This window comes from Cupriavidus sp. SK-4 (genome assembly GCF_000611125.1).
Lineage (GTDB): Bacteria > Pseudomonadota > Gammaproteobacteria > Burkholderiales > Burkholderiaceae > Cupriavidus > Cupriavidus necator.
This window is the reverse complement of record NZ_JFJW01000018.1, coordinates 2,355-58,596: the sequence shown is the minus strand read 5'-3', so window position 1 is coordinate 58,596 and position 56,242 is coordinate 2,355. Positions and strand designations below refer to the sequence as shown.

The window sequence follows — 56,242 nt, the reverse complement described above, 5'->3', positions numbered from 1 at the left end:
GCGACGTGATGATGAATACTGTCGCGCCGGTCTGGGACGGCAACGAGACCTGGCTGGTGCTGGGCGGCGCCGGGCTGCTGGCGGCATTCCCGCTGGCGTATTCGGTGGTGCTGAGCGCGCTCTACCTGCCGCTAATGCTGATGTTGCTGGGCCTGATCTTCCGCGGCGTGGCGTTCGAGTTCCGCTTCAAGGCCAACGACCGCGAGCGCCCGGTGTGGGATGCCGCCTTTATCCTGGGCTCGGCCACGGCCAGTTTCTTCCAGGGCGTGGCGCTGGGCGCCTATATCGATGGCATCAAGCTGGAGGGCCACCGCTTTGCCGGCGGCCCGCTGGACTGGCTCACGCCCTTCCCGCTGTTCTGCGGCGTGGGGCTGATGGTGGCCTACACGGTGCTGGGCAGCACCTGGCTGATCATGAAGACCGAGGGCGAGCTGCAGCAGCGCATGATCAAGCTGACCGGCACGCTGGCGTGGCTGCTGCTGGCGGTGATCGCCGTGATCAGCCTGTGGACGCCGCTGACGCATCCCGAGATTGCCGAGCGCTGGTTCAGCCTGCCCAACCTGTTCTGGTTCTCGCCGGTGCCGATCCTGGTGGCGCTGTGCATGTTCATGCTGATGCGCGCGCTGCGGCACGAACCGGATATCTCGCCGTTCATGTACGCGCTGGGGCTGGTGTTCCTGGGCTACAGCGGGCTGGCAATCAGCGTCTGGCCCAATATCATCCCGCCGGGAATCTCGATCTGGGACGCCGCCGCGCCGCCGCAAAGCCAGGGCTTTGCGCTGGTAGGGGCGCTGTTCATCATCCCCTTCATCCTGATGTACACGGTGTGGGCCTACTACGTGTTCCGCGGCAAGGTGCGCCACGGCGAGGGCTACCACTGATGGATATGGATACACAGCGCCCGGGGACCGGCACCTGGCTGCGCCGCATCGGCTGGCTGGTGCTGATCTGGGCCGCCAGCGTGGCGGCACTGGGCGTGGCCGCGTGGGTGCTGCGGATCATCATGCAGGGCGTCGGCTTGCGCAGCTGACGCCCCGCCCAAGGGCAACGCCGTCCTCAGAGCTGGACCGAGGCCTCGCCGATGCCATCGAACTCCGCAGTCACCAGGTCGCCTGCCGATGCGTCCAGGATGCCGACCCAGGTGCCGGTGGTGACGACCGTGCCGGCCTCTACGCGTCGCCCGTCGCGCGTGGCGTGGCGCAGCCAGGCGACCAGTCCATAGGCCGGATCGCCCAGCGCGTGGGTGCCGCGGCGCTCGGTCGCTTGCGTGCCGATCCGCACCCGGCAATGCTGTGCTGCCCAGTCCCGCGCGGCATAGTCACGCCATTCGCCAAGCACCAGGGCGCCGTGGGACTGCAGGTCGGCCAGCTTCAGCAGCGCGGGCGTGGCGAGATACTGCCGCCAGCGCGAATCGACGACTTCAATCGACACCGCCATCGCATCGATCAGCCCGGCCGCACCGGCAAAGTCGAGCGCGGCAGCCTGCGCGGCGTCAACACCCTGCCCCAGCCGCAACGCAATTTCCGCCTCGATGCCGCGCCATGTGAAATGCCAGTCGCCGGCATGCGCTGGGCTGGTCCAGACCCCGGCCGGAGGCAATTGGGCATGTGTCAGCACCGCTTCGCGCGAGGCACCGCCGGATTTCCAGTAGCCGGCGCCTGACACTTGCCAGCCAAGCGCGCGGGCCACGGCCGACTGTACGGCGTAGGCCTGTTCGGCATTCTCAAGCACGGTGGCAAATTGCTCTGCATCGGCGCAGCCCTGTTCGCTACGCGCGCTGAGCAGGGCCTGCGCGACCCGATCGATATTGGAAGATGTCATGCCTTGGGTATTTCCTTGAATGAGGGATGAATATTGCCCGGTATCCCGCTCCCGGCAAGCGCGCGCAGCACGCTGCCGGGAGCGGGCCGGTCTCAGGAACCGCTGGCGCTGGCCGCGGTGCCACTGACCGCAGGCCCGGGTTCGTCGTCGGCGGCGGTCTCGCCCATGGCGCGGCCGAAGGTTTCCGGCGCGAACTGCACGGCCAGCGCAAACACTGCGTACATCGCCGCGAGCATGCTGAACATGCCGCCAACGCCGTAGGTTTCGAACACGCGCCCGCTGATCAGCGGCGTCAGCGCCCCTGCCAGGGTGCCGAGCGCCAGGATCAGCGAGGTGCCGAACGCGCGGACGTGGGTGGGATACTGCTCCGGCGCGAAGATCCAGATCGACGTGTTCAGCAACACCACGCAGAAGGTGAAGGCCGCGCCGAACAGCAGCACCAGGCCCACGTTATACGTCAGGAAGCCGAAGCACAACCCGGCCGCGCAGGCCAGTCCCGCGCCTATCGTCAGCACCCGCTTGCGCGGAAAGTGATAGCCGCAGTACGACGCCGCGAGCGCGCCAAACAGGCTGCCGCTCTGCATCACCATGGTGAAGAGAAAGCTCTTGGAGATGGTGTAGCCCTGCGACATCAGGATGGTCGGCATCAGCGTCAGCACCGAGATCTGCGCGCCGTACGTCATGGACACCGCAATCCCCAGCGCGATCGTGCGCCGTCCCAGGCGGCCCTTGAAGATGTCGCTCAGGCTCACCTTGGTGCGCGGCGCGTCGTCCTGGATCGCGGCCTTGATATAGGGCGTCGGCTCGACGTCGAGCTTGCCCAGGCGGCCGGATGCGAGCACCGACAGCACCCGGTTGGCCTCGTCCACGCGCCCCTTGGACAGCAGGAAGCGCGGCGTCTCCGGAATAAAGCGCCGGTAGAACACGACGAAGAATGCCGGCAGCACCAGGCAGGCAAACAGCCAGCGCCAGCTGTCCGGACCCGGGAACATGGCGAATACCGCCAGGCCGAAGGCCGGTGCCAGCATATTGCCCAGGCCGCCGCTGCCCACGCTGACCAGCCCCACCGCGGTACCGCGGAAGCGCGTCGAGCACAGCTCGGCCAGCATGGTCACGGCGATCGAGATCTCCCCGCCCAGGCCGATGCCGACGATAAAGCGGCCCACCGCCAGCACCCCATAGTTCGGTGCCAGCGCGCAGATGATGGCGCCCAGCGTGAACAGCAGCAGGTTGGCGCTCAGCATCGTGCGCCTGCCGTAGCGGTCCGCGATATAGCCGGAGCCGATGCGTCCCAGCGCGGCGGCGCTGAAGGTCAGCGTATTGAGAAAGCCGATCTCCGCCACCGAGATGCCCCACTGCTCGCGCAGCATGGGGCCGATCAGGCCGACGGCGTTCTGTTCGAAGACATCGAACATCACCCCGAGCATGATCATGAAGATGATCTTCTTGTGCGATGCCGTCACCCCGATGCCATCCATGGCTCGGTCGAGCTCATGCTGCTGTGGGGAATTCGGCGATTGAACTACAGTTTCTGCGCCCATCTTTGTCTCCTCCTCGTTTCGAGGTTGTCGCGCTATGTCCGCGACCATGTCGCCGCCGTGTCCGGGGCGTTTGTAGAGCAGCGATAAAACTTCGTTCCGGCGCGCGCCTATTCCAGCGCGGGCGTCGAGTGCGGCGGCCGGCGCGCGCGCAAGGCCTGCTCGGCCGCATAGGCCAGCCGTATCAGCACGGGTTCGGTGAAAGGCAGGCCAAAGAACTCCAGCCCGACCGGCACACCCTGGGGTGCGTTGCCGTCCGGCGCTGAGAATCCGGCCGGAATCACGATGGCCGGAAAGCCGGTGGCCGACGCAAGCACGCCGTTGCGCTCTGCCTGGGTCTCGCCGACCGGCACCACCAGGCGCCGCTGGTGCGGAAATGCCAGCGCATCAAGCCGATGCCGCGCCATCAGGTGCTGCAGCCGCTGGCGCAATGCCTGCTGGCGCTGCAGGCGTTCGCGGTACTCCCCTTCCCGCTCGCTCAGCGCTGCTGCGGTGGCGAGGGTTCCCGCCACGCTTGGATGGACAGAGCCGGCAGCGATGATGTCCTTCATCGATCGCACCGGGACGCCGGGGGGCAGCCCGGCCAGGTAGGCATCGAGATCGCGCTCCATCTCGTAGTGGTGCACAAGCGTGGAGGCCAGCAACTCATCCGGGCTGATGGCGTCGTCAAGGGCGACCAGCTCGGCGCCTTGTGCAGCGATGGTGGCCAGCGCTGCCTGCATCACGGCGTTGACGGGACGGTGCACATCCTGGTCGCCGAAGAAATGGCGCAGCACGCCGATGCGCGCGCCCCTGAGTCCGTCGCGGTCAAGGCTGGCGGCATAGCTCGCCGGGATGTGGGGCGCGCCCTGGCTGGTGACCGGGTCGGCCGGGTCATAGCCGGCGATGACATCGAGCAGCAGCGCCGTATCGGCGACAGTGCGGGTGATCGGGCCGATGGTGTCCTGCGTCAGCCCGCAAGGGACCAGCCCGGCCCGGCTGATCAGGCCCATGGTCGGGCGCAGGCCGACCAGGTTGTTTGCCGAGGCCGGCGAGCGGATGGAATTGACCCCGTCGGTGCCGATGCCAAGCAGGCCGAAGCTGGCTGCGATGCCGGCGCCGGTCCCGCCGCTGGAACCGCCGGGCGTGCGGGTCAGGTCATAGGGATTGAGGGTCTGGCCAGACAGGGTGCTGACCGTCTCGCCGCCGGAGGCAAGCTCGTGCAGGTTGGTCTTGGCCAGGACGATGGCGCCCGCCTCGCGCAGCCGGCGGATGACGAAGGCATCGTCGGTGGACAGGTTGCCGCGCAGGCAGGCGGCGCCGGCCGTGGTTTCCATGCCGCCGCATTCGATGTTGTCCTTGACCAGCACCGGGATGCCATGCAGCGGCGGCAGCGCCCGCGTTGGGTTGCGCCCCGCCATGGCGTCGATGCGTCCGGCCTCTTCCAGCGCCTGCGGGTTGCGCTGCAGGATGCTGCGCAGGGCGGGACCGCCCCGGTCATAGGCCGAGATGCGCGCGAGGCATGCGCTGGCCAGTTGGCGCGCCGTCAGCCTGCCGTCGCGCATCGCGGCATGCGCGCCTGCAACGGTGGCTTCCACCACGCTGAACGGCGCGTGCTGGCCCGGGCCGTCCGGCACCGGTTCGTACGAGATTGTCATGAGAGCCTTCCATGCGCCGGCAAGGGCGCGAAGTGTTTGGGAGGTGATGGGCAGGCGGGGCAGCGGCACGGTGCCGCACCCCGCTTTGTCTCGCTATCGGTTGACCAGGCGGGCAGGTATTGTCCAGATGCAGAACGCACCCAGCATCAGCATCCCGGCAATCATGTAGTAGGCACTGTTGCCGCTCTGGGTCACGTCGCGCAGGTAGCCGATCATGTAGCCGCTGGTAAAGCCGGCAAGGTTGCCGATCGAGTTGCTCATGGCGATGGCCGTGGCCAACGCCGCGCCGCTGAGGAAAGCCGTCGGCAGGGACCAGAACAGCGGCGTGCAGGTCAGGATGCCGGCTGCGGCGATCGACAGGAACACCAGGGACAGCGCGGTGCTGTGCATGACCCAGGGCAACGCCAGGAAGCCGATCGCGCCCATCATGCACGGGATGATCAGGTGCCAGCGCCGCTCGCGATGCTTGTCGGCACTGCGGCCGAAGAAGTACATCGCGACAATGGCCGCCATATACGGTATCGCGCTCAGCATGCCGATATGGAGCGGGTCGCTGACACCGGTGGACTTGATGAACGTGGGTAGCCAGAGCGTGATGCCGTACTGGCCCGTGACATAGCAGAAGCAGATCAGGCTGATCAGCCAGACGCGCGGATCGGTAAACACCTTGCCGACACGTGCCTGCGGGTCCACCGTCTTGACGTCTTCAGCCTTGGCCAGCTCAAGCACGCGCTTTTCGTCGCTGGTGAGCCACTTGGCCTTGGCAATGGAGTTGTCCAGGTAGTAGAAGCAGAAGCCACCCAGCAGTATCGCCGGCACCGCCTCGATGATGAACATCCATTGCCAGCCGCCCCAGCCAGACACGCCGGCCATGCTGCCCATCAGGAAGCCGGACAGCGGATTGCCGATGATGCCGGACAGCGGCGAACCCATGCAGTAGATGGCCATGATCTTGGCACGCCGGTGCGACGGGTACCAGCACGACAGGTAGTACACGATGCCTGGCGTGAAGCCGGCTTCGGCCAGCCCCAGCAGGAAGCGCAGCGTGTAGAACTGGGTTGGCGTCTGCACGAACGCAAAGCACGCGGAGAGTATCCCCCACGTGATCATGATCCGGCCGATCCACACCTTGGCGCCAAACTTGTGCAATGCCAGGTTGCTCGGCACCTCGAACAGGAAGTAGCCGATAAAGAAAATCCCGGCTCCCAGCCCGTAGACGGTTTCGCTGAAGCCCAGTTGCTGCGACATCTGGAGCTTGGCAAAACCTACGTTGACACGATCGAGATAAGCAATCAGGAAGCAGACCATCAGGAATGGCACCAGCCTCCAGCTCACCTTGCGATAGGTCGCATCCTCGAACGTCCTGATCCTTGTTCCCGCCTGCAGGGTTGTATCCACAGCGTCTCCTCTGTTTTTTGTCAGGTACCGCGGTGCTGCGCTGATCCGTTGTGATCAGTCCGGCGGGGGCGTTGCGCACACGTGGCGCCCGCCCCCGTCTCGGATGGCAGTGGCTGCGTCAGGCGGCAGCCTTGAGCGACAGCGGCGTGGCGTGCGCGGCGAGATAGTCCATGGCGGCAACGGTGCCGCTGCCCGCGAGCGCAACGCCCGAGATCTTCAGGCCCATCTCGCAGCCGGCCAGCGTGGCCATCAGCGTGAGGTCGTTGCAGTCGCCCAGATGGCCGATGCGGAACATGCGGCCCTTGACCTTGCCCAGGCCGGCGCCGAGCGACATGTTGAAGCGGTCATAGATGTTCCTGCGCACCACGTCCGCGTCGATCCCCTCGGGCATCATCACGCCGGTCAGCACCGGGCTGTAGACGGAGGGGTCCGCGCACTGGATCTCCAGGCCCCAGGCATTGACCGCGCGGCGGCAGGCTTCGGCCAGGCGCTGGTGGCGGGCGAAGACGTTGTCCAGCCCTTCCTCAAGGATCATGTCGAGGGCTTCGGACAGGCCATAGAGCAGGTTCGTGCTGGGGGTATAGGGCCAGTAGCCGGTCCGGTTCATCTCGATGATTTCATCCCAGCCCCAGAAGCTGCGCGGCAGCCGGGCCGTGCGGGAAGCTTCGATGGCCTTGGGCGACACCGCATTGAAGCTGATGCCAGGCGGCAGCATCAGGCCCTTCTGCGAGCCGGACACGGTCACGTCCACGCCCCACTCGTCATGCCGGTAATCGGCGGACGCCAGCCCGGAGATGGTGTCGACCAGCAGCAGCGCCGGGTGTCCGGCCGCATCGATGGCACGGCGCACGGCGGCGATATCCGAGGTCACGCCGGTCGAGGTCTCGTTGTGCACCACGCACACTGCCTTGATCGCATGCGCGCTGTCGGCACGCAGGCGGGCCTCGATCATGTCGGCCTGCACCCCGTGGCGCCAGCCCTCCACGCCCGGCAGGCCGAGGAACTCGGGCTTGATGCCCAGGTTCTCGGCCATCTTCTTCCACAGCGTGGCGAAGTGGCCGGTCTCGAACATCAGCACCGTGTCGCCGGGGCTCAGCGTGTTCGACAGCGCCGCTTCCCAGGCGCCCGTGCCCGAAGCCGGATAGATCACCACCGGCTGCTCGGTCTTGAAGATCTTCTTGATGCCGTCCAGCACCTTGAGGCCCAGCGCGCCGAATTCCGGGCCGCGATGGTCGATGGTCGGATAGCTGATGGCGCGCAGGATGCGATCGGGAACCGGGCTCGGTCCGGGGATCTGCAGGAAGTGGCGGCCGGCGGGATGGAAGTTGAGATTCAGCATTTGACTCCTCCTATTGAGTTTTGAATGCAAAATACTTTATCAGATGAGTGACGGAAAAACAGCGAGGATTGCGTGGAAATTCTCTAGCGTTTACCCGACAAATTAAGGGTTTACCTGCGTTTTTGAGTTCCAGTTGAGAGTCTGCTAAAATTGAACGCAATCACGCGATAGGAATTTTGAATGCAAATGGTCGCAACTTCCGGCACGGATTCGCCGGCCCCGGTACTGCCCAGGCTCGAACGGCAACGCTTGCACGACACCGTGGTGGCCCACCTGCGCACCTTCATCGTCGAGGGCACCCTGGAACCGGGCAGAAAGCTCAATGAGCGCGAACTGTGCGAGACCCTGGGCATCTCCCGCACGCCGCTGCGCGAGGCCCTGAAGGTGCTGGCGGCAGAGGGGCTGATCGATATCTCGCCCAACCGCGGGGCGACCGTATCGCGCCTGTCCGGGGCGGAGATCCAGGACACGTTTGAGCTGATGAGCGGGCTGGAAGCCTTTTCCGGCGAACTGGCCTGCGAACGCATCACGGCCGTGGAACTGGCCGAGATCAAGGCCTTGCACTATGCGATGCTGGCTTGCCGGGCAAATGACGACCTGCCCGGCTATTACCGGATCAACCACCAGATCCATGACCGCATCAACCTGGCCGCCCGCAATTCGGCGCTGCGCCAGACCTATCTGTCGGTGAACCGGCGGCTGCAGGCGCTGCGCTTCCGCTCCAACTATCAGAAGCCGAAGTGGGACAGCGCCATCCACGACCACGAAGAGATGCTGCAGGCACTTGAGGCGCGCGATGGCAAGCGGCTTGCCGCCATCCTGCGCCAGCACCTGCTGGACAAGCGCGACGCGGTGCTGCTGATCCAGGCAGGCGATGCCGTTGGCACGCCCCAGGCATAGGACGCTGGCGCCACCCTCACCCCAAGAATCCGAATAGCCCCATCAGCATTCTTTGCCCCGCTGTCACCACGGTGACAACCCCGGTTCTTACTCTGCGAGCGCATTGCGGCAAACGCAATCCGCCACGCGGCACCTGCCGCCGGCGCACAACAACGCAGATGAACAGGGGAATCAAAGATGGCAGGGAACCTTGCACCGGGCAGGCTGGCGGGGATGTCGCGCGGCCGTGTGCTGGCCGCCACCATGATCGCCGCACTGGCGGCAACACTGGCCGGCTGCGGCGGCGGCGATGACGCCGCGCCGACAACCGCACCGAACGACACCACCATCAAGACCCCGCCGCCTGCCGGTGCCGGCGGCCCGCGCGTGCTGCTGGTCGGTGTTGACGGTGCCACCTATGCCCAGGTGCAGGGCGCGCTGCTGCGCCGTGAGCTGCCCAACCTGGCCCGGCTGAACCTGGTGCCCACAGCCACCGGCGGCATGCCCGGCACCATCACCGCGCAGCCGCCGCTGGACGCGCCCAGCTGGGCCACGGTGCTGACCGGCGCCTGGGCCAACCGCCACGGCATCGAAGACGATACCGGCAGCACCGCACTGCAGGCTCCCACCGTATTCCGCTACCTGCGCGCGGCCGGCAAACCCGGCCTGCAGCAAGGCGCATCCACCAGTTCGGGGGCGCTGCCGGGCCTGCTCAAGGCCGAGCAGGAAGCGGGCATGCTCGATACGCTGGTTGACTGCGCCGGGGTCGACAGCTGCGTCACGCAGAACGCCGTGCGGCAGGTGCAGTCCGGCTATGGCGTGGTGTTTGCGCAATACAGCGCGCCGGCACAGGCGGCGGAAGCCGGCGGCTTCGGCAACGGCGCCTATGCCACGGCCCTGGCCGGCATCGACAAGGCGCTGGGCGAGCTGCTCGGCGCCGTCGCCGCGCGCAGCCAGGGGCAGCCCGGTGAAGACTGGCTGGTGATGGTCACCACCAGCCACGGCCTGGATGCCACCGGCGCCACCACCACGGTGCCGACGGTGGAGAACCGCACCGCCTTCCTCGCCACCAACAAGGCGCTCAACGGCGCACTGGCCAAACCTGGCGCAGCAGCGCCGGACACCCCGGCGGACCTGTCCGCGCTGCCGACCGAAGCCGATATCGTCCCCACCGTGCTGTCCCACGCCGGCGTGGCGCTTGACCCAGCCACCACGCGGCTGGACGGTTCCGCGCTGACCGCCGCCACCGCAGGCGTGCGAGCCATCGGCGCCAGCATCAGCCAGTACAACGACGCCATCACGCTGAGCTGGCAGAACCCGACCGAAGCCTTCGGCGTCACCCGCGTCCTGCGCGACGGCGTGCAGATCGCCTCGCTGGGACCTGAGGTGCGGCAGTTCACCGACAAGGCCTTCAACATAGCCACGGGCCTGTACCAGTTCAACTACACGCTGGTGCGCAATGACGTGCCGGTGTCGTACCTGGCGCAGATCCACTACGTCAAGCCGGTCACGCTGGCGCCGACGCTGCTCAATGGCCTGGCCACGTACTTCAGCCTCGACAGCAAGCCGTTCGCCGACGCCAGGAACGCCGCCACGCTCGGCCCCTGGGTGGCAAGCCTCGACGGCGGCACGCTGGCTGCCGACAACTTCAGCGGCCAGTCGCTGCGGCTGGACTCGCGTGTCGACAGCTACAAGCTGGCGTACAACGCTGCCGATATCACGCAAAGCCCGCAATTCACCATCGGCTTCTGGTTCCGCACCGACTGCACCCAGGGCAACGGCACCGGCGAGCCCATCCTGTCCAACAAGAACTACATCTCGGGCGGCAACCCCGGCATTGCCGTCGCGCTGTTCGGCAGCTGCGAGATCCGCTTCAACCTGGGCAGCGGCAGCGGCAAGCGCGACGACATCAACGGCATGAAGGTGTCGGCCAACCAGTGGGCCTACCTGGCGCTGTCGGTCGACGCGGCAGCCAGGCGCTTCAGCGCCTATGTCATCGATCCGGTGCTGGGCTTGCAGAAGACCGAGAACAAGGCGATCGCCAACACCGACGTGACCAAGCTGGCCGGGCTCGGCACCGGCTGGGGCGTGAACGACGATGCCACGCACAACTACGTGGGCAACAACCCCGGCGCGCTCAAGGGTGTGATGGGCTTCAACGACCTGGCGATGTGGACGCGCGTGCTGTCGCTGGACGAGCTGAAGGCCATCACCGGCGCACGCCAGCCGCTGTCCACGCTGAATCCATAAATCCGGCCGGAACCCGCTTCCTCACGGAACGGGTTCCTCACCGACCCTCCCCCCCCCGCCCGATCCCCTGCAGGAGATTGACACCATGACCTTCCGACCTTCCACCCTGGCGCGGCCGCACTGGCTCGCCGCCGTGCTGATGTGCGCAGCGCTCGCCGCCTGCGGCGGCGACTCCGGCGACAGCCCCACCGGCTCGCCCAACGCAACACCGACCACGCCGGGTGCCCCAGGCACCGGCGGCAACCCCGGCCAGGGGAATGGCAGCGACCAGCCTGGCGAGACGCCCGCCGTGAAGCCGCAGCTGCGCTGCGCGCCCTGAAGCCGCGCCTGGCCCGTCTCCCCTCCCGAAACCACCCGGCACAGAATCCATGAACCCGCAAAGCAGACGCAACTTCCTCAAGCTCGCCGGCGGCAGCGCCGCCGCCACCGCCGCGCTGGCGGCCTTCCCGCCGTCCATCCGCCGCGCGCTGGCGATCCCGGCCAACAACGCCACCGGCACCATCCGCGACGTCGAGCACGTGGTCATCCTGATGCAGGAAAACCGCTCGTTCGACAACTACTTCGGCACGCTGCGCGGCGTGCGCGGTTTTGGCGACCGCTTCCCGATCCCGCTGGCGGGCGGCCTGAACGTCTGGCAGCAGACCTATACCAACGGCAGCACCACCCGCACCGTGCTGCCCTATCACCTCGACAGCAGTGCCGGCAATGCGCAGCGCGTCAGCGGCACGCCGCACTCGTACCCGGATGCGCAGAACGCCTGGGACCTGGGCCGCATGAACAAGTGGCCCACCTACAAGCAGACCCAGTCGATGGGCTACTACACCGAGGTCGAGCTGGACTTCCAGGTGGCGCTGGCCAATGCCTTCACCCTCTGCGACGCCTACCATTGCAGCTTCCATGGCGGCACCAACTCCAACCGCCTGTTCCACTGGACCGGCACCAACGACCCCGGCGGCGCCAACGGCGGGCCGGTGATCGACAACAGCGGCGACTCGTTCACTGGGTCGGCCCCGCCTTACACCTGGAAGACCTACCCGGAGCGCCTGGAAGCCGCCGGCGTGAGCTGGAAGGTCTACCAGAACATGCCGGACAACTTCACCGACAACCCGCTTGCGGGTTTCAAGCAATATCGCGACGCCAACGCCGCGCGCGGCAACCAAGCCAACGGCAGCCCCTACCCGGCCTACACCAGCGCCGACGACGCCATCAGCCCGCTGCTCAAGGGCGTGGCCAACACCATGCCTGACGGCGGCTTCCTGCAATCGCTGCGCGACGACGTTGCCGCGGGCAAGCTGCCGCAGGTGTCATGGATCGTGGCGCCGGCGACGTACTCGGAGCACCCCGGGCCTTCCAGCCCGGTGCAGGGCGCCTGGTATACGCAAGAGGTGCTGAATGCCCTGACCGCCAACCCGGCGGTCTGGAGCAAGACCGTGCTGCTGATCAACTTCGACGAGAACGACGGCTACTTCGACCACGTGCCGCCGCCGTGCGCGCCCGCCTACGACGGCGACACGCTGGCCGGCGCCACCACGCTCGACCCGCAACAGGTCAGGCCGGAATACCACGTCGACAAGCACCCCTACGGCCCCGGCCCGCGCGTGCCGATGTACGTGGTCTCGCCATGGAGCCGCGGCGGCTGGGTCAACTCGCAGGTGTCCGACCACACCTCGGTGCTGCGCTTCCTGGAAGCCCGCTTTGGCGTGGCCGAGACCAATATCAGCAGCTTCCGCCGCGCGGTGGCCGGCGACCTGACCTCGGCCTTCAACTTCGTCAGCCCGAACACCAACCCGCTGCCCACGCTGCCCAACCGCGACAAGGCCAGCGCCGATGCCATCCGCACCGCGCAAGGCGTGCTGCCGCAAGTGCCGCTGCCCTCGGCCAGCAGCCAGCAGATGCCGCAGCAGGACACGGGCACGCGCCCGTCGCGCGCCCTGCCCTATGAGCTGCACGTGAGCGCCCGCGAAGACGCCCGCGACCAGCGCGCGGTGTGGCTGCTGTTCAGCAACACCGGCACCGCGGCGGCGGTGTTCCACGTCTACGACCGCCTGCACCTGGACCGCGTGCCGCGCCGCTACATGGTCGAGCCGGGCAAGGAACTGCATGGCAGCTGGGACGTCTTTGCCAGCGACGACGGCAAGTACGACCTGTGGGTGCTTGGCCCCAACGGCTTCCACCGCGCCTTCCGCGGCAACGTGGGGGCCGTGACCGCGGCGGGTGCCAGCGCGCCGGAGATCCGGGTCTGCTATGACATCGCCAACGCCGCGGTGTACGTGGACATGATCAACACCGGCAGCGCCCCCTGCACCTTCACCGTGCAGCCCAACGCCTACCGCACCGACGGTCCCTGGACCTACGAGGTGCCGGCCGGCATGCAGCTGCAGCAGCACTGGCCCGTGGCCCGCCAGGGCAACTGGTACGACTTCACCGTCACTACCGCGCAAGGCGGCTTCACGCGCCGCTTCGCCGGGCGCATCGAAACCGGCAAGGACAGCGTGTCCGATCCGGCGATGGGCCTCAACGGCTGACGCGCAAGTCGCCTGATGGGCAGCGCTGCGCCCGCCCCCGGCCGCTCCGGCCGCGGGCGGGCGTAGCCGTTTTGTCACATTGGCCCGCTAGACTGCGCGGTCGTCCGGGACCTGTCCGGGCTGCCCCCCAACTTTCCTGCGGATGACCATGCTCGGCGACCTGCTGATGACCTTTTTCGAAGTGGCGCGCCAGGGCAGCATCACCATGGCGGCCAGGCAGTTGCGCATCAGCCAGCCCACTGTCACCGGCCGCATCCGCCAGTTGGAAGAGACCTACGGCGTGGAACTGTTCCACCGCCGCGCCAGCCGCGTCGACCTGAGCGACGTGGGCGTGGCGCTGATGCCGGTGGTCGAGCAGCTGATGCAGCAGGAAGGCAATGCCGACTACCTGCTGCGCAACGCCGGCAACCTGCGCTTCGGCAACCTGCGCATCGGCGCCACCGGCCCCTATTACATCCTGCGCGCGGTGGCGGCGTTCCGGCAGCGCTACCCGGCGATCGACGTGAGCCTCGATATCGGCAACTCGCAGCAGATGCTGGAGGCACTGTTCGAGTACCGCATCGACGCCGCGGTGTCGTCGCACCCGGTGGACGATGACCGGCTTGCCTGCATCCGGCTGGCGTCGGACCCGATGGTGCTGGTGGTCCATCCGGACCATGCGCTGGCGCGGCTGCCGCAGGTCGAGCTGCCGCAACTGCGCGGCTGCCACCTGCTGGTGCGCGAGCACGGCTCGATGACGCGCAAGGCCACCGAGACGGCGCTGGCCGCGTGCGGGCTGGAACTGCCGCCGCACACCGTGATCGGCAGCCGCGAGGCCATCTACGAGGCCATCCGCCAGGGTCTGGGCGCCAGCGTGGTGCCGCTTGGCGAGGTGCCGCGCGACCCGCTGCTGCGCGTGGTGCCGTTCGCACAAGGCGCGCCGGTGCTGCATGAATACCTATACTGCCTGCAGAGCCGGCGCGAGACCCGGCTGGTCGGCGCCTTCCTGGATTGCGTGGCGCTGGACGAGCCGCCCGCCGCCACCCACGCCGCCTGACACCCGCATGCCTGCCGCGCCAGACAAAGCGCCAATGCCGGTATCGGAAAACTTGGGTCCTTCATCACCGCGCGGTCACCACGCCGCGCCAAGCTTGCCGGTTTCGCCAACTGAGCTATCCCGCATGCCCGCTGCCCCCCGCCTTGCCCTGTTTGACCTCGACCACACCCTGCTGCCGCTGGACAGCGAGTATGAATGGGCCCGCTACCTCGTCGCCGTGGGCGGCGCCGAGGCTGCCGAGATCGATGCGCACAATGCGCGCTGGCTGGCCGCCTACCAGGCCGGGCGCCTGGACTTTGCCGCCCATGCCCGCTTTGCCCTGGGCCTGCTGGCACGCCACCCGCGCCAACGCCTCACGCAATGGCGCGCGGAGTTCATGCGCGAGGTGATCTTGCCCGCCATCCATCCGGCCGCGCTGGACTTGCTGTCCCGCCACCTCACCGCCGGCGACCTGTGCTGCATCGTCACCGCCACCTGCCGCTTTGTCACCGAACCGATTGCGCGCCAGCTGGGCGTGCCGCACCTGCTCGCGGTAGAGGCCGAACACGACGCGCATGGCGAATTCACCGGCGCGCTGGCCGGCGTGCCGGCCTTCGGCCCCGGCAAGGTGCTGCGGGTGCTGGCGTGGCTCGAGACGCTGGGCATTGCGCACACGGCGCTGGCGCAGGCCACCTTCTATAGCGACTCCCGCAACGACCTGCCGCTGCTGGAAAGCGTTGGCCACCCGGTCGCCGTCAACCCGGATTCAACGCTGCGGGACGCGGCCGAGGCACGCGGGTGGCCGGTCTTGCACCTGTTCGGCACGGCCGGCGTGTCGACCGCCTGAGTCCATGCACCCGCACGCCGGCTTCCCCGAGTACGACCAGCTGCTGGCCTTGCTGGATATGGGCAGCCACGTGCTGGATACGCGGGTGGTCTGCGAAACCATGGTGCAGGGCCGTCGCTTCGGCGTCCATGTCGCCACGCTCGGCAGCCGCGATCCGGGCGCGCCTGCGATCGGCATCTTCGGCGGCATCCACGGGCTGGAACGCATCGGCACGCAGCTGGTGCTGGACTACCTGCGCTCGGTGCTGAGCCGGCTCGCGTGGGACGAGCTGCTGCACCACGAGCTGCAGTCGGTGCGGCTGGTGTTCATGCCGATCATCAACCCCGGCGGCATGTGGGCCGGCACCCGCGCCAACCCCAACGGCGTCGACCTGATGCGCAACGGGCCGCAGGACGCCGATGCGCGCGTGCCCTTCCTGGCCGGCGGCCAGCGCATCGGCGCCTGGCTGCCCTGGTACCGCGGCCCGGCGGGCGCGCCGATGGAAGCGGAAAGCCGCGCGCTGCTGCGCGTGGTGCAGGAAGAACTGCTGCCGCGCCCGCTCAGCTTTGCGGTGGACTGCCATTCGGGCTACGGCTGGCGCGACAGCATCTGGTTTCCGTACGCGGGCACGCGCCGGCCGATGGCGCACCTGCCGGAGATGTACCTGCTCAAGACGCTGTTCGAGCAGGCCCACCCGCACCACGGCTACACCTTCGAGCCGCAAAGCCACCAGTACCTGCTGCACGGCGACTTGTGGGACCATGCCTATGACCTGACGCCGCATGGCAACCTGTTCCTGCCGATGACGCTGGAACTGGGCTCGTGGCTGTGGATCAAGAAAAACCCGCGCCAGCTGTTCTCGCGCGAGGGCATCTTCAACCCGATCAAGGCGCACCGCACCGCGCGCGTGCTGCGCCGGCACGTGAGCCTGTTCGACTTCCTGGGCCGCGTGGCCTTTGCGCCGGATCGCTGGCTGCCGCGCGGCGCGCAGCGCGACGACCTGCTGCTGCAGGCACGCGCACACTGGCAGACGGAGCCGCCGCCATGAGCCGATGGGTATTCTTGCGGGGACTGACGCGGGAATCGCGCCACTGGGGAAGCTTGCCGGCGCGCTGGGAAGCGTCCGGGCTGGGGCGGCCGCTGCTGCCCGACCTGCCCGGCAACGGCGCGCTGTCCGCGCAGCCGGCGCCGTGGAGCGTGCCTGAGATGGTCACCGCGGTGCGGCGCCAGTTGTCGGCCGCCGGCACGCACGGACCCTACCGCGTGCTGGCGATGTCGCTGGGCGCAATGGCCGCGACCGAGTGGGCCAGCGCCTATCCTGAGGAAGTCGGCGGCCTGGTGCTGGTCAATACCAGCATGCGGCCGTTCTGCACGCCGGCGCAGCGCCTGCGGCCGCGCAACTGGGGCAAGCTGCTGCGCGTGGCGCAGCGTTGGCAGGACCGCGCGTACTGCGAGCGGACCATACATGCCATCACCTGTGCGCGCACCGATACGCTAGCGCGCGATATCGAGAACTGGCAGGCCATTGCCGCCGACGCACCGGTGAGCCGCCAATCCGCGCTGGCACAGTTGCTGGCCGCGGCCCGCTACCGTGCCCCCGCCAGTGCGCCGCGCTGCCCGGCACTGCTGCTTGCCTCGGCGGCAGACCGCCTGGTCAACCCGGTGTGCTCGGCGCGCATCGCGCAAGCCTGGGGAGCGCAGTTGCTGACGCACCACTGGGCCGGGCATGACCTGCCCCACGACGACCCGCAATGGCTGTGCAATGCCGTCGCCGGCTCGGTGGTGCTAGGCCGCGGCTAAGGCCTGTTCCGCCGGCATGGCGCTGGTCAGCAGCGCCGCCGCGGCATCCAGCCGGTCCGGCGTGCCAAACAGCCGCGCACTGATCAAGCCGTTCTGCAACGCCCCGAACGCCACCTGCGCCAGCTGCTGCGGCGGCACCGGATAGGGCGACTTGCGCTGCGCGGCGGCGCGCTCGAACAAGCTGGCCAGCCATTGCTCATTGAGCCGGATAAAGTCCTGCATCGCGGCGCGCACGGCGTCTGGCAGCATCAGCACGTCGGCCGACAGCATGCTCACCAGGCAAGCCTGGTCGGTGCCGACACCCGCGAGCAAAGGCGCAAGGTATTGCCGCGCCTGCTCGGCAGGCGGCAGGCTGGCGTCGATCGCATGCAGGCGCGCCCGCCTGCGGACGCCGTATTCGCGCACCGCTTCCAGCACCAGGTCGTCCTTGGACGGGAAGTAATAATGGATGCTCGAGGTCTTGACCCCGACCAGGTCGGCCAGGTCGCGGTAGCTGAAGCCGTTGAACCCCCTGCGGCGGATCAGCACCAGCGCATGTTCGACCAGTTGCTCGCGTACGGATCGGGTGTTCATGGCATTACTCCTCGTCTTGCTGCTGCGCCGTTCAGGCCGGCAGCGTTTGTGCGATCAGCGTGATGAGGGACCCGCTTGCAAAGCAAAGCCCTACCCATCCGCCAAGGATCAACGCAGTGTCACGCCAACGCATGATCAACTCCTGAAGACGGGCCGCACCCAGGCGGCCCGGCGGGTTTCAATGGCCGGCATCACGCCGGCCGGCTCTCAGGCGATGGCGCCGTCGGTATAGGGGTCAGCCTTGCCAACACGGGCACCGTCGGTGTACGGGTCGAAGCTGCGCGACGGTTGGGCCGACACGCCGCTGCGGTCCAGGCCGGCTACGGTGCGGGCACCGTCCGTGTAGGGATCAGCCTTGCCAACGCGCGCACCGTCGGTGTACGGGTCGAAGCTGCGGGCAGGTTGGGCCGACACGCCGCTGCGATCCAGGCCGGCTACCGTGCGGGCACCATCCGTGTAGGGATCAGGCTTGCCAACGCGGGCACCGTCGGTGTACGGGTCGAAGCTGCGGGCAGGTTCGGCCGACACGCCGCTGCGATCCAGGCCGGCTACCGTGCGGGCACCGTCCGTGTACGGATCGGCCTTGCCAACGCGGGCGCCTTCGGTGAACGGATCAAACTTGCCGGTGCGGGCACCTTCGGTGAAGGTGTCGAACTTGCCGGTGCGGAAGGTGTAGCCGTACTTGTCGCCGGCGAAGGTGCTTTCCTGCACGCTGGCCGCTTGCGCAACACCGCCCGCAAGAGCGGCGGCAAGAGTGGCGGCGGTAATCAGGGTCTTGGTGATCTTGGTCATGATGGGCTCCAGGTGCGAAGTTTCGGGATCGCGTCAGTTCGGTATCAGTGGCTGTGGCAGGTTGTTCTTTCGATGCCGCATCTACTAGTAGATAGATAATCAGTCTCGAAAAAATGACCGCCTCCGGTCATGCAATGGGACCGCCACGTTTTCGCCTTGTCTTGCTTGTTGCCGGCGGTGCAGCGCTTCCATGAGTCAAATACTATCTACTACTAGGTAGAGAGTCAAGGAAAAACATTTCTATCGGCCCGATAGCCTATGCCTTCTTGGCTCTATGTCATTGTTTTAAAAGCACTTATCCCGGATCCAAAGGCGCCTGCGGCGATCCGGCTGGCTGCAAATAAAAAGCCGCCATGCAGCTTGCGCCACATGGCGGCTTCAGGCGCGCCACTGATATTGCGCGAAAAACTTAGCCGGCGACGGCGGCCATCAACGTATCGGCGGCGGCTTCCACCCGGTCAGATGTCCCGAACAGGCGCGCCGCAATCAGCCCGCTCTGCAGCGAGCCAAATACCACCTGCGCCAGCCGCGCCGGCGGCACCGGGAACGGCGTGCTGCGCTGCGGCTGCGCGCGCTCCAGCAGGCCGGCCAGCCATTGTTCGTTCATCAGGTAGAAGCCCTGCAGCATCTTGTGCACGGGCTCCGGCAGGCACAGCGTCTCGGTCGACAACATGCCGCACAGGCAGATCTGGTCCGAGCCGCAGCTGGCGCGGAACGGCGCCAGGTAGATGGCGGCCTGCTCGGTGACCGGCAGGCTGGTGTCGATGGAGCGGATGCGCTCGGCCAGGCGGGCGCTGTATTCCTTCACCGCCTCCTGGACCAGATCCTCTTTGGTCGGGAAGTAATAGTGGATGCTGGAGGTCTTGACCCCCACCAGCTCCGCCAGGTCGCGGTAGCTGAAGCCGTTAAAGCCGCGGCGGCGGATCAGGACAAGGGTGTGCTCGAGCAGTTGCTCGCGTACCGATTGCGTTTTCATGAAGGCAGTTTATCTACGCGAAGATAGGCGCTCAAGTTGAAATGCCCCGGGGCTGGGGTAATTCCCTAGCCTCGGGGCATGTTCTCAGGATGCTTTAGCCTGGCAGGACCTGCGCGGCGAAGGTGATCATCGAGCCACTCGTCACGCAAAGCACCAACCATCCGCCAAGCAGCAGGACGCTGTTATGCAAACTCATGATGGACTCCATCGGACGGCAGTCAGCGGGACCGCCGCCGTAAAGGTGTTGGCCGCCGGCCTCACAGCCGGCAGTAATCAGGCGCGGGCGCCGTCGGTGTACGGGTCAAACTTGCCGACGCGCGCGCCGTCCGTGTACGGGTCCAAGCTGCGGGCCGGCTCGGCCGACACACCATTACGGTCCAGGCCAGCCACGGTGCGGTAGCCGTCCGTGTAGGGATCGGTCTTGCCGACGCGTGCGCCGTCGGTGTACGGATCAAACTTGCCGGCGCGGGCGCCTTCCGTGAACGGGTCGAACTTGCCGGTGCGGGCACCTTCCGTGAAGGTATCGAACTTGCCGGCGCGGTAGCTGTAACCGTACTTGTCGCCAGCCGAGGTGTTGTCTTGCACGCTGGCGGCTTGCGCCACGCCACCTGCCAGTGCGGCGGCAAGGGTGGCGGCGGTCATCAGGGTCTTGGCGAACTTGGCATTCATGATGGGCTCCTGGGTGCGATGTTTCGGGATCGCGTCAATTCGGTATCAGTGGCTGTGGCAGGTCGCTCTTTCATGCTGCATCTACCAGTAGATAGATGCCAGGTGCTGAAAAAATGACCGCGCCGGTCATGCAATGGGATCGCCACTTTTCCGCCCGTTCTTGCTTCCTTCCGGCGGTGCAGCGGTGCCATGGACTGAATGCTATCTACTACTAGGTAGATAGTCAAGGCAAAACTTTTCTATCGGGCTGATAGCCGCCTGCTGACGCTGCACGATATGGACGGAAATCCACTTGAGGCACGCGTGCGAATGAACTTTTCTTCACCCGGACGCCGATCGCCTGCTAGCCTGAAGGGAACGCCCTCCCGAAACTTTGCCATGCCTGAAGGCTCCCGCCCCGCTCAGCCGGCATCCCGCCACCGCTGGCTCGCCACCGCCGCGGCACTCGCCGTGGCCGCGGGTGTTGCGCGGCATCTACTGTTTCGTGCGGTGGAACGCAGAGCCTTTGTCACGCCGACGGATGAAACAATGGACGCGGCAGCACCCGACATTTCAGCCCTGACGGTGCGCCACGCCACGTTCGCCAGCGGCAATCGCATCCTGCACGCCGCCTTCATGCCGGCCGCGGACCCCGAAGCGCCGGCGCTGATGGTGTGCCACGGCGACAATGAGAGCCTGCCCGACTGGGCCCCGGTCCAGTCCATGCTGGCCGGCGCGGGCATCGCCTCCTACGTCTTCGACTACAGCGGCTACGGCCGCAGCAGCGGGCGGCCAAGCGTGCGCCGCCTGCGCGAGGATGCGCTGGCCGCCTACCGGCAATTCCTGGCAGCCACGCCGCAGGCAAAACGGCGCGTGGTGCTGGGGCATTCGCTCGGATCGGGCATCCTGCTGGAAGTGGCGCAGCGTTTCGACCCGCAGCCCGACGGCTATGTCATTGCAGCGGGCTTCAGTTCGGCGCGCCTGGCCGCGGTGCAGACCGGGCGCATACCCGCATGGGCCGCATGGCTGCTGCCGGATCCGTGGAACAACGCCGCGCGTGCCAGCCGGCTGGAGCGGCCGCTGCTGGTGGTGCACAGCCGAGACGACGCGGTGATCGTCCCACCCCACGCGGAACGCGTGGCCCGTGCGGCCAGGCATCTGCATGCGCTGGTGATGCTGGATGCCATGCCGCATGACGCAGCCATCCTGCCGGAACATATCGAGGCATTCTGGCCGCCGATCCTGCGCTTTGTGCGCGCGCAGGACGGCGATGCCATGCAGGCACTGTTGGCAGGAAACGACGCGAAATATGAAGGCGATCCGCCTGAAAACACGGATCAGGCAGGCACACCGGGCACTCGCACAGGCACGTTGGCGACAGCAAGCGGCAAGCACGGGCAGTAGGGTCGCGGGACGGCCGGACCCTGGCCGCACAATCTACCGCAGACGTCCGCCACGGGCAATCATCCTTGTGGGCGAGGCGCCACGGCGAGGTGCCCGAGAGACTTTTTGCCGAATTCTTGTCTATATTGGACCCCATGGCACGAGCATCGCAATTTCGCCATTGACAGCACTGGAGGTACTGCCATGCGTTGGCTTGCAAACCTGTTCAGTCCGCCGACCCCGGAGAAAATCGCCGAGAGGGAACTGCAAGACATGAGGCTGACGCTGTTCCAGGCCGAACGGCGCTTGCTGGAAGCGCAGATGCAGGTCGCCTACTACCGCGACATGGTGGCGTTCCTGGAAGATGTCTCGGCCAAGGGCGTGGAAGACGTGGTCGACAAGCGCCGCGCCGCGCCGCCTGCCATGCCGGAGCTGCCGGCACGCACGCCCGGCCTCACCACGGTCCCGATCGTTCCGTCCGCGGCCTGACGCGGCCGGGGCTGGCCCCGACCTGTGCGATACTCGCGCTGCCTGGCGCCCGTGCGGCGCGCAGGCGCACCGTCCACAGGAACCAGCCCCATGAGCGAACTGCTGCCCGCGATCGAAATCGAAACCGCGCCCAATCCCGCCTGCGCCGTTATCTGGATGCATGGGCTGGGCGCCGACGGCAGCGATTTCGCCCCGGTCGTGCCTGAGTTGCGCCTGCCCGCAGCGCCCGGCGTGCGCTTTATCTTCCCGCACGCGCCGGCTATCCCCGTGACCTGCAACGGCGGTTATGTCATGCCAGCCTGGTATGACATTTATTCCCTCGATGAATCCGGCCGACGCGCCGATGAAGCCGGCATCCGTGCCTCTTGCGAAGCCATTCGTGCACTGATTGCGCGCGAGAACGCCCGTGGCATCCCCACGCACCGCATCGTGCTGGCAGGCTTCTCGCAAGGTGGTGCGATTGCCTACACGGCCGGGCTGAGCCATGCCGAGACGCTGGCCGGCATCGTCGCGCTGTCCACGTACATCCCTGCGCCGGCAGCGGTGGCGGTGGCGGCCGAGGCCAACGCCGCCAACGCCACCACGCCCGTGTTTGCCGCCCATGGCACGCAGGACGACGTGGTGCCGCTGCAGCTGGGCGTCGCCGCCCGCGATTTCGTGCAGGCGCGGCAGCACCCGGTGACCTGGCACACCTATCCGATGGGCCATTCGGTCTGCCTGGAAGAGATTGCCGCCATCGGCGCCTGGCTGGCAGCGCGCTTTGCGCAGGCAGCCACCGCGCAGTCCTGATCCGCTCCCTGACAAGATGATTGCCGGCCGCTGCGCCGCGCATCGCACCACCCCGCTAGCATGACCCTCGCCCCACTGCCCAGGATCGATTTCAATACCCGCAAGGCGCTGCTGTTCGCGCTGGCCGCCGAACGGCTGTCGGCCTACTACGAACACCGCCAATGGATGACAGACGCCCAAGGAGCGACGCTGGCCGGCGAATGGCTGTCGCGCTCGAAGCTGCAGTTGCCGCTGTCCGAGCGGCGCCTGTTGTCGGAACTGAGCGACCAGTTCGCGCGCCAGCTGGCTGAATCGCTGTCACGCGAGGCCGGCCTGTATGCTGCGCATGAAATGATGGAAGCGCTCGATCCCAATTACCAGTCGGCCTTCGCCCACGACATGCTGGATGAATGCGAACGGCTGCTGCATGAAAACGGCGTGACGGAATAGCGGGCCCGGCGGCCGGCGGCGTTTGCAAAGATTGACAGTTGCATTGCGCGCGGGCGCGTAAACTTCGCGCACTGATGACGCCCCCCTCCCGCCTACCATGGAACGCAAGCACTGCCTGGCCTGGATCGCGCTGAGCATGATCGCAGCAGCCTTGCTGACACTGCTGTGCCTGATCCTGAATGACCACGCCGAGACCCAGGCCGCCAAAAGGGGCCAGCAAATGGCCGTCCGGGTGAAGCCCGCGGGCACAGGCCTGATCCAGACCCACGCTGCGTCCCCGGCCGCTCAACAGCCGGAGCGGCTGTCGCAGGCCCTGGGCGCGCGGCGCTGAGCCGCATCGGGCGCGCCCCGGCCCGTAACTTCAGAACGACGACCAGTGGTTAAGAAGAACAACAGCACGTGCCGGAGCGCGGGCTTGAGTGTAGGCGCGGTGCCCACCGACGACTGCAAAGAATTGATAAGAGCGCGGTAGCAGCTACGCCACTGCAGGCGCAAGACCTGCACCGCCACAAACGCCGCGCAGCAGCGCGTGCGTCGCCCCACGCTGCGTGCAAACTTCATCGAGCGCTTGAGCCAGTACACCCTTGGCCCATGCGCTCATGCGGCGGTTGTAGTGCCGCCACTGACCCCTCCCCTTGATGGGTGACGTCAGATCTTCCGAACCGACCACTGCCGCCTTGTCCACGATGGTATGGGCGGACTGGTAGGCACTCGTGCGCAACCGCTGCTTCGTGCGGTCCCTGCGCGCCTGCAGTTTCACGCGTCCGAGGTTGCACTTCCTGATGCGCTCGGCCTTGGCGACGCGACCGGCTTTGCGATGGGCTTTTTCAAGGGCATGCAGCCGGTTCCGTGCTTTGCCGGTCCTCGAAACCTGGTCGCTGAAAGCGCTCAGCACGGCGCCGAAGGTCTGCCCATGATGCTCGCCATCTGAATCGGCGAAGGCCTCGGTGTAGCCTTTGTCGACGCCAATTTCCCCCGAACCGCAGGGGCGCCCGTGGGCCTTCGCAGTAGCGTAGTGGATTTCGACCGCGTCACCCTTGACGATCACACGCAGGTTGCAACCCGTGAGGTCCACGTTCTTGCCGTTGCTGTTCGTCGTGAGCTCGATCGGAGGGCCATATTGCCTGGCGATGTGTATGGTGATGACAAGGTGCCCGTCCCTGACGCGGCTCTCATGCTTGTCCGAGCGGACGATGAACTGATTGTCGCAACTCGAAACGCCGTGCCGAAAGTACTTGCGCATCATCCGGTGCAGATACTTGTCTTCGAGCCACTTGTCACTTTTAAGCAGGGTATAGAGCCGCTTTCGCTCTGCCTCGTCGCAGGTCCGCTTCGCGATGGCCTGTCGCACCTTCGCGCATGCGGCCGCCTTGTACGTCAGGATGTCGTTGACGGCGTCCTTCGTGGTCTCGGCTCGGATCGTGCCGTCCACCGCGAGCGACGCATACCAGCCGCCAGCCGTCACTTCCTTGCGGATGTCAGCCGCACTCTTGCCGACGTTCCCCAGCGCGCCGTAGCGACGCCAGAGGTCCGCTCGGACGAACGCCGTCGCCCGGCACACCGCGCGAAGCGCAGGCACGCACGAAGACGTCGCATAGAGAGTGCGGGTGACGGGTGTCATTCCAGGATTTCCTTCGGTTCCTTGCTACCCGGATAGTCTTCCTTGATCTGCTTTTTGTACTTGCGCATGCCGTACAGGCGGCACGAGAACGTATGGACGATGGCAAGCAGGTCCTCAGCCATTTCCTGCTCTGGCGACAGCGATTCCTGATCTCGCACCCGTTCTCGCGCGCAAGATGGTCGAGCAGGTCGAATCCGAAGCGAACGAGCCTTGTGGGCGATAAGAACTCTCTCAATCTCACCGCGCTGGATGCGCTCAATCAGCGCGAGGAAACGCTTGCGCTTGAAGTTCATGCCGCCACCGACTTCCTGAATCCACTCGTCCACAGCAATCGCGCCAGCCCGGCAATATTCCTCCATCGCCGCCACCTGAGATTGCAAGTCGTCGCGCTGTCCAGCGCTACTGACGCGACAGTACACGGCTGTCGATCGCTTCTCAGGCCCGCCGCCAAGTATCGCCCGGACATCGGACTCGTCAAAGTACCGATGTCCGGAAGGCAGGCGCTTAGCCGCCAGGATGCCCTCGCGCTCCCAGCGGCGCACCGTACACGGAGCCCGTCCGATGCGCTTTGCGAATTCGTTGATCCGATAGACTTTTCTCATAGCGAGCAACTATAGATACTTCTGAGCAAGAATTGAGTATCAGTTGCTCGCTCCGGCCGCGCATCGTGCTGCCGCACCGCCTCGCGCAGTGCTCTGGCCCCGTCCTGGGCGTCGAAGGACGCATACTGGTAGCCAAAGCCGGCCAACAAGTCCGAGTTGTGGACCAGCGGATAGCGGCCATTGGCGGCATCGTAGTAGAGGTAGTTGAGCCCGTTTTCCCACTGGTGCGTGACGACGATGTCAGCCCCACCAGTACATCCGTTTAAACCTTGCCAAAATCAGAACAATTACCCGGGGCTCAGGGTAATCTTCACGCGGATATACGGCATTCGAAATCATGACCGCGGACCAGGACACGTGCAGTGAGGAATGCCTGTCCACCAGCCGATGCAGTTGAATACCGGGTCAGTTGCATTCCATCGCCAACATTGGATGGCGCGGCTGGCAACGTGGAGTGCTGCGCGCAGCCTGCGCAGCAGGCTGCGCCAGATAACCGGGAGGGACCGAGGACTCGCGCGAAGCGTGCGGGGCGGCCTAAACCCCTGACGGGGCCGGCCACGCCGCGCCGGTCAGCGCGGCGAGCGCCGAGTAGGACGTCGCCAGGTGGTACGGCGAGGTCGAAGGCATCTCGGCGCGCACCACGCTGCCCGAGCGCGCCAGGCTTTCATGCCAGCCGTTGTCGTGCAGGAAGCGGCTGCGAAACTGCTGCGTCCAGGCTTCCAGCGCCGCCAGCGACTCCGGCGCGCCATGCACGGCGAGCGCGCGCGCGTACTCGGTCTGCGCCCAGATGCGCTGGGTATCGTCCAGCATGGAGCCATCGGCGTTCAGTGCCGCGCTGACGCCCTGCGTCGACGGCACCACGCCGTGCCGCTGTGCAAAGGCAAAGGCCTGGTGCAGCGTACCGGCCAGCGGCAAGTCACCGAACAATGCCGGCCGGCCTGCCACCAGCGAGAACCACTCGAACTGATGGCCCGGCTCGATGCGGTTGCCGGGGCTGCCTTGCGGCAGTTCAGCGATGCAGCCGCTGGCCGGATCGACAAAGCGTTCATGCACGGCCATCGCGATCTCGCGCAGGCGTTCGGCATACCACTCGTCCCCGGTCGCATCCAGCGCGGCCATGTAGGCCTCGGTCAGGTGCATGATGGGGTTCTGCAGCACGCCGGCACCCTTGGGCCGGAAATGCTCGGTAAGCGCGGCGTGGTACAGGCCCTGTTCGTCGCTGAAGAGGTCCTCGACGACATCGACGGTTTCATCGAGCACGTCGAGCGCATCGGGATTGCCGCGCCGCGCATGATAGTTGGCGCAGGCGAAGATCACGAAGGCATGCGTATAGAGGTCGCGCGTGGCATCGAGCGCCGTGCCGGCCGGGTCGACGCTGTAGAGCCACGCGCCCTCGCCATTGCCGAAGTAGGCCTGCAGCGAGCCGAAGAGCGTATCTGCATGCGCATGGTTGCCGGCCAGCGAGAACACGTAGAGCTGGCGTGCGCACGCCATGGCGCGATAGCGGGCCGGCGGCAACGGCGCGGCGCTGGCGCCGTCGAGTGCCTCGTAGGGCAGCAGCAGGTCGGCATTCCAGCCGCTGGCGGTCCACAGCGGCAGCACGGTGGCATCGTAATGTGCCGTCAGGGCGGCGACCCCTTGGTTGAGCTCAGGCGAGATGGGCATGGTCTGGCGGAAAGTACAGGCGCGGCGAAGGCCGCAAAGGCCGTATCTTGCCATGCCGCGGCCGCAAGACAGTCATGGCATTTGCGGCGACCTCTTGCTAGCATCAATGGCGCCCACCCGCGAAAGGGAGACACCCATGTCGACTTTGCCCCTCACGCTGACTGACGATCACCGCACATTGGTGCTTCACGTCCTTGAAGATGCACCCGGCCAGTTCACCTGGCGCATCGTCATGGAAGAACGCTGTGGCGCCGCCGACGAGGACTGCACCGTCGCGGCGCCATCCACCTACGGCTCCCGTGCGGAGGCCGAAGCCGCCTGCTGGGCCGCCGGCAACGACATACTGAACGGTCCGCGCGCCGCAGGCGAACTGCGCGCCACCTGAAGCGTCCGCAGCATCGCGCAATACTTGCACTACGTGCCGCGTGTCCTAGTCTGGAAGCGTGGCAGTGGCAACGCGGGGTATGCATTTACCCGCGGTTTTCCGTTCCGGCCACGCCCGGGCAACGTATGCTGCCCGGGGCGCTTCCTGCCACCTGCCTGTCATATTCCTGGCCTTTACTGACCTGGTCACCATGCCGCACCTAGAAACGGGCACGGTGGGCAAGGCCGCAGGAGCATGCAATGGATAAGCCGGTCGTCACGCCCCAGCGCTTCGTTGAACTGATGAACGAGCGCCTCGCCAAGCATCCCCTCTTCCGCGAGGGCATGCGCGTCTATGCCATCCCGCAGCACACCGACCATCCGCGCAGCCTGGTGTGCGTGGGGCCGCGCGGCACCGAATGCGTATGCGCCACCATTGAGAACATCGTGCGGGGTGAATGTGAAGTGTTCCCCGATATCGATCAGGATTGGCACCGCCCGCCCAAAGCCGGCACCCCCGCCGAGATGCGGGCGCGCTGAGTTGCCCCGGCGTGCCCTACGCCTATGCCCAGCGGATGGCATGACCAGAACGTGACGTACCGCGGCCACCGCATCCATGTCGCGGCGCTGCGCTATGGCGGCCAGCATGACGGGTGGTGGACGCTGCGCGCTGAGATCTGGCATCACGGCAACAAGCTGGCGCTGCCCTGCCCGGCCGCGCAGACGCGCTTTGGCTGCGCCATCGACGCCACGCGCGCGGGCATTGCCTGGGGACGCGAGGCCATCGACACGCACATCGCCGGCCAGCGCGATGCCGAGGACGCGGCGCTGCACTAGCGCCGCTTCTGCGCGTCACACGTCGATCGCCGAATCCGACTTCACCTTGCGTCGCAGTTCGAACTTCTGGATCTTGCCGGTCGAGGTCTTGGGCAGCGGCCCGAAGTAAACCGCCTTGGGCACCTTGAAGCCCGCCAGCAGCGTGCGGCAATGCGCGATCAGTTCTTCCGCGCTGACGCTGGCGCCGTCCTTCAGTTCGACAAACGCGCATGGGGTCTCACCCCACCTGGCATCGGGCTGCGCCACCACCGCGGCAGCCAGCACCGCGGGATGGCGGTAGAGCGCGTCTTCCACCTCCACGCTGGAGATGTTCTCGCCGCCGGAAATAATGATGTCCTTGCTGCGGTCCTTGATCTTGATGTAGCCGTCGGGCATGCACACGCCCAGGTCGCCAGTATGGAACCAGCCGCCGGCAAAGGCCTCGCGCGTGGCCTTCTCGTTCTTGAGGTAGCCCTTCATGCAGATATTGCCGCGGAACATGATCTCGCCGATGGTCTCGCCATCGGTCGGCACCGGCTGCATGGAATCGGGATCGAGCACCGCCACCTGCGACTGCAGGTGATAGCGCACGCCCTGGCGCGCCTTCCTGACCGCGCGGTCCTGCTCGGACAGCGTGCTCCAGTCATCCTGCTCGGCGCAGACCGCGGCCGGGCCGTAGACCTCGGTCAGGCCATAGACATGGGTCAGCTCGAACCCCATCGCCTCCATCTGCGCCAGCACCGCGGCCGGCGGCGGTGCGCCGGCCACCATGCCGCGCACCGGGCCGCGCACGCCCTCGCGCCACGCGGCGGGCGCATTGACCAGCGCGGTATGCACGATCGGCGCGGCGCAGTAGTGGGTCACGCCCTCTTCGCGCATCAGGTCGAACACCAGCCTGGGCTCGAACTTGCGCAGGCATACGTTGACGCCCGCGCGCGCCGCAACGGTCCACGGGAAGCACCAGCCATTGCAGTGGAACATCGGCAGCGTCCACAGGTAGACCGGGTGCTTGGGCAAATCCCACTCGAGGATATTGGACACGGCATTGATGGCCGCGCCGCGGTGGTGGTAGACCACGCCCTTGGGGTCGCCGGTGGTGCCCGAGGTGTAGTTCAGCGCAATGGCTTCCCACTCGTCGGCCGGCATGTGCCACGCGTAGTCCGGGTCGCCCGAGGCGAGGAACGCTTCGTAGTCTGTGTCGCCGAACGGCACCTCTTGCGGGCCCAGCACGTCATGCACGGCGATGACCTTCAGGCCGGGGATTTCCAGCGCCATCTGGCGCGCCAGGTCGGCAAACTCGGTATCGGCCAGCAGCACGCGCGCCTCGCCATGGCGCAGCATGAAGACCAGGTTGGCGGCATCGAGGCGGATATTCAGCGCATTGAGCACGGCACCCGCCATCGGCACGCCGAAATGCGCCTCCACCATGGCCGGCGTATTGGGCAGCAGCGCGGCCACGGTATCGCCCTTGCCGATGCCGGCACGCGCCAGCGCGCTGGCCAGGCGCCGTGCGCGCGCATAGGTGTCGCGCCAGTTCTGGCGCAGCGGGCCGTGCACGATGGCCAGGCGCTCGCCGTACACCTCGGCCGCGCGGACCAGGAAGTCGATGGGCGTAAGCGGCACGAAGTTGGCCGCGTTGCGGGCCAGGCCGCTGTCGAAATCGGTGGGCATTGCTTGTGTCTCCGCGTATCTGGCGGCGTTGGCGGCGGGGCCGCGCAACAGGCCGCGTGATGCTGTCAATGCGCTGCATGGGTGCAGCGATGTCCGGGGCGAAGTGACCATTGTCCGCGCCATCCGGCGCTGTCACTTTTTCTGGCACAAGGCTATCATCGCACACGCTGGCGCACTGTCGCCCAGACGACAAACCTGCCGCAAACCCGGGCCAGGCAAGGCTTACACGATTCTTACAGGGACCCGGCCCGAGCCGCGCGTCCATGCCATGAGCGAACCTGCAGACCCGAATTCCGCCCCAGCCGCAGTCCTTGCCGGCCATGCCTGGTTCGGCGCCCTGGCGCCGGAACACCAGGCGCTGGCCGCGCGCGAAACGCTGCTGCAGTCCTTTGCCGCGGGCGCCTTCATCGCCCGGCGCGGCGAGCCGTCGCGCCACTGGATCGGCGTGGACAGCGGCCTGATCAAGCTGGCGGTGTACACCCCCGACGGGCGCGGCTGCACCTTCTCCGGCGTGCCCGCGGGCGGCTGGTGCGGCGAAGGCAGCGTGATCAAGCGCGAAGACCGCCGCTATGACGTGATCGCGATCCGCGACTCGCAGGTGCTGCTGGTGCCAGAGCCTGTGTTCAACACGCTGCTGGCGCAGAGCCTGCCGTTCGCCAGCTTTGTCGTGCGCCAGCTCAACGAGCGCATGGGCCAGTTCATCGCCACCGTGCAGAACGACCGCCTGCTGGGTGCCGATGCGCGCGTGGCGCAGGCCATCGCGCAGCTGTTCCACCCGGACCTGTATCCGCGCACCAGCCCCGTGCTGGAGCTGTCGCAGGAAGAGATCGGCCTGCTGACCGGGCTGTCGCGCCAACGGGTCAATCAGGCGCTGCGCCGGCTGGCCGATGCCGGCATGGTCCACCTGTCCTACCAGAGCATCCGCGTGACCGACCTGCCCCGGCTGCGCCACTTCGGGCTGTCCGAGCTGTAACGCTGCCGTCACCGGGCGCCGTGAACGATCAAACGGACGAGGTCCGCGGCCTTGCGCACCCCGTGGAATCCTGCGACAGTTACCGGCCGCACCCCCCGCTCAGCTTCCGGGTTGTCTTCCGCATGCCGCTTGTCAGCCGTCACCACGTCCGCTTTGCCCGCCTGCGCTTTCCCTTTGCCGTGCATGTACAAGCCCTGCACGGCACGGCCAGCCTGCGCGACGCCAATGCGCGGCGCGAGGTGCGGCCCGGCGACCCGTTCGTGGTCCACGCCTTTGCCCACTTCGACTGCGACTTGCCCGGCACGTGGCAGCACCCCTGCGCCATCGTCCTGACCGCCGTCCCGGACAGTGAATGTCCCCGCCTGGCCGGCAAGCCCGGCGACAGGCCCTGGTCGCGCCGCTTCGCCGGCCTGGTCTTTTCCCGCCCCGATACCGACTGGAATGTCGAGCGCCTGGCCGCGCAATGGCAGGTGCCCGCACGCCAGGTGCGCGCCCGGCTCTTCGCCGAAGGCGAGGCCCTGCACCCGCTGCTGCGCGAGCAACGCGCCGCCCATGCCCTGCACGCGCTGGCCGCCGCCGGCCCGGTGTCTTCGCTGGACGTGCTGGCGGCGCATGCCGGCCTGCGTTCCGGCAGCGCGCTGGCGCGCAGCTGGCAGAACTGGTTCGGCATCGATGCGGCGCGCCTGGTGGAAGACTGCCGGGCAGGCAACCGCACCACAGTGCCCGCTGCCACCTGGCCCGGCCTTGTGCCAACGGCTGCCTGACACAGCGGCCTGCGCGTCACACAGCGGGGAATTTGAGCCATCCTGCAGCATTGCCGCAGCAGCCTCTGCCCACACACTCCCGACAGTTTGTCAATCGCCTGAACTCGGGTTGGCCCCATCCCCCCTATCACGCAGACTCGCCTCGCGGGGCGGGTCAGCCACCCTGCGGGCGGGGCCTGCATGAGCCGGATATCGACCACCGCAGGACTCCACCAGAACAAAAACCATACAGGGCGAAAACGGGATGAAAACAAAACAAATGTTCTTGACGGGTCTGGCGACGGCGGTCCTGTCTGCATGCGGAGGCGGCGATGGCGGTTCGACCGCGCCGACCACCACCACGGCGGCGCCTGCCGCGACCAAGATCAGCGGCACGGCCGCAGTTGGCGCTGCGCTGGGCAATGCCGCCGTGCAGGCCAAGTGCGCATCGGGCAGCGGCACCGCCACCACCGCGGCGGACGGCAGCTTCACCATCAGCATCGAAGGCGCGACGCGCCCCTGCGTGCTCAGCGTCACGGCGCCAGACGGCACCACGCTGCATTCCGTGGTCGAAGCCGGCACCGGCACCACCGCGACGGCCAACATCACGCCGCTGACCGAGCTGGTCACCGCTTCGCTGGCACAGGGCAATACCGATGCCTTCTTCGAGCAGTTTGATGCAAACGCGCAAGCCAGGCTCTCCACCGACAACGTGAACGCGGCCATCGGCGCGGTGCGCCTGGTGCTGACGGGTGTGGTCGACCTTTCCAGCATCGACCCGGTCAAGGACCCGCTGGTGGCCGCCAACGGCGCCAACGCCGGCAATGCGCAGGACCAGTTGCTGGACCAGTTGGGTGATCGCCTGGAGGCAAGCAAGACGACGCTGGCCGAGCTCTCTTCGGCAGTCGCTTCCAATGCCGGTGCGGCGGCAGTCCAGACCGCACTGCAACCGGCAGCGGCCAGCTGCGCCGGCTTGAAGACCGGCAAGTACCACGTCGTAGAACTGGGCACGCCAATTGGCGAAACCGGCGAGATGGACGCCGCCACGCTGCAGTTCAAGCTGGGCACCGACGTCACCACCTTCACCGCCGACGCATCGGAAGCCTGCCGCTTCACCGCAGGCACCGACACCGTGCTGGTCTCCAAGTCGGGCCTGAGCGTGGTGATGCCACCGGCTGGCACGGTCAACCGCCTGCCTGCCCTGCTGATTCCTGCCCAGGCACTGACCCTGGCCGACCTGGCCGGCGACTGGAATGGTCTTGGCTATGAGCGCGATGGCCCGTCGCCATACGCGGCGTCGCGCGTGAACTTCAGCCTGGATGCCGCGGGCAAGGTGACCGCCGGCGCAGACTGCTCGGGCCTGGATTCGTGCTCGGCATGGCTGCCGGATGAATTTCCCACCATCACGCTCAACCCCGATGGCGGGCTGAACGTCACCGACCAGGACGGTGGTGCTGAGCGGGCCTATGCGTTCAAGGGCACCGACGGGCAGCTGGTCATCGTCTTCACCCACGGTGACGGATTCACGATGGCCACCAGGCGGATCGCCCGTGGGCTGCCTGCCGTGGGCGCGACCAATTCGTTCTGGGACACGAACATTCTCCCGGTGGACAGCAACTCCGCTACACCCGATGGCATCAGCGCGACGACGGCCTCCACAGTCAGGTTCACCGCGGTGGATGCCCAGGCAAACACGTACACGCGCGAGCGCGACGACGGACGGGTGGACACCTGGAAGGTGAACACCCCGCTCGACGGCCTGCGCTACCGCGCCCCGACTCCCAACAACAGCGGCGGTAGTGAAGCCATCAGCATGTCGTTCGGCAACACGGGCCTGAATGTGGCGATCGGCGTGAATACGGCTCGCCGCTTCTTCAGCATCTCGGTCAACCGCCCGTAACTCCGCTGCAAGTCGTCAATCCGGACAGCCAAGTCCGGACAACGATTCAAGCCGGCGTCGCCTTACGGCGCCGGTTTTTTTCTTTCCCGCTCCGACCGCAGGCAAAAAAATACCCACCGCCGGGTGGTAGTGGGTAAGGAAAAGTGGTGTAGACACGTCGCGGAACTGCCCACGGCTAGAATCTTCGCATCGCCACGCCGCGCGGCAAATAATCTTTCCGGACTAGTCGCACTCACGCATCTTGTGCATGGACAAGCGCCCGGGATTCTTGTCCAATGGCTTTCGCCCGCTGCCCGCCCCTCGCCCATGTCCCAGGCCCGACTGCTGCTGATCGACGACCATACCTTGTTCCGCACCGGCCTGCGCCTGGTGCTGGCCGACAGCCCCAGCGTGGCGCATATCATCGAGGCCGGCTCGGTGATGCAGGCGGTGCAGGACCATGACGGCGCGGCCGTGGACATCCTGCTGCTCGATATCCAGATGCCGGGGCTGAACGGCATCGAAGGCGTCAAGGTGCTGAGCCGGCATTTCCCCACCGCGCGCATCCTGATCGTGTCTGGCACATCGGGCCTTGAGATCATCCCGGCCGAGGTGCGGCGCGACATCGCGGGCTTCCTGCCCAAGTCCGCCGATGCCCGCGAGATCGAGGAAGCGATCGCCTGTTGCCTGGCAGGCGGCACGCATTTTTCCGGCGATGCCGATGCGGGCACCCAACCGCCCCCGGCGCCCTATGCCGCCAGCACGCTGACGCCGCGCCAGCTGGAGGTGCTGCACCAGCTCACGCTGGGCCGCTCGAACAAGGTCATTGCCTACCATATGGGCCTGTCCGAAAACACGGTGCGAGTCCATGTCGCGGCCATCCTCAGTCATCTTGGGGTCGTCAGCCGCCTGGAAGCCATCCTTGAAGCCCAGCGCCGTGGCCTCGTGCAGGCGGCACGGTGATGGCGGACCTTGCTGCATCGTCACGCATGCGGCTGCCGTGGCTGCCCCGCTACGACGAGCCGCGGCTACTGGCCGCGCAGATGAACCTGATCGACCAGAGCTTCAGCAGTGCCATGCTGGGCTGCTCGCTGGCGGCCTTTATCCTGGCGACGGGCCTGACCCTGACCGGCAACCGGCCCGGCGCCCTGCCCTGGGCGTGCGCGATGGCCCTGGCCTGCGCGATTGCGTACTTCGGCCGGCTGCGGCTGCCGGGACGGCTGTCCGAAGCCGGCGCGGGGCGCTATGCGCGCGGCATGACCGCGATGCTGACGCTGATCGGCGCGCTGTGGGGCCTGGTGGCATGGCTGTACCTGGACGTGCGCCAGCCAGCGGTGGTGATCTGCGTGTTGTCGCTGATCGCCGGCATGAGCGCGGCGGCGCTGGCCGTGTTCTCGGCCTGCCTGCCGGTGGCAATCGGTTTCTTCCTTCCTGCGATCGTGCCGGTCTGGATCGCATTCCTTGCCACCGGCGATATCGAGTACCTGCCGATGTTTCTCGGCACGCCGCTGTACCTGTGCGTGCTGCTGGTCTTTGCCCGCAATTACGCGCGCGTGGCGCGGCAGGCGATTGCGCTGCGCTTCGAGAACGTGGAGCTGATCTCGCAGTTGCGCGATCAGACCGCGCGCGCCGAGGCCGCACAGCATGCGGCCGAAGACGCCAGCCGGGCCAAGTCAGTATTCCTGGCCTCCGCCAGCCATGACCTGCGCCAGCCGCTGCATGCAATGGGACTGTTCCTGGTATCGCTCGGGCGCTCCGAGCTGGATGAACGCCAGCGCCAGCTGGTGGCGCATATTGAAGCCTCTTCCGGCGCGGCGCGCGAGATGCTGAACTCGCTGCTGGATTTCTCCAAGCTGGAGGCCGGCGTGATCACGCCGCGGGCGCGCGCCTTCCGCCTGCAGCCGCTGCTGCACAAGCTGGAAAACGAGTTCGCGCCACAGGCCGACGCACGCGGGCTGGTGTACCGCACGCGCGATACCACCGCCATGCTCTACGGCGACCCCACGCTGGTCGAACTGGTGCTGCGCAACCTGATCGCCAATGCCATCCGCTATAGCTGGCAAGGCGGCGTGCTGGTGGCCTGCCGCATGCACCGGCTGCACGCCGTGGTCGAGGTATGGGACACCGGCATCGGCATACCCGCCGCGCAGCACCGGGACATCTTTCGGGAATTCCACCAGCTGGGCAATCCGGAGCGCGACCAGCGCAAGGGGCTGGGCCTGGGCCTGGCCATTGTCGACGGCCTGGCGCGCACCATGCGCACGCGCGTGACGCTGGGCTCACGGCCCGGGCGCGGCTCGGTGTTCCGCTTCAATATGCCGCTGGCATGGGGCACGCCGGAAGAAGCGCCACGCCCGCCGGCGCCGCACGCCCTGGACGGGCTGCGCGTGCTGGTGATCGACGACGACGCCGCCATCCGCACCGCCATGTCCGAACTGCTGGCGGCGTGGCAATGCGAGTGCCGCACGGCCGAATCCGAGGAAGACGCGCTCGCGCTGCTGTCTTCCTTCACCCCGGCGCTGATCCTGGCGGACTACCGCCTGCGCGGCCACCGCACCGGCCAGGAAGCGCTGGACGCGATCCGCCAGCGGCTCGGCCGGCACGTGCCAGCAATCATCATCACGGGGGATACGGCGGCAGACCGGCTGCGCACCGCGCACGCGTCCGGCACCGCGCTGCTGCACAAGCCGGTGGTATCGCAGGAATTACAGGCAGCGATCGATGCGCTGCTGCGCAACCCGGCCACGCATGGCGAAGCCGACCCCGACCGTCAGGCGGCGGCCGTGGCAAGGTAAGCAGCACCCCCCGCTCAGCCGGGGGCCGGCGGCGTCAGCCGCCCGAATGCAGCGGGGACAGCGAATAGGCGAGCACCAGCCCCGCAACGATCGCCGGGGAACCCAGCCGGATCGCCGTGCTGCGGGACAGCACGCCCAGATACACATACAAACACACCAGCACCATCGCAGTCACATACAGCAGGCTGTCATAGACTTGCATGGATGTCTCCCTTGCCATTGTTCTTATTGCTTTACTTCGGTGGGCTGCCGACGGGGGCGTGATGCGGGGGTCTTGCGGAAATGCGTGGGGGGCGCTCCGTCGCCAGCATGCTATGGCTGTCTGTTGAAATGATAGTCACCACTTCGACGGAGCGTGGCAATCATGGAAATCCCTTTGCGGCACCGCACCAGTCATGATGCAGCGCCGCAAAGCAAGGTCTGGATAGAAGGGATCCGGGGGTGCGCAAGACGCGCACCGCGCCGCTCTCAATCCGCGGGCAGCATCTCAGGATTCCACGCGATTTCCCACAGATGCCCGTCGGGATCCTGGAAATAGCCGGCGTACCCGCCCCAGAACGTATCCTGCGCCGGCTTGACCACGCTGGCGCCCGCGGCCAGCGCCTGGGCCATCACTGCATCCACTTCCGCCTTGTCGCCGACGTTATGCGCCAGCGAGAAATCCGTCTGCGCGCGCGGCGTCACCGGCAGTCCGGTGTCATGCGCAAGACTGGTGCGCGGCCAGACTGCCAGCTTCAACCCGGCCTGCAAGTCGAAGAAGGCCACGGCGCCGTGTTCGAACTGCTCGCCGACGATGCCTGCGGTGGGCAGGCCCAGGCCGTCGCGATAAAAGCGCACCGCACGCTGCAGGTCATCGACACCCAGCGTGATCAGCGTAATCCGGGGTTTCATGGCGGGTACCTCCTGTGTCGACCGGCAGCCTAGCGCTGCCCGAAAGCCGCATCGGCGAACAGGTCCTTCAGTTCGCGCGGCTGCGACCGCCAGTATTGCTTCGGCGCCTGCACGCTTGCGCCCAGCCGCGCGGCCGCATGCCAGGGCCAGCGCGGGTCATACAGCATGGCACGGGCCAGTGACACCGCGTCGGCTTCATGGTTGGCGATGATGGCTTCTGCCTGCTCCGGCTCCGTGATCAGGCCCACCGCAATCGTCGGCAGGCCAACCTCGGCCTTCACGCGCTGCGCGTAGGGCACCTGGTAGCCGGGCCCGAGCTTGATCGCCTGCTGTGGCGACACGCCGCCGGTGGTCACGTGGATCGCCGCGCAGCCGCGTGCCTTCAGCGCCTTCGACAACGCCACCGTTCCTTCGATATCCCATCCGCCCGGCACCCAGTCGGTTGCGGAAATACGCATCCACACCGGACGCTCAGCCGGGAACACCTCACGCACCGCGTCGAATACCTCGATCGGGAACCGCATGCGGTTTTCCAGGCTGCCGCCGTATTCATCGTCACGATGGTTGGCCAGCGGCGACAGGAACTGGTGCAGCAGGTAGCCGTGCGCGGCATGGATCTCAATCCCATCCAGCCCCAGCCGCGCCGCACGCCTTGCCGCCGCGACAAAGTCATCGCGCACCTTGTCCATGCCGGCACGATCCAGCGCGACAGGCGCGACTTCTTCCGCGCCATGCGGTACCGCGGAAGGCGCCACCGCATGCCAGCCACCGGGCGCATCCGGCGCGATCTGCTGCCCGCCATCCCACGGCGCCTGGCTCGACGCCTTGCGGCCGGCGTGCCCCAGCTGGATCGCAATGGCGATCGGCGAATGCGCGCGCATCGCCTTGACCACGCGGCCAAGCGCCGCCTCGTTTTCGTCGGAATACAGGCCCAGGTCCTGCGGCGTGATGCGCCCCTCGGGCGAGACTGCCGTGGCTTCCACGATCAGCATGCCGGCGCCGGACAGCGCGAGCGACCCGAGGTGGATCATGTGCCAGTCGCCCGCATTGCCGTCCTGCGCGGAATACTGGCACATCGGGGCGATGATGATGCGGTTGGCGAGGGTGAGATCGCCGATGGCGAGCGGTTCGAACAGAAGGCTCATGCGTGCTGCTCCATGCAGGGATCGGACAGGAAGTATCGATTCTAGGCCGGCGCCGGAATTGCTGCCGGCNCCCGGCCCACGCCGCTACGCCGCCGCCAACGGATCGCGAGCTGCCAGCCGCAGCCAGCTCGCGATCGCGGCCAGCCCGGCGAAGCCCGCGCCCAGCGCCAGGGCCAACCCCGGCCCGTGGTCGCCTGCGATGCCAAAGCACAGCGCCACCAGCGCCGCACCGCTGGCCTGCCCCAGCAGCCGCGCCGTGGCCACCACGCCGCTGGCGCCGCCGCTGCGCTCGCGCGGGGCGCTCGTCATCAACGCCTTGAGGTTGGGCGACTGGAAGAAGCCGAAACCCGCGCCGCAGATGCACATGCGGATGCCGATATCGAGCGCGCTGGGGTCGGCCGGCAGCATGGCCAGCGACAACATGCCGGCGCTGAGCACCGCCAGCCCCACGCCGCCGAGCACGGCCGGCGGATAGCGGTCAGACAGCCGTCCGGCAAGCGGCCCGATCAGCGCCACCACGACGGACCATGGGGTCAGCAGGAAACCGGTCTCGACCTGCCCGCGCCCGAGCACGTGCTGGAAGTAGAACGGCAGCGAGACGAAGGCCAGACCCTGCGCGGCGAAGGAGCACACCGCGGTCAGCGTCGACAGCGCGAACATGGGCCGCCGGAACAGGTCCACCGGCAGCATCGGTGCCGGATGGCCGCGCTCGCGCCACAACAGCAGGCCGAACGTCACCGCGAAGATGCCCGCCGCCGCCAGCGACAGATGCAGCGGCGCGCGCTGCGCGCCTTCGCCCAGCGCAAGGACCAGCGCGGCAAAGGCAACCACGCTGAGCCCCGCCGCGACGCGGTCGAAGCCGTGCGTGCTGCGCGGCGTCTGCGGCAGCGAACCGCGCCCGATCGCCAGCGCCAGCAGGCCGATCGGCAGGTTAACGGCAAACAGCCACGGCCACGTGCCGAACGAGAGGATCACCGAGGCCACCGTGGGGCCCACCGCGAACGACACGCCTACCACCAGTGCATTGAACCCCAGCCCACGCCCGAGCCGGTGCGTGGGGAAGAGCGCGCTGATCAGCGCCGTGTTGACGCTCATGATGGCCGCCGCGCCAATGCCCTGCAGCACCCGCGCCGCCGCCAGTGTCGGCAGCGACCACGCCAGCGCGCACACCATGGAGGCGGCGGTGAACAGCACCACGCCGCCAAGGTAGATGCGCCGGTGGCCCAGCACGCCGCCCAGCGCGGCGAACGGCAGCAGCGTCGACACCATCGCCAGCTGGTAGGCATTGATCACCCACACCGACGCCGCCGGCGTGGCGCGCAGGTCTGCCGCGATCGACGGCAGCGCCGTGTTGGCGATCGCGGTATCCAGGGTGGCAAGGGCGACGGCGATGAGGATGGCGGCCATGCCGCGGCGTTCGCGCGAAGTCATGGCGGCGTCCGCGGTCGAGGCGGATTCGAGGGGGGCTGTGCTGGACAATGTCTTTACCGGTTGCCGCCATGCCGGGACTGGTGGTGCAAGGGCTGCACACAAGGCATGGTGATCGTCAGGTCAAGACGATACGGGAAAACCCTTCAACGTGCTGAAGACGCGTTCATATGTATGTACATTATCGCCCCCTGCCCGGCCAATGACACTGAGCACTGGCCGGTGCCACGCTCCCGGAGTTACTGCACCGACAGCCCGCCATCCACGCCGATGCTCTGCCCGTGGATAAAGCGCCCGGCCGGTGCCGCCAGCAGAACGGCAAGACCCGCGACATCGCTGGCCTCGCCGATGCGCCGCATCGGCACGCCGGCAGCCAGCCGCGCCTCGCGCTCCGGATCGCCCCACAGCGCGTCGCGGGAGAACTCGGTGCGCACCGGGCCGGGATTGATCGCGTTGACGTTGATGCCGGACGGCCCCAGCTCCAGCGCCAGGCTGCGTACCGCCTGGTCGATGGCGGCCTTGGTCACGCTGTACATCCCCAGGAAGGCAGAGCCACGCTTGGCGGCAATGCTCGACATGAAGATGATGGAGCCGTCGCGGCGATCGATCATCTGCGGCGCCAGGGCGTTCACCAGCACCAGGTTGCCGCGCACATTGCCCGCCATGGCAGCATCGAACACCTCGGGTCCCTGGCTCAGCATCGACCCGGGCTGGCCGCTCGCGGCTGCATTGAGCACCAGTGCATCGACACGCCCATACGCGGCCAGCGCCTGCTCCGCGAAGGCGCGCACGCTGTCAACGTCGGCGATATCGCAGGCGATGCCGGTGGCGCGGATGCCCTCGACCTCCAGCTGGCTGGCGGCGTCGCGCGCCGCGCCCGCATCGCGCCCGGACACCACCACGGCGGCGCCGGCCGCGCCAAGCGCGCGCGCCATTTCCAAGCCCATGCCGCGGGTGGAGCCGGTGATGACGGCAACGCGGCCGCCAAGGTCGAATAGGTTCTGCATGACTGATCACTCCTGTGAGGATTGGGAGCCGGCGCCTGGACAGCGCATCGGCACAAATGCGGCGAAAGGGAGACTGCACATAGATGACACTTGTCATCTATTGAATAAAGTATGGTCATCATCTAAACTCCGGTCAAGGTAGAAATTCCGAAGAGGTCTTCAGATGGCACGCGCATCACGCGAACAAACCGACAAGAACCGCGAGGCGATCGAACAGGCGTCGTCGCGCCTGTTCCGCGAACGCGGCCTGAATGGCGTCAGCGTGGCCGAGTTGATGGCGGACGCCGGCCTGACCCATGGCGGCTTCTATGGCCACTTCGCCTCCAAGGACGCGCTGGCCGCGCAGGCCTGCAAGCGCGCGTTTGAAGAATCGACCGCCCGCTGGGAACGCCGCCTGGCCCGCGCCGATGGCGACCGCAAGGCCATGCTGGCCAACCTGGTAGAGCCTTACCTGACCGCCGCGCATTGCGCCAACCCGGGCGTGGGCTGTGCCGCCGCGGCGCTGGCCGTGGACGTGGCCCGCGAACCCGCCGACAAGCCCGTGCGCCAGGCCTACGTGGAAGGCTTGCGCGTGATGGTGGACGACATGGCGCAGACCGTTGAATCCGATGACCCGCAGGTGCGCCACGATGAAGCGCTGGTGCGCATGGCGCTGCTGGTCGGCGCCCTCACGCTGGCGCGTGCCACCGACGGCGATCCGCTCTCCGACGAGATGCTAAGCGCCGTGCGGAGCCGCCTGCTGGGCAGCACCGCTTAAACCCCGTTTTCCCGAAGCCTGAAACACCCCCNCTGAACCCCCCCCGCCGCCGTCAGACACGGCGGGGATGGCTTCGCTTTGCCCTTTGCCAACGCCTACCAGACCCTGACAACGAGACCCCCATGTTCGCGCAAGCCCTTTCCAGCCGGCTCGACCGGCGCGGCATCCACTACGCGTGGCTGGTCGCCGCCCTGACCTTCCTGGTAATACTCACCACCTCGGCCGCGCTCGGCCTGCCCGGTGCCTTCCTGAAGCCGCTGACCAGGGAGATGGGCTGGAACACCGACCAGATCTCATCGATCCTGGCCTTCCGCTTTGCGCTGTTCGGGCTGATGGCGCCGTTCTCGGCCCTGCTGATGGATCGCTTCGGCGTGCGCAACGTGGTCTGCGCCGCGCTGGCGCTGATTGCCGGCGGCATGGCGCTGGCCACCGTGTCGACCGAGTTGTGGCAGCTCTTTGTCGCCTGGGGCCTGATGCTGGGCGTTGGCTCCGGGCTGACTGCGCTGGTGCTGGCGGCCGTGATCGCCAACCGCTGGTTCAGCGCGCGGCGCGGGCTGGTGATCGGCATCCTGACGGCCGGCGCGGCGACGGGGCAACTGGCCTTCCTGCCGGTGGCCGCCTGGCTGATCGAGCATATGGGCTGGCGCGTGGCCGTGCTGCCGGTGCTGGCTGCCTGCGCGGCGCTGGCGCTGCTGGTATTCGGCCTGATGCGCAACCGGCCCACCGACGTCGGCCTGGCTGCGTTCGGCGAAGTCCCGGCCCATCCAGCCACACGGCCCGCCGCACAACCCGTCACGCCCTTCACGCTGCGCGGGCCTTTCCGGGTGCTGCGCGATGCCGCCCGCACCCAGACCTTCTGGGTGCTGGCCGGCACCTTCTTCATCTGCGGGCTGAGCACCAACGGGCTGATCCAGACCCACTTCATTGCACTGTGCGGCGACTTCGGCATGGGCCCGGTGCCGGCCGCCTCGGCGCTGGCGATGATGGGTGCGTTCGATTTCGTCGGCACCATCCTGTCGGGTTGGCTGTCGGACCGCTACGACAGTCGCAAGCTGCTGTTCTGGTACTACGCGCTGCGCGGCCTGTCGCTGTTCTGGCTGCCGCATTCGACCTTCACGCTGTACGGCCTGTCGATCTTTGCGATGTTCTACGGCCTGGACTGGATCGCCACCGTGCCGCCCACGATCAAGCTGGCGGCCACCGCTTTCGGGCGCGAACGCGCGCCGATGGTGTTCGGCTGGATCTTCGCGGCCCACCAGATCGGCGCGGCCGTGGCGGCATTCGGCGCGGGGCTGAGCCGTACGCTGCTGCTGACCTATACGCCGGCGCTGTATGCGGCCGGTGCGGCCTGCATGGTGGCGGCGTTGCTGGCGCTGATGGTCAGCCGGACACGCGCGGCGGCGGCAATCGAGGCAGCGCGGGCGTAGCCCGCTGCCCCGGTGCCAGCCTCAGCCGCCCTTCGCGTAAGCCACGAACGAATACAGGCTCGGCGGCCGCTGGTCGCGCGACACGACATTGATGCACAGCTCCGAGGCCGCTACCGGGCCGGGCAGCGACAGGAAGCGGTTTTGCCCGATGTCGCTGCCACTGGCGACCACCTGCCACTGCCCGTTGGCATTGGCCTCCACGGTGAAGCTGCTGGTCCAAGCGGAAAAGCGCGGGTTCCGGCCCCTTCAGCCTTTGCCCTTGCTCCTGGTCGCGGCGGCTTTCCCCTGCGAGCGCCCGACGGTCCGTTTTGGCACCGCCTCCGGCTTCGCCGCCTGGGCCGACTTCATGAAGTTTCTTTCGCTGGTGGTCACGCCCACGATCCGGGCGAGCTGCCGGCTTACGCTGATGTAGGCGTGGCCCATGCGGGCATCGAAATACAACGCATCGCCGCGCGCCAGGCGCAGCTTCTCGCCGTTGTCGAACTGTATTTCGATCTCGCCGCTGAGCACATAGACAAACTCCTCGCCGGGATGGCGCGAGAAGTCACCGGGGCCCTCGATGCGGCGCGCATGCACGGTGCCGACCACCGGGCTCATCTGCTTGCCGACGGCCTCTGCGCCAAGAAATTCATAGGTCAGCGACGATCCCCGGTAGGTCACGCCCGCGCCGGCCCGGGTCACGACAGGCCCCTGGAACGGTGACGTCTTCGTGCCGGCACCCGCGAACATCGAGCCCATGTCCATCTGCAGCGCCTGGCCCAGCGCAGCAAAATTCTCGTAGCCCAGCGCCAGTTGCCCGCGCTCCGCACGCGAGATGGTGGTGATCGAGACGCCCGACAGTTCGGCGAGGTGCGCCAGCGTCCAGCCGAAGGCCTTGCGCGCCGAGCGCAGGCGCTTGCCAAAGGTTTCGCGGTCGAGCGTGCGCGACTCGTCGTCATCGGTCCCGATGCCGCTGCCGCGCCCCTGGGCGGTGTGTGGTTTCAAGCCTGCATCCTTTTTTCCATTGGACGGAATGCTAACAGAGCAGACCGCGCCAAGGCTCATCCCCTGGCGCCCACCTTAACGCAAGATTTGCGTATCCGCAATTTGCATATACGCAAATTCTTGCCTACACTCACTCCCATTCCGAATGCATGAGCGCCCCGCAGGCGCTCTCCTGCCACCTGATCCATGCACCCGACTCACGCTGCCTCACCGATTCCAGCCGACTATCTCATCATCGGAGGCGGCATTGCCGGTGCTTCCGTCGCGTACTGGCTCGCGCCCCATGGCCGCGTCATCCTGCTCGAACGCGAAGCCCAGCCTGGCTACCACTCGACCGGCCGCTCGGCGGCGTTGTTCATGGAAAGCTACGGCACCACGCAGGTCCGCGCGCTGACGATGGCAAGCCGCGCCTTCCTGCAGGATCCGCCGCCGGGTTTTGCCTCGCACCCGCTGCTCACGCCGCGCGGCGCGCTGATGGTCGCCGGCCCCGGGCAACAGCATTTGCTTGACGCGCACTGGGACGTGGTGCGCGCCGTCGATCCCGACGCCCGCCTGCTGAGTGCAGCGCAAGCGTGCGAGCGCGTACCGGCGCTGCGCGCGGAGCAACTGGTCGGCGGCGTTTATGAGCCCGGCGCCGCAGACATGGATGTGGACGCGATCCACCAGGGCTACCTGCGCGGCATGCGCCAGGCCGGCGGCAAGCTGGTGTGCGATGCCGAAGTCACGGCCATGGCACGAGTGCGGGACCACTGGCGCGTGGAGGCTGGCGGGGCGGTATATGCGGCACCGGTGGTACTCAACGCCGCCGGCGCCTGGGCCGACGTCATCGCGCGGCTGGCCGGCGTGCAGCCGCTGGGGATTGAACCCCGCCGCCGCTCTGCCTTCGTCTTCGCGCCGCCCGTGGATATGGACACCAGCGGCTGGCCCATGGTCTTCGGCGCCGACGAGGACTGGTACATCAAGCCCGATGCCGGCATGTTGCTGGGCTCGCCGGCCAATGCCGACCCGGTCGAGCCACAGGACGTCCAGCCCGAGGAAATGGATATCGCGCTCGCCATCGACCGCATCGAGACCGCGACCTCGCTCAGGATCCGCCGCCCTGCGCGCACCTGGGCCGGGCTGCGCTCCTTCGTCGCCGACGGCGACCTGGTGGGCGGGTTCGACGACGCCGTGCCGGGCTTCTTCTGGGTGGCGGGCCAGGGCGGCTACGGCATCCAGACCTCGGCGGCCATGGGCGAGACCTGTGCCGCGCTGGCGCGCGGCCTGCCGGTGCCGGCACATCCCGCGTCGTTCGGCCTGAGCGCCGAGATGCTTGGTCCGGCGCGCCTGCGCCGCCTGGCCGCTTCCGCCTGAATCGCATCTTCCCCCAACCGCTAGTCCCCGACTGACCAGGAGCCAACCATCGTGCGTGTCTTCAGTGCCTCCCTCGCTACCGAAACCAACACCTTTGCGCCGATGCCCACCGGCCTGTCGTCCTTCAGGGATCGCGGCTACTTCGCGGCCGGCCAGCATCCTGACCAGATGACGTTTTTCTCAGGCCCGCTGTGGGCAGCACGGATCCGCGGCAAGGAGCACGGCTGGCAGCTGTGTGAAGGCATGGTGGCCGGCGCGCAGCCCAGCGGCACCACCACCCGCCATGCCTACGAAACCCTGCGCGAGGAACTGTTGACCGACCTGCGCGCGGCGCTGCCGGTGGACATGGTGCTGCTCGGCCTCCACGGCGCGATGGTGGCCGATGGCTATGACGACTGCGAGGGCGACCTGCTGCAGCGTGTGCGCGCCATCGTTGGCCCCGAGGTGGTGATCGGCGCGGAGCTGGACCCGCACTGCCACCTGACGCCCGAGATGACGGCCTACGCCGACGTGCTGGTCGCCTTCAAGGAATACCCGCATACCGACGTGCTGGAACGCGCACTGGAACTGGTCGACCTGTGCGCGGCCACGGTGGAAGGCAAGGTCCGCCCGGTGGCGGCGGTGGTCGATTGCAGGATGATCGTCACGGTCCACACCTCGCGCGAGCCGGCGCGCGGTTTCATCGACCGCATCCAGTCGCTGGAAGGGCGCGACGGCGTGCTGTCGATCTCGGTGGCGCATGGGTTTTCATGGGGCGATGTGCCGGGGATGGGTACCAAGGTGCTGGTCTACGCCGATGGCGACCAGGCCAGGGCCGATGCGCTGGCACGGCAACTGGCCGACGAACTGATCGCCATGCGCGATGGGCTCACGGTGCGCTACCCGGACATCGACACTTCGCTCGACGAGGCGCTGGCCTGCGACGGCGGGCCGGTGGTGCTGGCCGACGGCGCCGACAATCCCGGCGGCGGCGCAGCGAGCGACTCCACCTTTCTCCTGCGCCGCATGATCGAGCGCGGCATCGGCAATGCGGCGGTCGGCCCGGTGTGGGACCCGATCGCGGTGCGCATCGCCTTCGATGCCGGCGTGGGCGCACGCCTGTCGATGCGCATCGGCGGCAAGATCAGTCCGCTATCCGGCGACCCGTTGGACCTGGACTGCACGGTCAAGGCTCTGCTGCCTGACATGGTAATGACCGGGCTGTCCGACGCGCCGGTGCAGATGAGCGACTGCGCGCTGGTGGAAGCCAACGGCATCGACATCGTGCTGATCACGCTGCGCAACCAGGCCATGGGGACGGACATGTTCACCCAGCTGGGCTGCGACCTGGCGCGCAAGCAGATCATCGTGGTCAAGTCCTCGCAGCACTTCTACGCCGCCTTCTCGAAAGTGGCAAGGCACGTGATCTACGCAGGCGCCCCGGGTGCCGTCACGCTTGACCTCACGACCCTGCCCTACCGCAAGATCCAACGGCCCAAGTGGCCTCTGGACAGCACCGCGGGCTGAGCCCCGGCCGCCTGGCTGCGATCACAACAACAACGACAACGACGAAAACGGAGACTGCAGATGACACCAAACCGATCCCTGTCCGCCGCGCTCGCGGCTGGCGCCCTGGTCCTGGCAGGCGCCAGCCTGCCCGTGCTGGCGCAGACCAAGACGCTCAAGGTCGTGGCGCATGCCGACCTGAAGATCCTCGATCCGACCTTCACCACGGCCTACATCACGCGCAACTTCGGCTACATGGTCTACGACACGCTGTTCGCGCAGGACGCCAAGGGCAAGCCGCAACCGCAGATGGTCGAGAAGTACAGCAGCTCGAAGGATGGCGGGCAGTGGAGCTTCACGCTGCGTCCCGGCCTGAAGTTCTCGGATGGCAGCGCGGTTACCTCGGCGGACGCGATCGCCTCGCTGCAGCGCTGGGGCGCGCGCGACAGCCTGGGCCGTGCCATGGGCGAAGCCGGCGCCGAGTGGAAGGCGGTCGACGCGCGCACGTTCACGCTGACGCTCAAGGAACCCTTTGGCATGGTGCTCGATGCGCTGGCCAAGCCCTCTGGCTTTCCCCCGGTGATCCTGCCGGAACGCCTGGCCAGGATGCCCGCCACCGCGCCGCTGCCCGAGGTGCTGGGCTCCGGCCCCTTCATCTTCAAGCGCGACGAATGGGTGCCGGGCAACAAGGCGGTCTTCGTGCGCAACCCGCACTACGTGGCACGCAGCGAGCCCGCGAGCGGTCTCGCCGGCAGCAAGCAGCCCCGCGTGGACCGCGTCGAATGGCTCTACCTGCCAGACGCCAACAGCGCCATCGCGGCGCTCAAGCGCGGCGAGGTCGACCTGATCGAACAGGTACCGCCGGACTACATCACCCCGCTGCGCGGCGACGCCAGCATCAAGATCGGCTCGGGCGGCGCCTACCAGGGCGTGCTGGTGATGAACCAGCTGCATCCGCCATTCAACAACCCGAAAGTGCGCCAGGCCTTCCTGCAGGCGGTCAGCCAGGAACGCTTCACCGCGGCCATGGGCTATCCGCTCGACATGCGCATCAACTACTGCGCCACCTTCTTCATCTGCGGCGGCCGCAACGATACCGCTGCCGGCGCCGAACCGTACCGCAAGGCCGATCCGGCCCGTGCCAAGCAGTTGCTGGGCGCGGCGGGCTACAAGGGCGAAAAGGTGGTGCTGCTGGTGCCGACTGACATTCCCCAGCTCAACGCTGAAGCCCTGATGGCGGCACAGACCATGCGCAGCATGGGCATGAACGTTGACATGCAGAACATGGACTGGGCCTCCATCGGCGCGCGCCGCGCCAAGCGAGATGCGCCCGAGGCCGGGGGCTGGAATATGTACGTGACCGTCGCGGGCGAGTTCGATGCCGATTCCCCGATCACCAATGCCTACCTCGGCGCCGCCTGCGGCACCAGCCTGCCCGGCTGGCCCTGCGACAAGCCGCTCGACGCACTGCGCACGGCCTGGATCCGCGAGACCGTGCCCGCCAAGCGCAAGGAACTGCTCGATGCCTTCCAGAAACGCGCCTATGAGGCGGTGCCCTATGTGAACGCCGGCCAGTACTCGGCGGCCTTCGCGGCGCGTGCCAGCCTCAAGGGCCTCGACCGGATGTGGGCCGGCATGCCCACGGTCTGGATGCTCGACAAATAAGCACGAAGCACGAACCACCGGGGGAAACACGACAATGGGCTACCTGCTCCGACGCCTGGCCGCGACGCTGCCCGTGATGGCAGTGGTGGCCGTGGTGGTCTTCCTGCTGATCCACTTGTCGCCGGGCGATCCGGCGGCGCTGATCGCAGGCGACCTCGCGACCGTTGACGACATCGCCAGGCTGCGCGGCGTGCTGGGGCTGGACCAGNGCGGGGGCGGGCCCAGCCGCTATGGCGGCAGTTCTTGCTGTGGCTCGGCCGGCTCGCCACCGGCGACCTCGGCACCTCCATCTTCACCCAGGTGCCGGTGGCCCGGTTGCTGGCGCAGCGGCTGGAGCCGACCGTCTCTGTCGCCGCGCTGACCATGCTGCTGACCTTGCTGGTCGCGGTGCCACTGGGAACGCTGGCCGCGTACCGCGCCGGCAGCTGGGTCGACCGGCTGGTGATGCTGTTCGCGGTGCTGGCATTCTCGCTGCCGGTGTTCCTGGTGGGCTACCTGCTGGTCTACGCCTTTGCCATCCAGTTGCCGTGGTTCCCGGTACAGGGCTATGCGCGCCTCGCCGACGGCGCTGGCGCATGGCTGCGCAGCCTGGTGCTGCCCTGCGTCAACCTGGCGCTGGTCTATATCGCGCTGGTGACGCGCATGACGCGCGCAACCGTGCTGGAAGTCCTGCACGAGGACTACATCCGCACGGCGCGCGCCAAGGGCCTGGGCGTGCTGCCGGTGCTGGGCCACGCGCTGCGCAACGCGGCGATCCCGATCGCCACCACCGTCGGCATGGGCATCGCGCTGCTGATCGGCGGCGTGGTCGTGACCGAGACCGTGTTTGCGATCCCGGGTGTCGGCCGCCTGGTGGTCGACTCGGTGCAGCGCCACGACTACCCGGTGATCCAGAGCGTGCTGCTGGTCTCCGCCGGGGTCTACGTGCTGATCAACCTGATGATCGACCTCAGCTACCGGCTGTTCGATCCGCGCATCAAGTACTGATGGCTTTCGCCGCGAGACCTGCTGACATGCCCACTTCCCTGCCCGCGACCGAACCTGCCGTACCGGCACCCGACGATGCGCCTTTCGTGCTGCCGCGCTGGCACTGGGCGCGCAAGCACCCCACGCTGATCCTGGGCGCGCTGCTGCTGGCGGTGATCGCCGTGCTCTCCCTCGGCGCGCCCTGGATTGCCACCGTCAACCCGCAGGACATCGACCCGCTGGCGCGCATGCAGCCGCCATCGGCCGAGCACTGGTTCGGCACCGACGCGCTGGGCCGCGACGTATTCAGCCGCGCGGTCTGGGGCGGCCGCGTGTCCATGATCGTGGGCCTGTCGGTCGGGCTGCTCGCAACCGTGTCCGGCGTGCTGCTGGGCCTGGTCGCAGGCTTCGTGCGCCGGGCTGACTCCCTGGTGATGCGTGTGATGGACGGCCTGATGGCAATCCCGGGCATCCTGCTGGCGATCGCGCTGATGGCCGTTACGCAGGCCAGCCTGGGCGCGGTGATCATCGCCATCGCCATACCCGAGGTCCCGCGCGTGGTGCGGCTCGTGCGCGCGCTGGCGCTGACCCTGCGCGAGCAGCTCTACGTCGAGGCGGCGCATGCGGTCGGCACCCGCCTGCCGGTGATCCTGGTGCGCCACGTGGTGCCCAATATGGTGGCGCCGCTGATCGTTCAGGCCACTTTCGTGGCCGCCACCGCCGTGCTCACGGAAGCCGCGCTGTCTTTCCTCGGCGTCGGCGTGCCCGCCCAGATGCCGAGCTGGGGCAACATGATGGCCGAGGGGCGCAATTTCGTGGCCGTGGCCTTCCACATCATCCTGTACCCGGGCATCCTGCTGGCCGCGACGGTGCTGGCCATCAACCTGCTCGGCGACGGCCTGCGCGACGCGCTCGATCCGCGCCTGGCGCGGCAACTCTGAATCCGGGAGCGCAACCATGACCATCACGACCTCCCGGGCGATGTCCCATGTTACGGCGGCCACGGGCGAGCCGCTGCTCGAAGTGGAGGACCTCCATACGCATTTCGACACGCTCACCGGGCCGGCCCGCTCGGTCAACGGGGTCTCGTACACCGTGCGCGCCGGCCAGACCCTGGGCGTGGTGGGCGAGTCAGGCTGCGGCAAAAGCGTGACGGCGTTGTCCGTCATGCGGCTGCTGCCCACGCCGCCGGCACGCATCCGCGGCGCTGTGCGGCTGCGCGGCACGGACCTGTTGCAGCTCAGCGAACGCGAGATGCGCCGCATCCGCGGAAATCGTGTCTCGATGATCTTCCAGGAGCCGATGACCTCGCTGAACCCGGTGCTGACGATTGGCCGCCAGATTGCCGAAACCGTGCGGCTGCACCAAGGCGCGAGCCGCGCCGAGGCGCTCAGGCGCGCGGTGGAAATGCTGCGGCTGGTGCAGATTCCCGAGCCCGAACGCCGCGTCAAAGAGTACCCGCACCAGCTTTCGGGCGGCATGCGCCAGCGCGTGATGATCGCGCTGGCGCTGGCCTGCAATCCCGAGGTGCTGATCGCCGACGAACCCACCACGGCGCTCGACGTGACCATCCAGGCTCAGATCCTGGACCTGATCCGCCGCCTGCAGCAGGAACTGGGCATGGGTGTGGTGATGATCACGCACGACCTGGGCGTGGTGGCCGAATGCTGCGACCGCGTGATCGTGATGTACGCCGGGCTCAAGGTCGAGGAAGCCAGCGTCACTGAGCTGTTCGACCGCCCGCTGCACCCCTACACCCGCGCGTTGATGGCATCGATGCCGTCGATGAACACCAGCAGCCGGCGCCTGGCCGAAATCCCCGGCCTGGTGCCATCGCCACAGGAAGCGCGCCGCGGCTGTGCCTTCGCGGCACGCTGCGCGCATGCCAACGCGCGCTGCGCGCGCGAGCTCCCGCAGCTCACGCGCCACGGCGGCGACCATGCGGTGGCCTGCTTCGCCGTCGAGGAAGGCCGCATCGAATGCAACCCCCAAGCCCAGGAAGCCATCGCATGAGCACGACCTCCGCCACGCCAACGCCCCTGCTCAAGGTCGACCGCCTGAGGAAACACTACCTTGCACCGCGGCGCTGGCTGGCACCGGGCAGGCCGCCGATCCAGGCTGTGGACGGCGTGTCCTTCACCGTGGAGCGCGGCGAGACGCTCTCGCTGGTCGGCGAATCCGGCTGCGGCAAGACCACCACTGCCAAGTCGGTGCTGCGCCTGATCGAGCCGACTTCAGGCTCGGTGCAGCTCGAAGGCGAGGAACTGCTGGGCCTGCCGGCAAGCGCCATGCGGCAGCGCCGGCGCGACCTGCAGATCATCTTCCAGGACCCCTATGCCTCGCTCAGCCCGCGGCTGGCGGCGGGCGAGATCGTCGGCGAGCCACTGCGCAACTTCGGCCTGCAGTCGCGTGCCGAGCGCAACGAGCGCGTGCAATGGCTGTTCAGCAAGGTCGGCCTGCGGCCCGAAGCCGTGCGCAAGTTCCCGCACGAGTTCTCCGGCGGCCAGCGCCAGCGGCTGGGCATCGCGCGCGCGTTGGCACTGAACCCAAAGCTGATCGTCTGCGACGAGCCGGTATCGGCGCTCGATGTTTCCGTCCAGGCGCAGGTGGTCAACCTGCTGATGGACCTGCAGGCCGAGTTCGGCATCGCCTACTTGTTCGTCGCGCACGACCTGGCCGTGGTACGCCATATCAGCCACCGGGTCGCCGTGATGTACCTTGGCCAGATCGTCGAACTGGCCGACCGCGACACCTTGTTCTCCGCGCCGCGCCACCCCTATACGGAGATCCTGCTGTCCGCCGTGCCGGTGTCCGACCCGCGCAAGCCCGCCCGGCGCCTGCTGCTGCAGGGCGATCCGCCCAGCCCGGCCAATCCGCCAGCGGGCTGCCGCTTCCACACGCGTTGCCCGCATGCGCAAGCCCGCTGCAAGGAGCAGGCCCCCTTGCTGACCGAACGTCCCTCCGCCACCGGCATCCACCAGGTGGCCTGCCATTTCCGCTGACCGCTACGCTCCAGCCTAGGAAAGGAATCCCATGTCCGACCCCACCTCTGCACACGCCACGCACTATGACCTGCTGATCGCCGGCGGCACCGTGATCGACGGCAGCAAGGCACCCCGCTTCAGCGCCGATATCGGCGTGCGCGACGGCTGCATCGCTGCGATCGGCGACCTCGCCGGGCACACTGCCGAGAGGGTGCTGGATGCAACGGGCCTGATCGTCGCCCCTGGCTTCATCGACGCGCACACGCATGATGACCAGGCGGTGCTGTCGCAACCCGCCATGCCGTTCAAGGTCTCGCAGGGCGTCACCACCGTGATCGCCGGCAACTGCGGCATCAGCGCTGCGCCGCTGCGTGCCGACATGGATTTGCCGATGCCGCTGAGCCTGATCGACACACCGGCGCAAGGCCGCTTCACCACCTTCGCCGCCTACCTCGACGCGCTGCGTACCATGCCGAGCTCGGTCAATGTAGCCGCCATGGTCGGGCATTCGACCTTGCGCGCGGTCACCATGGCGGCGCTGGACCGGCCAGCCGATGCCAAAGAGATCGCCGCCATGCAGGCGCTGGTCGAGGAGGCCATGCAGGCCGGCGCGATCGGCCTGTCGACCGGCACCTTCTACCCGCCCGCCGCCATGGCGACGACCGAGGAGATCATCGAAGTCTGCCGGCCGCTCAGTGCCCGCAAGGCGCTCTATGTCACCCATATGCGCGACGAGTCCGACCAAGTCATGGCCTCGCTCGACGAGACCTTCCGCATCGGCCGCGAGCTCGACGTACCTGTGGTGGTGTCGCACCACAAGGTGCAGAGGCAGGCCAACTTTGGCAAGAGCCAGGTAACCCTGCCCTTTATCCGCGAGGCCATGAAGCACCAGTGCGTGTCGCTCGACTGCTACCCGTACACGGCCGGCTCCACCATGATCCGCACCGACCGCGGCATGCTCGACGGCCGGGTGCTGATCGCCGCCAGCGAACCGCACCCCGAATGCGCGGGCCGCGATCTCGACGACATCGCCAGGGAATGGGGCGTGCCCAAGGACGAAGCCGCGCGCCGCCTGCAGCCTGGCACCGCGATCTACTTCCAGATGGACGAGGACGACGTCCAGCGCATCCTTGCCTTCGACGAAACCATGATCGGCTCCGACGGCATCCCCGTCGGCGCCAGCCCGCATCCGCGCCTGTGGGGCACCTTCCCGCGCGTACTGGGGCACTACTGCCGCGAGGTCGGCCTGTTCCCGCTGGAGACGGCGGTCTGGAAAATGACCGGGCTGACGGCGCGCAACTTCGGCCTGCACCGGCGCGGCATGCTCGCCGTGGGCCACCATGCCGACATCGTCGTTTTCGATGCGGCCAACGTGCGCGATACCGCCAGTTACGAGACCCCCACCCGGCCAGCCGAAGGCATCGACACCGTGATCGTCAACGGCGCGATTACCTGGCAGCACGGCGCGCACAGCGGGGCGCGCAACGGGCAGGTAATCACGCGGCCAGCAGGTCCTGAGGCGGGAAACGCGGCGCCTGCCCAAGGTTCCCGCCCTGCCTGAAGCCAGAAGCGAAGCCGCCGGCGGCTCAGAACTTCGGGATGCGCAGCGTCTTGCTGACCATCAGCGTGCCCGACAGCGCGAACAGCAGCACCAGCGGATGCAGCACCGCCGGGCCCAGCACCCACGCGCCGCCCGGCAGCCCGCCGCCCAGCTGGCCCTGCCAGGCGCACCATGCCAGCACCGCGGTCAGCAGCACGCTGGTCGGTATCGGCGTGCCTTCAAAGTAGGCCACCTTGCCACTGTCGCTGCCCTCGGCCAGCGATTCGGCGGTGACGTTGAAGCGCGCCAGCCGGCTGACACCGCAGCAGACGAAGTAGATCAGCACGGCGAGGTCCCAGCCGCCACGCATGCCGGCGGCAAAGGCCAGCGTGGCCGGCCCGACGCCGAACGAGATCACGTCGGCCAGCGAATCCAGTTCGCGCCCCAGCGCCGAATGCGCATGGCGCCAGCGCGCGATGCGGCCGTCCAGCACGTCGAAGATAAAGGCCAGCGGCGCCAATGCCGCCGCCGTGTAGAAATGCGACAACTGCTGGTCGGCCACGTAGAACATGGCGAAGAACACCGACCCCATGCCGCAGGCCGCGTTGCCCAGCGTAAAGACATCGGCCAGCTGCAGCTCGCGCAGCATCGAGAAATGACGGGGACGTTCCGGCCGGGTGCTCATGGCGCGCGCTTACAGTACCTTGGCCACGTGGTGCACGTTCGGCGGCGCGGCAAAGGTTTCGCCGACCAGGGCGCGCCATTGCTGGAACTCGGGCGATTCGCGGAAATGGACCATATGGTCTTCCACCGTCTCCCATTCCACCACCAGCGTGTATTGTTCCGGCTGCTCGACCGAGCGGAACAGCTGTACGCCGTGGCAGCCGCGCGAGCGCAGGAACAGCGGCGTGGCCTGGCTCACGCCCTGCTCCAGCTGCTTGTCCATGCCGGGCTTGATGGTGAGTTGTGCGATTTCCTTGATCATGGTGGTTTTACCAATGGAGTAGATGCCGGGGCACCGGCGGGTGTCTGCTACCTTAGCACGATCGCGGGGCCACATGCCTGCTGCAAGCATTCCGTTACACGCGGCGGTTAGCATCGTCCACCCTGCCACTACCTGCCGATAACGCCATGCGATTGGCCCTGCGCAAGCGCCACCTCGCCCGGGCCGTCTTGCCCGCCCTCGCCTTGACCTGCCTGGCAGGCGCGCATGCTGCATCGCAACCATGCGGCACGCCGGCGACGCCGATCGCCGAGATCCAGGGTGCCGCCGCGGCGTCGCCGCTCGGGGGCAGCTTGGTGGAGGTAGAGGCAATCGTCACCGCGGATTTCAGCGGCGATGGCGGCCTGCGCGGCTTCTTCCTGCAGACCGCGGACGCGCAACGCCTGCACCGGCCCGGCGTGTCGGAAGGTCTGTTCGTCTATGCGCCACGCACCACGGCACGCGCCGGCGACATGGTGCGCGTGTCCGGAAGGGTCGAAGAGAAATTCGGGCAGACGCAGCTGGTGCTTTCCGGCGCGCTGGCAGTGTGCGCGCGCGGCATGCCGGTGACGCCGCAGACGCTGACCTTGCCGGTCGCGGGCGATTCCGGACTTGCCGCGCGTGAAGGCATGCTGGTGCGCCTGCCGCAGACGCTGACGGTTGCCGATACCCATGAGCTTGGTCGCTATGGCACGTTGGCGCTGAGCGACGGCCGGCCTATCGCGCCGACGCAACAGGCACTGCCGGGCACGGCCGCGCGGCAAGCCGCCGCCGCCAACGCCCGCAACCGGCTGTTGCTTGACGATGGCTCGACGCGCCAGTATCCCGCCGTGGTGCCCTACCCGCCACCACGCCTGGCCGCGGACCATCCGGTGCATACCGGAGACACGGTCAGCGGCGTCCAGGGGGTGCTGGAAAAACGCCACGGGCAGTGGCGCCTGCAGCCGGTGCCCGGTGCGAGCGCGCCGGTATTCCAGGCCACCAACCCGCGCCGCGGCGCCCCGCCACGACATCCGGCCACCACGCTGCGCGTGGCCGCCTTCAACCTGCAGAACTACTTCAACGGTGACGGCCAGGGCGGCGGCTTCGATGCCCCCGGCAACCGCGGCGCGCAGGGCGCCGAGGCGCTGGCGCGCCAGGAAGCCAGGCTGCTCGCCGCGCTGCGGGGGCTGGATGCGGACGTGATCGGCGTGATGGGGGTAGAAAACGACGGCTACGGCCAGTACAGCGCGATCCGCCAGCTGGCCACGCGGCTGGGGCCGGACTGGCGCGTGCTCGATCCCGGCACGCCGTCGCTTGGCAGCGATGCCATTGCGGCCGGCCTGCTGTACAACGCCCGCACCGCCGTGCCCGCCGGGCGCGCGGCCACCACCTGGCTGGGCGAGCGCAGCCG

At 67.6% G+C, this 56,242-nt stretch carries 55 protein-coding genes and 2 pseudogenes (1 of these 57 running past the window's edge); 34 read left to right on the top strand and 23 right to left on the bottom strand.

The annotated features are described in order from the left end of the window. Both cydB and CF68_RS35970 read left to right on the top strand, forming a co-directional pair. On the top strand, positions 1-881 hold the 3' portion of the coding sequence (gene cydB, locus CF68_RS04055) for a cytochrome d ubiquinol oxidase subunit II (protein WP_035816234.1). Its footprint begins 127 nt before the window's first position; the window shows 881 of its 1,008 coding nt (coding positions 128-1,008); its start codon lies beyond the left edge, outside the window; its stop codon occupies positions 879-881. Further along, positions 881-1,030 carry a DUF2474 domain-containing protein gene (locus CF68_RS35970; RefSeq protein ID WP_084187059.1) on the top strand — a complete coding sequence of 50 codons (150 nt, stop codon included), beginning with the start codon at positions 881-883 and terminating at the stop codon, positions 1,028-1,030. Before cydB ends, CF68_RS35970 begins: the two co-directional genes overlap by 1 nt. 26 nt (positions 1,031-1,056) lie before the next feature. On the opposite strand, the gene CF68_RS04050 is transcribed toward CF68_RS35970, so the two are convergent. The 5 genes from CF68_RS04050 to CF68_RS04030 form a co-directional block, all read right to left on the bottom strand. Beyond that, positions 1,057-1,821 carry a fumarylacetoacetate hydrolase family protein gene (locus CF68_RS04050; protein ID WP_035816232.1) on the bottom strand — a complete coding sequence of 255 codons (765 nt, stop codon included), beginning with the start codon at positions 1,819-1,821 and terminating at the stop codon, positions 1,057-1,059. 92 nt (positions 1,822-1,913) lie between these two features. Further along, the gene (locus CF68_RS04045; RefSeq protein WP_035816230.1) at positions 1,914-3,362 is read right to left on the bottom strand and encodes an MFS transporter; all 1,449 of its coding nucleotides are present in this window, start codon (positions 3,360-3,362) and stop codon (positions 1,914-1,916) included. Positions 3,363-3,469: 107 nt separating this feature from the next. Beyond that, positions 3,470-4,996, bottom strand: a complete 1,527-nt coding sequence (locus CF68_RS04040) for an amidase family protein (RefSeq protein ID WP_035816228.1) — start codon at positions 4,994-4,996, stop codon at positions 3,470-3,472. A gap of 93 nt (positions 4,997-5,089) precedes the next feature. Next, the gene (locus CF68_RS04035) at positions 5,090-6,394 is read right to left on the bottom strand and encodes an MFS transporter (protein WP_051591392.1); all 1,305 of its coding nucleotides are present in this window, start codon (positions 6,392-6,394) and stop codon (positions 5,090-5,092) included. Between the two features lie 118 nt (positions 6,395-6,512). After that, on the bottom strand, positions 6,513-7,733 hold the full coding sequence (locus CF68_RS04030) for an alanine--glyoxylate aminotransferase family protein (RefSeq protein ID WP_035816226.1): 1,221 nt from the start codon (positions 7,731-7,733) through the stop codon (positions 6,513-6,515). A gap of 180 nt (positions 7,734-7,913) precedes the next feature. Between CF68_RS04030 and CF68_RS04025 the strand changes: the two genes are divergently transcribed. From CF68_RS04025 to CF68_RS03990, 8 genes are all read left to right on the top strand, one after another. Beyond that, complete coding sequence (locus tag CF68_RS04025) at positions 7,914-8,633, top strand: GntR family transcriptional regulator (protein WP_035816225.1); 720 nt, start codon at positions 7,914-7,916, stop codon at positions 8,631-8,633. A 177-nt stretch (positions 8,634-8,810) separates the two neighbouring features. After that, positions 8,811-10,862 (top strand): LamG-like jellyroll fold domain-containing protein, encoded by a 2,052-nt coding sequence (locus tag CF68_RS04020; protein ID WP_035816224.1) that lies wholly within the window; start codon positions 8,811-8,813, stop codon positions 10,860-10,862. Between the two features lie 85 nt (positions 10,863-10,947). Beyond that, complete coding sequence (locus CF68_RS04015; RefSeq protein ID WP_035816223.1) at positions 10,948-11,181, top strand: hypothetical protein; 234 nt, start codon at positions 10,948-10,950, stop codon at positions 11,179-11,181. 49 nt (positions 11,182-11,230) lie between these two features. Beyond that, positions 11,231-13,387, top strand: coding sequence for a phosphocholine-specific phospholipase C (locus tag CF68_RS04010; protein ID WP_035816222.1), 2,157 nt, complete (start codon positions 11,231-11,233; stop codon positions 13,385-13,387). A gap of 148 nt (positions 13,388-13,535) precedes the next feature. Beyond that, the gene (locus CF68_RS04005; RefSeq protein WP_035816220.1) at positions 13,536-14,423 is read left to right on the top strand and encodes a LysR substrate-binding domain-containing protein; all 888 of its coding nucleotides are present in this window, start codon (positions 13,536-13,538) and stop codon (positions 14,421-14,423) included. Positions 14,424-14,547: 124 nt separating this feature from the next. After that, positions 14,548-15,249 (top strand): HAD family phosphatase, encoded by a 702-nt coding sequence (locus tag CF68_RS04000; RefSeq protein WP_035816218.1) that lies wholly within the window; start codon positions 14,548-14,550, stop codon positions 15,247-15,249. Between the two features lie 4 nt (positions 15,250-15,253). Further along, entirely contained in the window at positions 15,254-16,276 is a 1,023-nt protein-coding gene (locus CF68_RS03995) for a M14 family zinc carboxypeptidase (protein ID WP_035816216.1), read from the top strand. Continuing rightward, positions 16,273-17,028 carry an alpha/beta fold hydrolase gene (locus tag CF68_RS03990; protein ID WP_035816214.1) on the top strand — a complete coding sequence of 252 codons (756 nt, stop codon included), beginning with the start codon at positions 16,273-16,275 and terminating at the stop codon, positions 17,026-17,028. Before CF68_RS03995 ends, CF68_RS03990 begins: the two co-directional genes overlap by 4 nt. Here the strand turns inward: CF68_RS03990 and CF68_RS03985 are convergent. From CF68_RS03985 to CF68_RS03970, 4 genes are all read right to left on the bottom strand, one after another. Further along, complete coding sequence (locus CF68_RS03985) at positions 17,014-17,601, bottom strand: TetR/AcrR family transcriptional regulator (RefSeq protein ID WP_035816212.1); 588 nt, start codon at positions 17,599-17,601, stop codon at positions 17,014-17,016. The genes CF68_RS03990 and CF68_RS03985 overlap by 15 nt on opposite strands. Before the next feature lie 207 nt (positions 17,602-17,808). Next, positions 17,809-18,393, bottom strand: coding sequence for a hypothetical protein (locus CF68_RS03980; RefSeq protein ID WP_035816211.1), 585 nt, complete (start codon positions 18,391-18,393; stop codon positions 17,809-17,811). A 409-nt stretch (positions 18,394-18,802) separates the two neighbouring features. Further along, entirely contained in the window at positions 18,803-19,369 is a 567-nt protein-coding gene (locus CF68_RS03975; RefSeq protein ID WP_035816210.1) for a TetR/AcrR family transcriptional regulator, read from the bottom strand. 273 nt (positions 19,370-19,642) lie between these two features. After that, positions 19,643-20,038 (bottom strand): hypothetical protein, encoded by a 396-nt coding sequence (locus CF68_RS03970; protein ID WP_035816209.1) that lies wholly within the window; start codon positions 20,036-20,038, stop codon positions 19,643-19,645. A 378-nt stretch (positions 20,039-20,416) separates the two neighbouring features. On the opposite strand from CF68_RS03970, the gene CF68_RS03965 reads away from it, so the two are divergent. From CF68_RS03965 to CF68_RS03945, 5 genes are all read left to right on the top strand, one after another. Then, complete coding sequence (locus CF68_RS03965; protein ID WP_035816206.1) at positions 20,417-21,421, top strand: alpha/beta hydrolase; 1,005 nt, start codon at positions 20,417-20,419, stop codon at positions 21,419-21,421. 183 nt (positions 21,422-21,604) lie between these two features. Beyond that, a complete protein-coding gene (locus CF68_RS03960; RefSeq protein WP_035816204.1) occupies positions 21,605-21,889 on the top strand; it encodes a hypothetical protein in 285 nt (94 codons plus the stop codon). Positions 21,890-21,979: 90 nt separating this feature from the next. Further along, positions 21,980-22,678, top strand: coding sequence for an alpha/beta hydrolase (locus CF68_RS03955; protein ID WP_035816202.1), 699 nt, complete (start codon positions 21,980-21,982; stop codon positions 22,676-22,678). A 60-nt stretch (positions 22,679-22,738) separates the two neighbouring features. Continuing rightward, the gene (locus CF68_RS03950) at positions 22,739-23,107 is read left to right on the top strand and encodes a hypothetical protein (protein ID WP_035816201.1); all 369 of its coding nucleotides are present in this window, start codon (positions 22,739-22,741) and stop codon (positions 23,105-23,107) included. Between the two features lie 97 nt (positions 23,108-23,204). Beyond that, positions 23,205-23,438 carry a hypothetical protein gene (locus tag CF68_RS03945; RefSeq protein ID WP_035816200.1) on the top strand — a complete coding sequence of 78 codons (234 nt, stop codon included), beginning with the start codon at positions 23,205-23,207 and terminating at the stop codon, positions 23,436-23,438. A gap of 144 nt (positions 23,439-23,582) precedes the next feature. On the opposite strand, the gene CF68_RS03940 is transcribed toward CF68_RS03945, so the two are convergent. From CF68_RS03940 to CF68_RS03930, 4 genes and pseudogenes are all read right to left on the bottom strand, one after another. Next, positions 23,583-24,728, bottom strand: coding sequence for a transposase (locus CF68_RS03940; RefSeq protein WP_235205661.1), 1,146 nt, complete (start codon positions 24,726-24,728; stop codon positions 23,583-23,585). Further along, positions 24,725-25,330 (bottom strand): IS607 family transposase, encoded by a 606-nt coding sequence (locus tag CF68_RS03935; protein ID WP_035816199.1) that lies wholly within the window; start codon positions 25,328-25,330, stop codon positions 24,725-24,727. Before CF68_RS03935 ends, CF68_RS03940 begins: the two co-directional genes overlap by 4 nt. Positions 25,331-25,386: 56 nt before the next feature. After that, positions 25,387-25,572 (bottom strand): annotated as a pseudogene (locus CF68_RS35965) (DUF2827 family protein); the annotation flags it as partial. A 292-nt stretch (positions 25,573-25,864) separates the two neighbouring features. Further along, a complete protein-coding gene (locus CF68_RS03930; protein WP_035816197.1) occupies positions 25,865-26,995 on the bottom strand; it encodes an AGE family epimerase/isomerase in 1,131 nt (376 codons plus the stop codon). A 136-nt stretch (positions 26,996-27,131) separates the two neighbouring features. Here CF68_RS03930 and CF68_RS03925 point away from each other — a divergent pair, with 136 nt between their 5' ends. The 3 genes from CF68_RS03925 (at position 27,132) to CF68_RS03915 (ending at position 28,195) form a co-directional block, all read left to right on the top strand. Then, complete coding sequence (locus tag CF68_RS03925) at positions 27,132-27,380, top strand: hypothetical protein (protein ID WP_035816196.1); 249 nt, start codon at positions 27,132-27,134, stop codon at positions 27,378-27,380. A gap of 239 nt (positions 27,381-27,619) precedes the next feature. After that, on the top strand, positions 27,620-27,898 hold the full coding sequence (locus tag CF68_RS03920; RefSeq protein WP_035816195.1) for a hypothetical protein: 279 nt from the start codon (positions 27,620-27,622) through the stop codon (positions 27,896-27,898). Between the two features lie 24 nt (positions 27,899-27,922). Next, positions 27,923-28,195, top strand: coding sequence for a DUF6566 family protein (locus CF68_RS03915; RefSeq protein ID WP_035816194.1), 273 nt, complete (start codon positions 27,923-27,925; stop codon positions 28,193-28,195). 15 nt (positions 28,196-28,210) lie between these two features. Here the strand turns inward: CF68_RS03915 and CF68_RS03910 are convergent, their stop codons facing one another. Beyond that, positions 28,211-29,845, bottom strand: a complete 1,635-nt coding sequence (locus CF68_RS03910) for an acyl-CoA synthetase (protein ID WP_035816193.1) — start codon at positions 29,843-29,845, stop codon at positions 28,211-28,213. Positions 29,846-30,113: 268 nt separating this feature from the next. Between CF68_RS03910 and CF68_RS03905 the strand changes: the two genes are divergently transcribed. From CF68_RS03905 to CF68_RS03885, 5 genes are all read left to right on the top strand, one after another. After that, complete coding sequence (locus tag CF68_RS03905; protein ID WP_035816191.1) at positions 30,114-30,818, top strand: Crp/Fnr family transcriptional regulator; 705 nt, start codon at positions 30,114-30,116, stop codon at positions 30,816-30,818. 122 nt (positions 30,819-30,940) lie between these two features. Then, complete coding sequence (locus CF68_RS03900) at positions 30,941-31,582, top strand: hypothetical protein (protein ID WP_035816189.1); 642 nt, start codon at positions 30,941-30,943, stop codon at positions 31,580-31,582. Between the two features lie 259 nt (positions 31,583-31,841). Beyond that, positions 31,842-33,461 (top strand): hypothetical protein, encoded by a 1,620-nt coding sequence (locus CF68_RS03895; protein ID WP_235205660.1) that lies wholly within the window; start codon positions 31,842-31,844, stop codon positions 33,459-33,461. Positions 33,462-33,767: 306 nt separating this feature from the next. Then, positions 33,768-34,403 carry a response regulator transcription factor gene (locus CF68_RS03890; RefSeq protein WP_035816187.1) on the top strand — a complete coding sequence of 212 codons (636 nt, stop codon included), beginning with the start codon at positions 33,768-33,770 and terminating at the stop codon, positions 34,401-34,403. Further along, entirely contained in the window at positions 34,403-36,235 is a 1,833-nt protein-coding gene (locus CF68_RS03885) for a hybrid sensor histidine kinase/response regulator (RefSeq protein ID WP_035816186.1), read from the top strand. The genes CF68_RS03890 and CF68_RS03885 overlap by 1 nt, the downstream gene beginning before the upstream one ends. 34 nt (positions 36,236-36,269) lie before the next feature. On the opposite strand, the gene CF68_RS37625 is transcribed toward CF68_RS03885, so the two are convergent. From CF68_RS37625 to CF68_RS03865, 5 genes are all read right to left on the bottom strand, one after another. Then, positions 36,270-36,437 (bottom strand): hypothetical protein, encoded by a 168-nt coding sequence (locus CF68_RS37625; protein WP_010812488.1) that lies wholly within the window; start codon positions 36,435-36,437, stop codon positions 36,270-36,272. A 266-nt stretch (positions 36,438-36,703) separates the two neighbouring features. Next, positions 36,704-37,126 (bottom strand): VOC family protein, encoded by a 423-nt coding sequence (locus CF68_RS03880; protein WP_013952771.1) that lies wholly within the window; start codon positions 37,124-37,126, stop codon positions 36,704-36,706. 29 nt (positions 37,127-37,155) lie between these two features. Beyond that, positions 37,156-38,271 (bottom strand): NADH:flavin oxidoreductase/NADH oxidase, encoded by a 1,116-nt coding sequence (locus CF68_RS03875; protein ID WP_035816183.1) that lies wholly within the window; start codon positions 38,269-38,271, stop codon positions 37,156-37,158. Between the two features lie 84 nt (positions 38,272-38,355). Continuing rightward, positions 38,356-39,702: an MFS transporter gene (locus CF68_RS03870; protein ID WP_035816182.1), complete on the bottom strand. Its 1,347-nt coding sequence runs from the start codon at positions 39,700-39,702 to the stop codon at positions 38,356-38,358. Between the two features lie 236 nt (positions 39,703-39,938). Then, entirely contained in the window at positions 39,939-40,706 is a 768-nt protein-coding gene (locus tag CF68_RS03865; RefSeq protein ID WP_035816181.1) for an SDR family NAD(P)-dependent oxidoreductase, read from the bottom strand. Between the two features lie 163 nt (positions 40,707-40,869). Here CF68_RS03865 and CF68_RS03860 point away from each other — a divergent pair, with 163 nt between their 5' ends. Then, positions 40,870-41,463 (top strand): TetR/AcrR family transcriptional regulator, encoded by a 594-nt coding sequence (locus CF68_RS03860; protein ID WP_035816179.1) that lies wholly within the window; start codon positions 40,870-40,872, stop codon positions 41,461-41,463. A 122-nt stretch (positions 41,464-41,585) separates the two neighbouring features. After that, complete coding sequence (locus tag CF68_RS03855; RefSeq protein WP_035816177.1) at positions 41,586-42,890, top strand: MFS transporter; 1,305 nt, start codon at positions 41,586-41,588, stop codon at positions 42,888-42,890. Between the two features lie 21 nt (positions 42,891-42,911). Here CF68_RS03855 and CF68_RS03850 read toward each other — a convergent pair whose 3' ends face one another. Together CF68_RS03850 and CF68_RS03845 are read right to left on the bottom strand one after the other, a co-directional pair. Further along, a complete protein-coding gene (locus tag CF68_RS03850) occupies positions 42,912-43,091 on the bottom strand; it encodes a hypothetical protein (protein ID WP_035816176.1) in 180 nt (59 codons plus the stop codon). Between the two features lie 45 nt (positions 43,092-43,136). After that, positions 43,137-43,874, bottom strand: coding sequence for a helix-turn-helix domain-containing protein (locus tag CF68_RS03845; protein ID WP_035816173.1), 738 nt, complete (start codon positions 43,872-43,874; stop codon positions 43,137-43,139). A gap of 186 nt (positions 43,875-44,060) precedes the next feature. Between CF68_RS03845 and CF68_RS03840 the strand changes: the two genes are divergently transcribed. The 8 genes and pseudogenes from CF68_RS03840 to CF68_RS03805 all read left to right on the top strand — a co-directional run bounded on the left by CF68_RS03840 (position 44,061) and on the right by CF68_RS03805 (position 53,888). Further along, the gene (locus CF68_RS03840) at positions 44,061-45,227 is read left to right on the top strand and encodes an FAD-binding oxidoreductase (RefSeq protein WP_035816172.1); all 1,167 of its coding nucleotides are present in this window, start codon (positions 44,061-44,063) and stop codon (positions 45,225-45,227) included. A 51-nt stretch (positions 45,228-45,278) separates the two neighbouring features. Then, positions 45,279-46,733: a M81 family metallopeptidase gene (locus tag CF68_RS03835; protein ID WP_035816170.1), complete on the top strand. Its 1,455-nt coding sequence runs from the start codon at positions 45,279-45,281 to the stop codon at positions 46,731-46,733. 60 nt (positions 46,734-46,793) lie between these two features. Next, positions 46,794-48,377 (top strand): ABC transporter substrate-binding protein, encoded by a 1,584-nt coding sequence (locus CF68_RS03830; RefSeq protein WP_035816169.1) that lies wholly within the window; start codon positions 46,794-46,796, stop codon positions 48,375-48,377. Positions 48,378-48,411: 34 nt separating this feature from the next. After that, a pseudogene (locus tag CF68_RS03825) lies at positions 48,412-49,364 on the top strand (ABC transporter permease). 26 nt (positions 49,365-49,390) lie between these two features. Further along, positions 49,391-50,284, top strand: a complete 894-nt coding sequence (locus tag CF68_RS03820; RefSeq protein WP_035816168.1) for an ABC transporter permease — start codon at positions 49,391-49,393, stop codon at positions 50,282-50,284. Between the two features lie 16 nt (positions 50,285-50,300). After that, the gene (locus CF68_RS03815) at positions 50,301-51,356 is read left to right on the top strand and encodes an ABC transporter ATP-binding protein (protein WP_035816167.1); all 1,056 of its coding nucleotides are present in this window, start codon (positions 50,301-50,303) and stop codon (positions 51,354-51,356) included. Then, on the top strand, positions 51,353-52,345 hold the full coding sequence (locus tag CF68_RS03810; protein ID WP_035816166.1) for an ABC transporter ATP-binding protein: 993 nt from the start codon (positions 51,353-51,355) through the stop codon (positions 52,343-52,345). The genes CF68_RS03815 and CF68_RS03810 overlap by 4 nt, the downstream gene beginning before the upstream one ends. 31 nt (positions 52,346-52,376) lie before the next feature. Beyond that, positions 52,377-53,888 carry an amidohydrolase family protein gene (locus CF68_RS03805; protein WP_035816165.1) on the top strand — a complete coding sequence of 504 codons (1,512 nt, stop codon included), beginning with the start codon at positions 52,377-52,379 and terminating at the stop codon, positions 53,886-53,888. Positions 53,889-53,913: 25 nt separating this feature from the next. Here CF68_RS03805 and CF68_RS03800 read toward each other — a convergent pair whose 3' ends face one another. Together CF68_RS03800 and CF68_RS03795 are read right to left on the bottom strand one after the other, a co-directional pair. After that, positions 53,914-54,552 carry a phosphatidylcholine/phosphatidylserine synthase gene (locus CF68_RS03800; protein ID WP_035816164.1) on the bottom strand — a complete coding sequence of 213 codons (639 nt, stop codon included), beginning with the start codon at positions 54,550-54,552 and terminating at the stop codon, positions 53,914-53,916. 9 nt (positions 54,553-54,561) lie between these two features. After that, complete coding sequence (locus CF68_RS03795; RefSeq protein WP_035816163.1) at positions 54,562-54,852, bottom strand: antibiotic biosynthesis monooxygenase; 291 nt, start codon at positions 54,850-54,852, stop codon at positions 54,562-54,564. Positions 54,853-54,998: 146 nt separating this feature from the next. Between CF68_RS03795 and CF68_RS03790 the strand changes: the two genes are divergently transcribed. Further along, positions 54,999-56,242: ExeM/NucH family extracellular endonuclease (locus CF68_RS03790; protein ID WP_235205663.1), on the top strand; the 1,244-nt coding region annotated here is incomplete at its 3' end.

Excerpts from the sequence above, each read along its gene's own strand:
- CF68_RS04050 (WP_035816232.1), bottom strand. The coding sequence starts at position 1,821 with ATGACATCTTCCAATATCGATCGGGTCGCGCAGGCCCTGCTCAGCGCG.
- CF68_RS03970 (WP_035816209.1), bottom strand. The coding sequence starts at position 20,038 with ATGAATGCCAAGTTCGCCAAGACCCTGATGACCGCCGCCACCCTTGCC.
- CF68_RS03870 (WP_035816182.1), bottom strand. The coding sequence starts at position 39,702 with ATGACTTCGCGCGAACGCCGCGGCATGGCCGCCATCCTCATCGCCGTC.
- CF68_RS03985 (WP_035816212.1), bottom strand. The coding sequence starts at position 17,601 with ATGAACACCCGATCCGTACGCGAGCAACTGGTCGAACATGCGCTGGTG.
- CF68_RS03945 (WP_035816200.1), top strand. The coding sequence starts at position 23,205 with ATGGAACGCAAGCACTGCCTGGCCTGGATCGCGCTGAGCATGATCGCA.
- CF68_RS03935 (WP_035816199.1), bottom strand. The coding sequence starts at position 25,330 with ATGAGAAAAGTCTATCGGATCAACGAATTCGCAAAGCGCATCGGACGG.
- CF68_RS03855 (WP_035816177.1), top strand. The coding sequence starts at position 41,586 with ATGTTCGCGCAAGCCCTTTCCAGCCGGCTCGACCGGCGCGGCATCCAC.
- CF68_RS03960 (WP_035816204.1), top strand. The coding sequence starts at position 21,605 with ATGCGTTGGCTTGCAAACCTGTTCAGTCCGCCGACCCCGGAGAAAATC.
- CF68_RS04030 (WP_035816226.1), bottom strand. The coding sequence starts at position 7,733 with ATGCTGAATCTCAACTTCCATCCCGCCGGCCGCCACTTCCTGCAGATC.
- CF68_RS03950 (WP_035816201.1), top strand. The coding sequence starts at position 22,739 with ATGACCCTCGCCCCACTGCCCAGGATCGATTTCAATACCCGCAAGGCG.
- CF68_RS03860 (WP_035816179.1), top strand. The coding sequence starts at position 40,870 with ATGGCACGCGCATCACGCGAACAAACCGACAAGAACCGCGAGGCGATC.
- CF68_RS03890 (WP_035816187.1), top strand. The coding sequence starts at position 33,768 with ATGTCCCAGGCCCGACTGCTGCTGATCGACGACCATACCTTGTTCCGC.
- CF68_RS03875 (WP_035816183.1), bottom strand. The coding sequence starts at position 38,271 with ATGAGCCTTCTGTTCGAACCGCTCGCCATCGGCGATCTCACCCTCGCC.
- CF68_RS03930 (WP_035816197.1), bottom strand. The coding sequence starts at position 26,995 with ATGCCCATCTCGCCTGAGCTCAACCAAGGGGTCGCCGCCCTGACGGCA.
- CF68_RS04010 (WP_035816222.1), top strand. The coding sequence starts at position 11,231 with ATGAACCCGCAAAGCAGACGCAACTTCCTCAAGCTCGCCGGCGGCAGC.
- CF68_RS03795 (WP_035816163.1), bottom strand. The coding sequence starts at position 54,852 with ATGATCAAGGAAATCGCACAACTCACCATCAAGCCCGGCATGGACAAG.
- CF68_RS03905 (WP_035816191.1), top strand. The coding sequence starts at position 30,114 with ATGAGCGAACCTGCAGACCCGAATTCCGCCCCAGCCGCAGTCCTTGCC.
- CF68_RS03820 (WP_035816168.1), top strand. The coding sequence starts at position 49,391 with ATGCCCACTTCCCTGCCCGCGACCGAACCTGCCGTACCGGCACCCGAC.
- CF68_RS03990 (WP_035816214.1), top strand. The coding sequence starts at position 16,273 with ATGAGCCGATGGGTATTCTTGCGGGGACTGACGCGGGAATCGCGCCAC.
- CF68_RS03965 (WP_035816206.1), top strand. The coding sequence starts at position 20,417 with ATGCCTGAAGGCTCCCGCCCCGCTCAGCCGGCATCCCGCCACCGCTGG.
- CF68_RS03885 (WP_035816186.1), top strand. The coding sequence starts at position 34,403 with ATGGCGGACCTTGCTGCATCGTCACGCATGCGGCTGCCGTGGCTGCCC.
- CF68_RS04025 (WP_035816225.1), top strand. The coding sequence starts at position 7,914 with ATGCAAATGGTCGCAACTTCCGGCACGGATTCGCCGGCCCCGGTACTG.
- CF68_RS04045 (WP_035816230.1), bottom strand. The coding sequence starts at position 3,362 with ATGGGCGCAGAAACTGTAGTTCAATCGCCGAATTCCCCACAGCAGCAT.
- CF68_RS03830 (WP_035816169.1), top strand. The coding sequence starts at position 46,794 with ATGACACCAAACCGATCCCTGTCCGCCGCGCTCGCGGCTGGCGCCCTG.
- CF68_RS03995 (WP_035816216.1), top strand. The coding sequence starts at position 15,254 with ATGCACCCGCACGCCGGCTTCCCCGAGTACGACCAGCTGCTGGCCTTG.
- CF68_RS04000 (WP_035816218.1), top strand. The coding sequence starts at position 14,548 with ATGCCCGCTGCCCCCCGCCTTGCCCTGTTTGACCTCGACCACACCCTG.
- CF68_RS03915 (WP_035816194.1), top strand. The coding sequence starts at position 27,923 with ATGCCCAGCGGATGGCATGACCAGAACGTGACGTACCGCGGCCACCGC.
- CF68_RS03840 (WP_035816172.1), top strand. The coding sequence starts at position 44,061 with ATGCACCCGACTCACGCTGCCTCACCGATTCCAGCCGACTATCTCATC.
- CF68_RS03805 (WP_035816165.1), top strand. The coding sequence starts at position 52,377 with ATGTCCGACCCCACCTCTGCACACGCCACGCACTATGACCTGCTGATC.
- CF68_RS03980 (WP_035816211.1), bottom strand. The coding sequence starts at position 18,393 with ATGACCAAGATCACCAAGACCCTGATTACCGCCGCCACTCTTGCCGCC.
- CF68_RS03895 (WP_235205660.1), top strand. The coding sequence starts at position 31,842 with ATGTTCTTGACGGGTCTGGCGACGGCGGTCCTGTCTGCATGCGGAGGC.
- CF68_RS03815 (WP_035816167.1), top strand. The coding sequence starts at position 50,301 with ATGACCATCACGACCTCCCGGGCGATGTCCCATGTTACGGCGGCCACG.
- CF68_RS03800 (WP_035816164.1), bottom strand. The coding sequence starts at position 54,552 with ATGAGCACCCGGCCGGAACGTCCCCGTCATTTCTCGATGCTGCGCGAG.
- CF68_RS03940 (WP_235205661.1), bottom strand. The coding sequence starts at position 24,728 with ATGACACCCGTCACCCGCACTCTCTATGCGACGTCTTCGTGCGTGCCT.
- CF68_RS03910 (WP_035816193.1), bottom strand. The coding sequence starts at position 29,845 with ATGCCCACCGATTTCGACAGCGGCCTGGCCCGCAACGCGGCCAACTTC.
- CF68_RS04040 (WP_035816228.1), bottom strand. The coding sequence starts at position 4,996 with ATGACAATCTCGTACGAACCGGTGCCGGACGGCCCGGGCCAGCACGCG.
- CF68_RS03880 (WP_013952771.1), bottom strand. The coding sequence starts at position 37,126 with ATGAAACCCCGGATTACGCTGATCACGCTGGGTGTCGATGACCTGCAG.
- CF68_RS03810 (WP_035816166.1), top strand. The coding sequence starts at position 51,353 with ATGAGCACGACCTCCGCCACGCCAACGCCCCTGCTCAAGGTCGACCGC.
- CF68_RS03975 (WP_035816210.1), bottom strand. The coding sequence starts at position 19,369 with ATGAAAACGCAATCGGTACGCGAGCAACTGCTCGAGCACACCCTTGTC.
- CF68_RS37625 (WP_010812488.1), bottom strand. The coding sequence starts at position 36,437 with ATGCAAGTCTATGACAGCCTGCTGTATGTGACTGCGATGGTGCTGGTG.
- CF68_RS03920 (WP_035816195.1), top strand. The coding sequence starts at position 27,620 with ATGGATAAGCCGGTCGTCACGCCCCAGCGCTTCGTTGAACTGATGAAC.
- CF68_RS04020 (WP_035816224.1), top strand. The coding sequence starts at position 8,811 with ATGGCAGGGAACCTTGCACCGGGCAGGCTGGCGGGGATGTCGCGCGGC.
- CF68_RS04015 (WP_035816223.1), top strand. The coding sequence starts at position 10,948 with ATGACCTTCCGACCTTCCACCCTGGCGCGGCCGCACTGGCTCGCCGCC.
- CF68_RS03925 (WP_035816196.1), top strand. The coding sequence starts at position 27,132 with ATGTCGACTTTGCCCCTCACGCTGACTGACGATCACCGCACATTGGTG.
- CF68_RS35970 (WP_084187059.1), top strand. The coding sequence starts at position 881 with ATGGATATGGATACACAGCGCCCGGGGACCGGCACCTGGCTGCGCCGC.
- CF68_RS03955 (WP_035816202.1), top strand. The coding sequence starts at position 21,980 with ATGAGCGAACTGCTGCCCGCGATCGAAATCGAAACCGCGCCCAATCCC.
- CF68_RS03900 (WP_035816189.1), top strand. The coding sequence starts at position 30,941 with ATGCCGCTTGTCAGCCGTCACCACGTCCGCTTTGCCCGCCTGCGCTTT.
- CF68_RS03865 (WP_035816181.1), bottom strand. The coding sequence starts at position 40,706 with ATGCAGAACCTATTCGACCTTGGCGGCCGCGTTGCCGTCATCACCGGC.
- CF68_RS04005 (WP_035816220.1), top strand. The coding sequence starts at position 13,536 with ATGCTCGGCGACCTGCTGATGACCTTTTTCGAAGTGGCGCGCCAGGGC.